Source organism: Parasphingomonas caseinilytica (assembly GCF_036663755.1).
Lineage (GTDB): Bacteria > Pseudomonadota > Alphaproteobacteria > Sphingomonadales > Sphingomonadaceae > Sphingomonas.
In genome coordinates this window covers 57125-113031 of sequence record NZ_JAXOJL010000005.1, presented here as the reverse complement: position 1 = coordinate 113031, position 55907 = coordinate 57125, and the positions used below count along the sequence as shown (strand labels likewise).

General features: G+C 64.8%; 60 protein-coding genes and 1 other RNA gene (2 of these 61 running past the window's edge). 36 read left to right on the top strand and 25 right to left on the bottom strand.

The genetic code is table 11. The features are described 5' to 3' along the window. The 7 genes from U1738_RS12145 to U1738_RS12115 all read left to right on the top strand — a co-directional run. On the top strand, positions 1–853 hold the 3' portion of the coding sequence (locus tag U1738_RS12145; protein WP_332789316.1) for a DMT family transporter. 41 nt of this gene lie to the left of the window's left edge; the window shows 853 of its 894 coding nt (coding positions 42–894); its start codon lies beyond the left edge, outside the window; it ends in the stop codon at positions 851–853. A 10-nt stretch (positions 854–863) separates the two neighbouring features. Beyond that, positions 864–1553 (top strand): N-acetylmuramoyl-L-alanine amidase, encoded by a 690-nt coding sequence (locus U1738_RS12140; protein ID WP_332789315.1) that lies wholly within the window; start codon positions 864–866, stop codon positions 1551–1553. A gap of 11 nt (positions 1554–1564) precedes the next feature. Further along, positions 1565–1931: RNase P RNA component class A (gene rnpB / locus U1738_RS12135), an RNA gene on the top strand. A 52-nt stretch (positions 1932–1983) separates the two neighbouring features. Next, positions 1984–3954, top strand: a complete 1971-nt coding sequence (locus U1738_RS12130) for a hypothetical protein (RefSeq protein WP_332789314.1) — start codon at positions 1984–1986, stop codon at positions 3952–3954. Positions 3955–3997: 43 nt separating this feature from the next. Beyond that, entirely contained in the window at positions 3998–4543 is a 546-nt protein-coding gene (locus U1738_RS12125; protein ID WP_332789313.1) for a J domain-containing protein, read from the top strand. Between the two features lie 24 nt (positions 4544–4567). Next, complete coding sequence (locus tag U1738_RS12120; protein ID WP_332789312.1) at positions 4568–4870, top strand: thioredoxin domain-containing protein; 303 nt, start codon at positions 4568–4570, stop codon at positions 4868–4870. A 77-nt stretch (positions 4871–4947) separates the two neighbouring features. Continuing rightward, entirely contained in the window at positions 4948–5358 is a 411-nt protein-coding gene (locus U1738_RS12115) for a hypothetical protein (protein ID WP_332789311.1), read from the top strand. A gap of 9 nt (positions 5359–5367) precedes the next feature. On the opposite strand, the gene U1738_RS12110 is transcribed toward U1738_RS12115, so the two are convergent. The 10 genes from U1738_RS12110 to U1738_RS12065 form a co-directional block, all read right to left on the bottom strand. After that, complete coding sequence (locus tag U1738_RS12110; RefSeq protein WP_332789310.1) at positions 5368–6024, bottom strand: DUF4197 domain-containing protein; 657 nt, start codon at positions 6022–6024, stop codon at positions 5368–5370. Positions 6025–6077: 53 nt separating this feature from the next. Next, a complete protein-coding gene (locus U1738_RS12105; protein WP_332789309.1) occupies positions 6078–6485 on the bottom strand; it encodes a SufE family protein in 408 nt (135 codons plus the stop codon). Positions 6486–6654: 169 nt separating this feature from the next. Next, positions 6655–6897, bottom strand: coding sequence for a hypothetical protein (locus U1738_RS12100; RefSeq protein WP_332789308.1), 243 nt, complete (start codon positions 6895–6897; stop codon positions 6655–6657). A 22-nt stretch (positions 6898–6919) separates the two neighbouring features. Further along, positions 6920–7195, bottom strand: coding sequence for a hypothetical protein (locus U1738_RS12095; RefSeq protein ID WP_332789307.1), 276 nt, complete (start codon positions 7193–7195; stop codon positions 6920–6922). A gap of 167 nt (positions 7196–7362) precedes the next feature. After that, a complete protein-coding gene (locus tag U1738_RS12090; protein WP_332789306.1) occupies positions 7363–7641 on the bottom strand; it encodes a hypothetical protein in 279 nt (92 codons plus the stop codon). Positions 7642–7657: 16 nt separating this feature from the next. Continuing rightward, on the bottom strand, positions 7658–7960 hold the full coding sequence (locus tag U1738_RS12085) for a hypothetical protein (RefSeq protein WP_332789305.1): 303 nt from the start codon (positions 7958–7960) through the stop codon (positions 7658–7660). 33 nt (positions 7961–7993) lie between these two features. Continuing rightward, complete coding sequence (gene pspC / locus U1738_RS12080) at positions 7994–8374, bottom strand: envelope stress response membrane protein PspC (RefSeq protein WP_332789304.1); 381 nt, start codon at positions 8372–8374, stop codon at positions 7994–7996. A gap of 1 nt (position 8375) precedes the next feature. Beyond that, positions 8376–8642 carry an envelope stress response membrane protein PspB gene (pspB, locus tag U1738_RS12075; RefSeq protein WP_332789303.1) on the bottom strand — a complete coding sequence of 89 codons (267 nt, stop codon included), beginning with the start codon at positions 8640–8642 and terminating at the stop codon, positions 8376–8378. A 1-nt stretch (position 8643) separates the two neighbouring features. Next, positions 8644–9312: a phage shock protein PspA gene (pspA, locus tag U1738_RS12070; RefSeq protein ID WP_055783129.1), complete on the bottom strand. Its 669-nt coding sequence runs from the start codon at positions 9310–9312 to the stop codon at positions 8644–8646. An 84-nt stretch (positions 9313–9396) separates the two neighbouring features. After that, positions 9397–9699, bottom strand: a complete 303-nt coding sequence (locus tag U1738_RS12065) for a hypothetical protein (protein WP_332789302.1) — start codon at positions 9697–9699, stop codon at positions 9397–9399. A 5-nt stretch (positions 9700–9704) separates the two neighbouring features. Between U1738_RS12065 and pspF the strand changes: the two genes are divergently transcribed. Next, entirely contained in the window at positions 9705–10736 is a 1032-nt protein-coding gene (gene pspF, locus U1738_RS12060) for a phage shock protein operon transcriptional activator (RefSeq protein WP_332789301.1), read from the top strand. A 68-nt stretch (positions 10737–10804) separates the two neighbouring features. Further along, on the top strand, positions 10805–11416 hold the full coding sequence (locus U1738_RS12055; protein ID WP_332789300.1) for a superoxide dismutase: 612 nt from the start codon (positions 10805–10807) through the stop codon (positions 11414–11416). 40 nt (positions 11417–11456) lie between these two features. On the opposite strand, the gene U1738_RS12050 is transcribed toward U1738_RS12055, so the two are convergent. The 4 genes from U1738_RS12050 to mtaB form a co-directional block, all read right to left on the bottom strand. Further along, positions 11457–12185: a glycosyltransferase family 2 protein gene (locus U1738_RS12050; protein WP_332789299.1), complete on the bottom strand. Its 729-nt coding sequence runs from the start codon at positions 12183–12185 to the stop codon at positions 11457–11459. Positions 12186–12273: 88 nt separating this feature from the next. Next, a complete protein-coding gene (locus tag U1738_RS12045; protein ID WP_332789298.1) occupies positions 12274–12963 on the bottom strand; it encodes an inner membrane-spanning protein YciB in 690 nt (229 codons plus the stop codon). Then, entirely contained in the window at positions 12963–13889 is a 927-nt protein-coding gene (gene ftsY, locus U1738_RS12040) for a signal recognition particle-docking protein FtsY (protein ID WP_332789297.1), read from the bottom strand. The genes U1738_RS12045 and ftsY overlap by 1 nt, the downstream gene beginning before the upstream one ends. Continuing rightward, positions 13886–15253 carry a tRNA (N(6)-L-threonylcarbamoyladenosine(37)-C(2))-methylthiotransferase MtaB gene (gene mtaB / locus U1738_RS12035; protein ID WP_332789296.1) on the bottom strand — a complete coding sequence of 456 codons (1368 nt, stop codon included), beginning with the start codon at positions 15251–15253 and terminating at the stop codon, positions 13886–13888. Before mtaB ends, ftsY begins: the two co-directional genes overlap by 4 nt. Here mtaB and U1738_RS12030 point away from each other — a divergent pair. Continuing rightward, complete coding sequence (locus U1738_RS12030; RefSeq protein ID WP_332789295.1) at positions 15252–15830, top strand: DUF924 family protein; 579 nt, start codon at positions 15252–15254, stop codon at positions 15828–15830. The genes mtaB and U1738_RS12030 overlap by 2 nt on opposite strands. A 6-nt stretch (positions 15831–15836) precedes the next feature. On the opposite strand, the gene U1738_RS12025 is transcribed toward U1738_RS12030, so the two are convergent. Further along, positions 15837–17471 carry a putative bifunctional diguanylate cyclase/phosphodiesterase gene (locus U1738_RS12025; RefSeq protein WP_332789294.1) on the bottom strand — a complete coding sequence of 545 codons (1635 nt, stop codon included), beginning with the start codon at positions 17469–17471 and terminating at the stop codon, positions 15837–15839. Positions 17472–17709: 238 nt separating this feature from the next. Here U1738_RS12025 and ffh point away from each other — a divergent pair, with 238 nt between their 5' ends. From ffh to U1738_RS11980, 9 genes are all read left to right on the top strand, one after another. Further along, positions 17710–19203, top strand: a complete 1494-nt coding sequence (gene ffh / locus U1738_RS12020) for a signal recognition particle protein (RefSeq protein WP_332789293.1) — start codon at positions 17710–17712, stop codon at positions 19201–19203. Between the two features lie 36 nt (positions 19204–19239). After that, the gene (rpsP, locus tag U1738_RS12015) at positions 19240–19731 is read left to right on the top strand and encodes a 30S ribosomal protein S16 (protein ID WP_332789292.1); all 492 of its coding nucleotides are present in this window, start codon (positions 19240–19242) and stop codon (positions 19729–19731) included. Continuing rightward, positions 19731–20252, top strand: a complete 522-nt coding sequence (rimM, locus tag U1738_RS12010; protein ID WP_332789291.1) for a ribosome maturation factor RimM — start codon at positions 19731–19733, stop codon at positions 20250–20252. Before rpsP ends, rimM begins: the two co-directional genes overlap by 1 nt. 30 nt (positions 20253–20282) lie before the next feature. After that, on the top strand, positions 20283–20573 hold the full coding sequence (locus U1738_RS12005; protein WP_332789290.1) for an AbrB/MazE/SpoVT family DNA-binding domain-containing protein: 291 nt from the start codon (positions 20283–20285) through the stop codon (positions 20571–20573). Continuing rightward, positions 20570–20944 (top strand): type II toxin-antitoxin system VapC family toxin, encoded by a 375-nt coding sequence (locus U1738_RS12000; RefSeq protein ID WP_332789289.1) that lies wholly within the window; start codon positions 20570–20572, stop codon positions 20942–20944. The genes U1738_RS12005 and U1738_RS12000 overlap by 4 nt, the downstream gene beginning before the upstream one ends. Before the next feature lie 44 nt (positions 20945–20988). Continuing rightward, positions 20989–21300, top strand: coding sequence for a hypothetical protein (locus U1738_RS11995; RefSeq protein WP_332789288.1), 312 nt, complete (start codon positions 20989–20991; stop codon positions 21298–21300). Further along, positions 21297–22028, top strand: coding sequence for a tRNA (guanosine(37)-N1)-methyltransferase TrmD (trmD, locus tag U1738_RS11990; protein WP_332789287.1), 732 nt, complete (start codon positions 21297–21299; stop codon positions 22026–22028). The genes U1738_RS11995 and trmD overlap by 4 nt, the downstream gene beginning before the upstream one ends. A gap of 1 nt (position 22029) precedes the next feature. Then, on the top strand, positions 22030–22422 hold the full coding sequence (gene rplS, locus U1738_RS11985) for a 50S ribosomal protein L19 (RefSeq protein ID WP_332789286.1): 393 nt from the start codon (positions 22030–22032) through the stop codon (positions 22420–22422). A 100-nt stretch (positions 22423–22522) separates the two neighbouring features. After that, complete coding sequence (locus tag U1738_RS11980) at positions 22523–23263, top strand: TonB family protein (RefSeq protein WP_332789285.1); 741 nt, start codon at positions 22523–22525, stop codon at positions 23261–23263. Here U1738_RS11980 and U1738_RS11975 read toward each other — a convergent pair whose 3' ends face one another. Beyond that, positions 23264–24718 carry a hypothetical protein gene (locus U1738_RS11975; protein WP_332789284.1) on the bottom strand — a complete coding sequence of 485 codons (1455 nt, stop codon included), beginning with the start codon at positions 24716–24718 and terminating at the stop codon, positions 23264–23266. A 69-nt stretch (positions 24719–24787) separates the two neighbouring features. Here U1738_RS11975 and U1738_RS11970 point away from each other — a divergent pair, with 69 nt between their 5' ends. From U1738_RS11970 to U1738_RS11960, 3 genes are all read left to right on the top strand, one after another. Beyond that, a complete protein-coding gene (locus U1738_RS11970; protein ID WP_332789283.1) occupies positions 24788–25333 on the top strand; it encodes a DNA-3-methyladenine glycosylase I in 546 nt (181 codons plus the stop codon). A gap of 141 nt (positions 25334–25474) precedes the next feature. After that, positions 25475–26926 carry a DUF418 domain-containing protein gene (locus tag U1738_RS11965; protein WP_332789282.1) on the top strand — a complete coding sequence of 484 codons (1452 nt, stop codon included), beginning with the start codon at positions 25475–25477 and terminating at the stop codon, positions 26924–26926. 29 nt (positions 26927–26955) lie between these two features. Continuing rightward, positions 26956–29196 carry a S9 family peptidase gene (locus U1738_RS11960; RefSeq protein ID WP_332789281.1) on the top strand — a complete coding sequence of 747 codons (2241 nt, stop codon included), beginning with the start codon at positions 26956–26958 and terminating at the stop codon, positions 29194–29196. A 141-nt stretch (positions 29197–29337) separates the two neighbouring features. Here the strand turns inward: U1738_RS11960 and U1738_RS11955 are convergent, their stop codons facing one another. Genes U1738_RS11955 through U1738_RS11945 form a run of 3 tightly spaced genes read right to left on the bottom strand, consistent with a single transcriptional unit; the run spans position 29338 to position 30788 of the window. Beyond that, positions 29338–30288 carry an aldo/keto reductase gene (locus tag U1738_RS11955; protein WP_332789280.1) on the bottom strand — a complete coding sequence of 317 codons (951 nt, stop codon included), beginning with the start codon at positions 30286–30288 and terminating at the stop codon, positions 29338–29340. 28 nt (positions 30289–30316) lie between these two features. Next, positions 30317–30505 carry a hypothetical protein gene (locus U1738_RS11950; protein ID WP_332789279.1) on the bottom strand — a complete coding sequence of 63 codons (189 nt, stop codon included), beginning with the start codon at positions 30503–30505 and terminating at the stop codon, positions 30317–30319. A gap of 4 nt (positions 30506–30509) precedes the next feature. Then, entirely contained in the window at positions 30510–30788 is a 279-nt protein-coding gene (locus tag U1738_RS11945) for a hypothetical protein (RefSeq protein WP_332789278.1), read from the bottom strand. A 118-nt stretch (positions 30789–30906) separates the two neighbouring features. Here U1738_RS11945 and U1738_RS11940 point away from each other — a divergent pair, with 118 nt between their 5' ends. The 5 genes from U1738_RS11940 to U1738_RS11920 all read left to right on the top strand — a co-directional run bounded on the left by U1738_RS11940 (position 30907) and on the right by U1738_RS11920 (position 37870). Further along, a complete protein-coding gene (locus U1738_RS11940) occupies positions 30907–31866 on the top strand; it encodes an ArsR/SmtB family transcription factor (protein WP_332789277.1) in 960 nt (319 codons plus the stop codon). Then, the gene (gene metF, locus U1738_RS11935; RefSeq protein WP_443027009.1) at positions 31866–32807 is read left to right on the top strand and encodes a methylenetetrahydrofolate reductase [NAD(P)H]; all 942 of its coding nucleotides are present in this window, start codon (positions 31866–31868) and stop codon (positions 32805–32807) included. Before U1738_RS11940 ends, metF begins: the two co-directional genes overlap by 1 nt. A 111-nt stretch (positions 32808–32918) precedes the next feature. Beyond that, entirely contained in the window at positions 32919–33965 is a 1047-nt protein-coding gene (locus U1738_RS11930; protein WP_332789276.1) for a homocysteine S-methyltransferase family protein, read from the top strand. Positions 33966–34085: 120 nt separating this feature from the next. Continuing rightward, on the top strand, positions 34086–36740 hold the full coding sequence (metH, locus tag U1738_RS11925) for a methionine synthase (protein WP_332789275.1): 2655 nt from the start codon (positions 34086–34088) through the stop codon (positions 36738–36740). Positions 36741–36937: 197 nt separating this feature from the next. Next, entirely contained in the window at positions 36938–37870 is a 933-nt protein-coding gene (locus U1738_RS11920; RefSeq protein WP_332789510.1) for a right-handed parallel beta-helix repeat-containing protein, read from the top strand. A gap of 12 nt (positions 37871–37882) precedes the next feature. On the opposite strand, the gene U1738_RS11915 is transcribed toward U1738_RS11920, so the two are convergent. Together U1738_RS11915 and U1738_RS11910 are read right to left on the bottom strand one after the other, a co-directional pair. Beyond that, positions 37883–38284 (bottom strand): excalibur calcium-binding domain-containing protein, encoded by a 402-nt coding sequence (locus U1738_RS11915; RefSeq protein WP_332789274.1) that lies wholly within the window; start codon positions 38282–38284, stop codon positions 37883–37885. A 209-nt stretch (positions 38285–38493) separates the two neighbouring features. After that, on the bottom strand, positions 38494–40098 hold the full coding sequence (locus U1738_RS11910; protein ID WP_443027019.1) for an alkaline phosphatase family protein: 1605 nt from the start codon (positions 40096–40098) through the stop codon (positions 38494–38496). A gap of 142 nt (positions 40099–40240) precedes the next feature. Between U1738_RS11910 and U1738_RS11905 the strand changes: the two genes are divergently transcribed. From U1738_RS11905 to U1738_RS11890, 4 genes are all read left to right on the top strand, one after another. Then, complete coding sequence (locus U1738_RS11905; protein WP_332789273.1) at positions 40241–42259, top strand: protein-disulfide reductase DsbD family protein; 2019 nt, start codon at positions 40241–40243, stop codon at positions 42257–42259. Positions 42260–42409: 150 nt separating this feature from the next. Further along, positions 42410–43894, top strand: a complete 1485-nt coding sequence (locus tag U1738_RS11900; RefSeq protein WP_332789272.1) for a circularly permuted type 2 ATP-grasp protein — start codon at positions 42410–42412, stop codon at positions 43892–43894. A gap of 40 nt (positions 43895–43934) precedes the next feature. Then, complete coding sequence (locus tag U1738_RS11895; protein ID WP_332789508.1) at positions 43935–44870, top strand: alpha-E domain-containing protein; 936 nt, start codon at positions 43935–43937, stop codon at positions 44868–44870. Further along, positions 44870–45679 carry a transglutaminase family protein gene (locus tag U1738_RS11890; protein ID WP_332789271.1) on the top strand — a complete coding sequence of 270 codons (810 nt, stop codon included), beginning with the start codon at positions 44870–44872 and terminating at the stop codon, positions 45677–45679. Before U1738_RS11895 ends, U1738_RS11890 begins: the two co-directional genes overlap by 1 nt. 134 nt (positions 45680–45813) lie before the next feature. Here the strand turns inward: U1738_RS11890 and U1738_RS11885 are convergent, their stop codons facing one another. Beyond that, positions 45814–46605, bottom strand: a complete 792-nt coding sequence (locus U1738_RS11885; protein WP_332789270.1) for an arginyltransferase — start codon at positions 46603–46605, stop codon at positions 45814–45816. Positions 46606–46836: 231 nt separating this feature from the next. Then, positions 46837–48072, bottom strand: coding sequence for a threonine ammonia-lyase (locus tag U1738_RS11880; RefSeq protein WP_332789269.1), 1236 nt, complete (start codon positions 48070–48072; stop codon positions 46837–46839). 59 nt (positions 48073–48131) lie between these two features. On the opposite strand from U1738_RS11880, the gene U1738_RS11875 reads away from it, so the two are divergent. The 3 genes from U1738_RS11875 to U1738_RS11865 all read left to right on the top strand — a co-directional run bounded on the left by U1738_RS11875 (position 48132) and on the right by U1738_RS11865 (position 52630). After that, entirely contained in the window at positions 48132–48989 is an 858-nt protein-coding gene (locus U1738_RS11875) for an NAD(P)-dependent oxidoreductase (protein WP_332789268.1), read from the top strand. A 128-nt stretch (positions 48990–49117) separates the two neighbouring features. Beyond that, positions 49118–50752 (top strand): amidohydrolase, encoded by a 1635-nt coding sequence (locus U1738_RS11870; protein ID WP_332789267.1) that lies wholly within the window; start codon positions 49118–49120, stop codon positions 50750–50752. A 168-nt stretch (positions 50753–50920) separates the two neighbouring features. Then, a complete protein-coding gene (locus U1738_RS11865) occupies positions 50921–52630 on the top strand; it encodes a tetratricopeptide repeat protein (RefSeq protein WP_332789266.1) in 1710 nt (569 codons plus the stop codon). Between the two features lie 100 nt (positions 52631–52730). Here U1738_RS11865 and ctrA read toward each other — a convergent pair whose 3' ends face one another. Both ctrA and U1738_RS11855 read right to left on the bottom strand, forming a co-directional pair. Beyond that, complete coding sequence (gene ctrA / locus U1738_RS11860; RefSeq protein WP_332789265.1) at positions 52731–53438, bottom strand: response regulator transcription factor CtrA; 708 nt, start codon at positions 53436–53438, stop codon at positions 52731–52733. A gap of 148 nt (positions 53439–53586) precedes the next feature. Further along, positions 53587–54489: a LysR family transcriptional regulator gene (locus U1738_RS11855; protein WP_332789507.1), complete on the bottom strand. Its 903-nt coding sequence runs from the start codon at positions 54487–54489 to the stop codon at positions 53587–53589. Positions 54490–54615: 126 nt separating this feature from the next. Between U1738_RS11855 and U1738_RS11850 the strand changes: the two genes are divergently transcribed. Both U1738_RS11850 and wrbA read left to right on the top strand, forming a co-directional pair. Continuing rightward, positions 54616–55314 (top strand): pirin family protein, encoded by a 699-nt coding sequence (locus tag U1738_RS11850; RefSeq protein ID WP_332789264.1) that lies wholly within the window; start codon positions 54616–54618, stop codon positions 55312–55314. 115 nt (positions 55315–55429) lie between these two features. Continuing rightward, positions 55430–55907, top strand: the 5' portion of a protein-coding gene (wrbA, locus tag U1738_RS11845) for an NAD(P)H:quinone oxidoreductase (protein ID WP_332789263.1). The gene runs 125 nt beyond the window's last position; 478 of the gene's 603 nt are visible here — the first part of the coding sequence; it begins with the start codon at positions 55430–55432; the stop codon falls past the right edge of the window.

The following is a 55907-nucleotide window of genomic DNA, read 5'->3' as shown; positions in this document are numbered from 1 at the left end:
TTTTCTCGTCGTGCTGGTGATGAACGTGATGTGGGGCCTCAACATCATCGCGGTGAAGATGGCGGTGACGGCGATCTCGCCATTGACCGCGGGCTTCCTGCGCCAAGCCATCGTGCTGCTGGTGTGCGGGACATGGCTGAAGATCGTGCCGGGACGGATGCGCGCGCTGACCGCGCTCGGCATCCTGTCGGGCGGGGTGTTCTACGTCGCGATCAACCTGTCGCTGGCGGTGTCGCATAATGTCGGCGCGCTGGCGATCGCGGGGCAATTGGGCGTGCCGTTTTCGATGATCCTGGCGATCATCGTGTTTCGCGAACGCATCCGCCTGCCGCGCATGGCGGGCATCGCCTTGTCCTTTGCCGGCGTGGTGTTGCTGGTGTTCGATCCGGCCGCCGCGAACGAGGTGCCGGGGCTGGCGCTGACCGCCGTGGCGAGTTTCATCTGGGCGATGGGATCGATCATCCAGCGCTATCTGATCGGCGTGCCGGTGCTGACGATCTATGCCTGGATCGGCTTCTGGGGATCGATCGTGCTCGGGCTGCTCGCGTGGCAGGTGGAACCGCGGGCGATGGCGGCGATCCCCGATCTGCCGCTGCACACGCTCGGCTGGGTGGCATTTTCCGCGATCGGATCCAGCGTGATCGGGCAGGGATCGATGTCGTATCTGCTGCAGCGCCACCCGATCAGCATCGTCACGCCGCTGACGCTGGCGGCACCGGTGATCTCGGTCTTCGCGGCCTCCTATTATTTCGGCACGCCGCTCACCGCACTTATGCTAACCGGCGGGGGGATCGCGATGCTCGGCGTCGCGATCGTGACGATCCGCACCGCGCGGGCAGGGGACAATCCATGAAGGTTCGGGCATGAGCATGATCGATACGCCGTCTCCGAATTTCGACGATCGCATGCTGCCGGTCACGATGATCGTGCTGCATTACACCGGCATGCAGGATGCGGAATCGGCGATCCAGCGGCTGACCGACCCGGAGGCGAAGGTTTCGGCGCATTACCTGATCGCCGAGGACGGCACGGTGATGCAGATGGTCGATGAGGCGAAGCGCGCATGGCATGCCGGCCAATCGCACTGGCGCGGCATCACCGATGTGAACAGCGCGAGCATCGGGATCGAGATCGTCAACCCGGGGCATGAATTCGGCTATCGCGCCTTTCCGGATCAACAGATCGACGCGCTGCTGACGTTGGTCGCGGGGATCAAGGAGCGCCACGATATCGGGCGCGGCAATGTGGTCGGCCATTCGGATATTGCGCCTAAGCGCAAGCAGGATCCGGGCGAGCTGTTCCCCTGGGCGCGGCTGGCCAAGCTGCGGCTGGCCTTGCCCCGGCCGACTAAGAATCTGATGGATCCCGGCTGGACCGAGGGCGGCTTCCTGCTCGCGCTCGAACGCTTCGGCTACGACGTGTCGGACAAGCTGGCCGCCACGGTGGCGTTTCAGCGGCGGTTCCGCCCCGAACTGATCGATGGCGAGATCGACATGGAATGCCGCTGCATCCTGTTGGGTTTGCTGCTTCCCAAACCCCAAGGGGACGAGTAGGGCCACCGATGCCAGAGGGTCGGGCGACCGCGGGTGTCCTTGGACACGCGAGGAAAGTCCGGGCTCCACGTAACGACGGTGCCGGGTAACGCCCGGCCGGGGTGACCCGAGGGAAAGTGCCACAGAGAGCAGAATGCGACCGCTTCGGCGACGCAAGAGTGAAAGGGTGCGGTAAGAGCGCACCGCGCGCCTGGTAACAGGGGCGGCACGGCAAACCCCACCGGGAGCAAGACCGAATAGGGGCGGCACATGGGCTTCGTTTCAGCTCGTCGCCCGGGTTGGTTGCTTGAGCCTGCATGCGAGTGCAGGCCTAGAGGAATGGTCGCCCATCCCGTTTCGGCGGGTGGACAGAACCCGGCTTACAGACCCTCTGGCGCTTCTTCCTTCGCTGGACGATAGTCCCGCCCGGGTGACGCACGGGGGCTGGCGAATGTCGAAAACGCGGACGATTCTGATTGGGGCGGCGATCGTGGCGGCGGCTCCAGCGCCGGCGCAGCAACAGGCCAAATCGACGGTGCAGCAGGATTTCGATGCCGCGACCGCATTGCAGGACAAAAGGGATTTCGCAGGCGCGCTGGCGGCGTGGCTGACGCTGGAGCGGCGCGTGTCCAATCCGCGCACCCGCGCGCTGGTGCAGGCGCGCAAGAGCGTCACCTTGCTGGCGCTGGATCGCAAGGACGAGGCCGCCGCCGCGGCGCAGGCGAGCCTTGCCGCCTTGCCGGTATCCGATGCCACATTGCAGGAGGATCGTTACAGCGTGTTGGTCACGTTGGGCCGCATTGCCGAAGCCGCACTCGATTATGCCAGCGCGGCGCAGGCGTTTGGCGAGGCCGAGCGGCTTGCTGGGGATGCGAGCGCCAAGGTGGTGTCCGGGCGCGGGCTGGTCCAGACCCAGACCTTCGTCGATCCGGCCGCGGCGGCGCAGGCGATGACGCGATTGGAGGCTGTGCTCGCCAGTGCGCAGGCTGATGCCGGGGTGAAGGCTATGGTCAAGAAATTGCGCGGTCAGTTGCTGCTCAATCAGGGAGCGTTCGCCGCCTCGCGTCAGGCGACCGGGGATGCGGTGAAGTTACTGGGCGGGCTGACCTCCAAGACGAGCCTCGACGATGTCGAGGTGCGATCGAATTATGCGATCGCCGCGTTGCTCGAAGGGCGCAAGGACGAGGCGCGCCAATATATGGCGATGACCGGGGCGGGGCGGATCGAAAAGGGCAGCTTCGATCCGGGGCCACAGATGAAGGTGCCGGAATGTGGCGGCGAGGCGGGATTGAAGCCGGCCGATGTCGCCGTGGTGGAATTCAACATCGGCGATGACGGCGTCGTACGGGACAGCGCGCCGGTCTATGCCGCGGGTGGCGGGCAGGTCGCGCTGGAATTCGCGCGCGCGGCCCGGAACTGGAGCTGGACGCCGGAGCAGGTGAAGCAGATGCCGCGCTTCTTCCGCTATCGTGTGCGGGCGGAACTGCGCTGTTCGACGTCGTTCGAGCGGCCGTCGATCGGCAGCTATCTCGATGGCGAACTCGGCGCGTGGCTGGAGCAGAAGAAGGTCGCGCCTCCGCCGATGCTGACGGGATCGGATGCGGCGCTGTTGCCGCAGCTTCGCGTGCAGCTGGCGGAGGTGGAGCGCGCGCAGGGCGGGAGTGCGCTGGCGCTCGTGCCCATCCTCCATCAACTCGCGGCCAACAACGTTATCGGGCGCGAGGAGGCGGGCCAACTCGCCCGGCGCGAACTGGCGATCGCGATCGCCAATGGCGTGCCTCCGGCAGCACGACTGGCGATCGAGCCGGCCGCGTTGCTGGCCGATACGACCGAAGGCTGGAAGCCCGGCGTCTATGCGAGGATCATCACGCCGTTACTGACGGCGCAGCCTTATGCCGCCGACCCGGAGGCACGGTCGGCGATCCGGCTGATGATCGCCGACAAGGTGCGCGATGATCGCTCGCGTGCGCGCACATTGCTGGGCGAGGTTGGGGCGGAATCCGCTTTGCCCGCGAACCATCCGCTTCGCGTGGGGGCGCTGGTGCGGCTTGCGTCGCTCGAACAGCAGGCAGGGGATGCGGCGGCGGCCACGGCGGCGTTCGCGAAATCCGGGCTTTCGGCGCAGCAATGCGCGTTGGTCGATTCCACGCCGCGCATGCTGGGCGTCAACGCCAGTGGCGACAAATTCCCGCGGGAAGCGATGGCCTGGGGGTTCGAAGGCTGGACGGCCAGCCAGTACGACATCTCCGCCGAGGGCAAGGTGGTCAACCAACGCATCATAGTGGCGTATCCCCCGTTCGTGTTCGGGGATGCGGTGCTGGGGATGGTCAAGACGGCACGTTACGAAAAGAGCTATCGTCCCGATGGCGGGCTGGGGTGTGGTGGCAGCAGCATGCGGGTGAATTTCCGCATGCCGCACTGACCGCCGCGCTTGCGCTCTCGTCGTGCAGGCTTATGTCGGGCCGATGGCGCGTTCTTCGACACGATCGACCGATTGGGGTTTCCCTCGCTGGCGCGCTTATGGCGAGGCCGGCAGCGAGGCGGTGACCGTGCGGCTGTGCGATCGGCATGGTTGCACCGAAAAGGGCGATTGCCCGGCGCCGAAATCCCCCAACAGCCCGGAGCGCTGGTATTTCTGCCAGGACCATGCCGGCGAGTATAATCGCGGGTGGAATTACTTCGAGGGCCTGACCGCCGAGGAAGCCGCCGAGCGCGAGCGGGCCGAGACGCAGACCGCCGAGGGCTATACCGAATCGCGCCACAACCAATGGGCCGGGCCGGGCGACGGCAGCCGATCGCGCGACGAGATGCGCGCGCTGGAGGTGTTGGGGCTGGACCCGGACGTCGATTTCGCGGCTGTGAAGCTGGCATGGCGCAAGCTCGCCAAGGATAGCCACCCCGATCTGCGACCCGGCGATGCCGAAGCGGCGAAGCGGTTCCAGGCGGTGCAGGCGGCGTATGATGTGCTGCGGGCGGCCGAAGAGATGCGCGAATGGAAGCCGACCGTTTGAGTCCTGCCTCGTGAACGCGGCCGTATGAAGATCGTCCGGTCGGACTGGTCGCGGACGCTGCTGGTGTGCGGCAAATGTTCGAAGAAGCTGGATGGCGGGTTCGGGCCGAAGGGGCGTGAGAGCTTGGCCAAGGCGTTGCGCCGGAATCTCGGACTGAAGAAGGGCCGCAAGGCGGCGATCGGCGTGGTCGAGGTGAAATGCCTCGGCATCTGCCCGAAGCGCGCGGTGACGGTGATCGATGGGGCCGATCCGCATAGCTGGAAGCTGGTCGCCGAAGGGGCGGACCTGGATGTGGTGGCGGAAACTCTGGGACTGATCCAGCGTTAACAGATCGACGGCAGGGCAGAATTCAGCCTATATTCACGCCGGTTCTGCGATTCTGCCCCGATATCGAGGAATTCGCCATGAAGCTCGTTCATCTCATCGTCGGTAGCGCCTTGTTGATGGGCGCTGGAATGTCTGAGGCGCGAACGCGACTGACGCCCGAACAGCGGCTCGAAAAGATCACCGCTGGGCGGGTGGCCGGAAAGCCGGTCAATTGCATCTATCTGCGCGATATCCGGTCGACCGAGATCATCGACCGGACGGCGATCGCCTACACCACCAATAATGGCACGGTGTACGTCAACCGCCCGAGTGGTGCCAGCTTCCTGGATGATGACGATATTCTGGTGACGAACACCTTCGGCAGCCAATTGTGCAGCATCGACATCGTTCAACTGGTCGATCGCACCAGCCGCTTTCCGAGCGGGTCGTTGGGATTGAGCGAATTCGTGCCGTACCCGAGACCGCCAAAGGTCAAGACGGGGTCGTAAGCGGATCTTTCACGGCTTGAACCCACCGAGCAGTTTCTTCGCATTGCCTAGCGGGTTGGCGCGGAGTTTCGATTCCTCACTGCCGATATATTTGTAGATCCCATCCAGCGTTTGATCGGTGACGCTGTCGGTCAGCCCGTCCTTGTCGATCCCGAGGCCGCCCAGCAGCTTCGCGCCACCGCCCATCCGATCGAGCTGGCCGAACGCGCCGGTCTTGCCCAACGCCGTGACGATCATCGGGCGGATCTTGGTGCGCAGTTCATCGCCGGCGCTTTGGCGGAGATATTTCGTGCCGCCGTCGCCGGAGGACAGCACGCCGATGCCGCCCCTCACGTCCATCTTGCCGATCGCGCTGCGGAATATCGGCTTGGCTTCTTTGGCTGCGATGCCGGCGGCGTCGTTGATGCTTTTGGATAAGCCGTTGGTCAGCCCGGTCTGGTCGGCCAGCTTCATCAGCCCGCCCATCTTCTTGAGCGGGCCGGGCAGGGCGATCCGCACCGCTTCATCGGCGAAGAACGCGCCGGGTTGCGAAAGCTTGTCCAGCGCCCGATCCGAAGCGCCGGCCAGGATGTTGGTGACGGGCGCGCCGAGCATCTGCGTGGGCGCCGGCGTGGCGGCGGCTGCGGTGAGCAGCAGCGCGGCGACGGTCGGGTGAAATCTGGTCATGGCGCGGTGCATTCCCCAATACGGTGCGGAAGCCGACGCATAGCAGAGCGTGATCAGACTGCGTAGCGTTTCGCGGTTTCGCGGATCAGCGCGATCATGTTCGGAATGCCCTGCGTCCGGTTGGAGCTGAGCTGGTTCTTGAGATCGAATGGGGCGAGCGCGTCCGGGATGTCGGTGGCGAGGATGGCGGCGGGTGCCTGATCCTGCACGGCCAACAGCACGAGCGCGATGATGCCCTTGGTGATCGCGGCGTTGCTGTCGGCCAGGAAGTGGAGCGTGCCGTCATCGCGGACGGTAGGGTAGACCCAGACCGAGGCGGAGCAGCCGCGAACCAAAGTGGCGTCCGTCTTGAGCGGTTCCGGCATCGGCTCCAGCTCACGGCCGAGATCGATCAGGAGACGATAGCGATCGTCGGCGTCGAGGAAACTGTATTCGTCTTGCAGGTCGGTGAGGCTGGGCATGGGTGGGGCTATAGCGTCGCTGTAGCTGGTGCCAACCTTTCCCCATTCATCCCAGTGTATCCTTCGTCATCCCGGACTTGATCCGGGATCCCGTTGCCTTGCCCCGCACTCAAAAGAAGAAGCGGGATCCCCGCCTTCGCGGGGATGACGCGGGGGCGGCGGGTGTGCCTTAAAGATCCACGCCCGCCGCGATCGCTTCCAGTTTGCGGATGCGTTCCTTGAGGTCGGCGATCTCGATCCGGGCGCTGGCGTTGGGCAGGGCCTGGACCGGGCCGACATCGCTGCTGGCCTGCAATTCCTGGTGCTTGAGGGCGAGCCAGCCGCGCCAGCCGGTGAGCCCTGCGAAAGTGACCATGCCGATGGCGGCGACGCCGGCGGTGGCGAGGGTGATGTAAAGGTTCGGGTCGATCATGATCCCTGCTCCTCTGTTCGGGTTAGCTGCGGTCGCGGAGCCGGTCGATCTCGCGATCGAGGCGGGCGCCGCTGTCGTTGTTGTCGGTGGCGATGCGTTCGAGCACGGCCAGGCGTTCCTTCATCGCCTTCACCTCGTCGCGCAGCAGCCGGTTCTCGGCCTCGATCGCGGCATCGTCATTCTGGCGGAAGCTGGTTTCGTTGCCGAACTTGTCCTTCACCACGCCGTACTTGGCGCGAAGAACGCTGCCGATCGTGACGATGACGACGATGGCGACGACCATTTCAAACGGGTTCATCGACGTATCTCCCTTATTATAGTTTCAAGAAAACGAGGTGTTCAGAGCGCCCGGCGGGCTTCGCGTTCGAGCCGGCGGGCAGGGCGGTCGACCCGCTCGGTCAGCCAGGTGCCGATCGCGGCGATGCCGGCCATCACGGCTAGAAAAACGATCATTGTGTTGGTCCTTCAGTTGAGAGGCGCGCGGTCGTCGCGCAGCCGTTCGATTTCATCCGCGACCCCGATGCCGCGATCGGTGACGATCCGTTCGAGGACCCGGACCCGTTGTTCGAGCCGTTCGGTATGGGCGGCATATTGTGCCGCCTTCTCCGCCGTCTGGGCATTCAGGGCATCGCCCATCCTCTCCTTGTGGCTCAGCCAGCGCTTGAACATGCTGCTGCCGACCCCGAGGATCACCGGCAATCCGATGACGATCATGAAGAAGGTGATGAAGGTGAATGGTGACATGATCTGATCCTTGGTCTTAGCGGTCGCGCAGCGCTTCGATATCGCGCGCGGTGCGCTCGGCGGGGTCGGTGGCGATGCGTTCCAGCACTGCGATCCGTTCCTCAAGCCGGCCGATCTGCCCGATCAACCGTTCGTTCTCGCTGGAGAGCAGGCTGATCTTGCGTTCGGCGCCGGCATCCACGTCCTGGCGGCTGCTCTTGCCGGACCATTCGTCTTCCAGCGGATAGCCGTGCCGGGCACGGATCCAGTTGTTGACGATCCATCCGGCGTAGGAAATCGCGATGATCGCGATAACGAAGCCCGGTCCACCCCAATTCATTCCCCGTCTCCCGTTTGGGCGACAGCCTGGCGATTAGCGCAGGCTGTCGATTTCGTTGGCCAGACGGCTGTTGCGGCTGGTGTAGAAGGTTTCGATGTCGGCCAGCCGGCGATCGATGTCGCGGAAGCTGGAGCGGATTTCCGCGGTCGAGCGCTTCGGGTTGGAGCGGACGCCCTGCCAGAATTTCTGCTCGTCCGGGCTGTCGTACAGGCCGTAGGGCTTGTTGTCGGCCATCCAGTTGATCAGCCAGTAGGCCAGGATCGTCCAGGGGAAGCCCCCGGCCACCGTCAGGATCACCGCGCCGACCCGGACCCAGGTGGCATCCACCCCGGTATAGTCGGCGATCCCGGCGCAGACGCCGAGCCATTTCTTGTTCTGCTTGTCGACGTAGAATTTGGTGCGGCTGGCGGACATTTCAGTTCCTCCTCGTGCTGTAATCGGTGGACTGGGCGGCCGGCAGGCCGGGCTTCCAGTCGGGATTGTCGGCGGCGACGATGCGTTCGACGGTGTTCAGGCGGTCTTCGAGACGGCGCGAGAGCGAGTAGAGCTCGTCGAGCAGGCCTTCGTCCTCCTGCGTGATCTTCGGCGCGGTCTTCCACTTCGTTACGTAGTGGAGGATCAGCCAGGGCAGGGCGATGAAGATTGATGTGATCGGCACCGCGATGGAGATGAAATCGTCCATCTTATCCCTCCCGACCGATACGAGCCTTCATCGCGGCGAGTTCGGCATCGACCTTCTCGGCCGATTTCAGCTCGGCGATTTCCTCGTCCAGCGTCTTGGGCGCTCCGCCCAGACCGGCCGCCTCGGCGCGGCCCTCGGCCAGATCGACGCGGCGGTCGAGGATGTCGAAGCGCGAGAACGCGTCTTCCACCTTCTGGCCGGCATACATCTCGCGGACCTTGAAGCGGTTATGTGCGCTTTCCAGGCGGGTGACGATCTGGTTCTGCCGGGTGCGGGCCTCGCTCAGCTTCTTCTGCAGCTTGGCGATATCCTCTTCGGAGCTACGCAGCGCATCGTCGAGCACGGTGATCTCGGTTTCGAGCTGGACGGCCATGTCGGCGGCCTTCTGCTTTTCGACCAGAGCGGCCTTGGCGAGATCCTCGCGGTCCTTGCTGAGCGCCAGCTCGGCCTTCTCGGTCCAGCTGTCCTGCAGCTTGTCGAGCTTCGAGATGTGGCGGCGCATTTCCTTCTGGTCGGCGATAGTGCGTGCCGCGGAGGCGCGAACCTCGACCAGGGTTTCCTCCATTTCGAGGATGATCATGCGGATCATCTTCGAGGGGTCTTCCGCCTTGTCGAGCAGGTCGGAGAAGTTGGCGGCGACGATGTCGCGGGTGCGGGAGAAAATGCCCATTGGAAAACTCCTGGTTAGAACTGGGGCGGGAGGGGCGCCGGGACGGGCAAGGGGTTGAAGCGCCGTCCCGGCTTCGTGCTGCTGTTACGCTGCAGCGACGATTGCGGGGGCCGAAACGTGCGCCGGGCCGACGGCTGCCATCACGGTGACCGTGCTGAACAGAACGGCGAAGAACATTGCGGCGACGTTGCGGCGGAGATTGCTGGTCTGTGCGTACATGGTGGAAACTCCCTGTTTCGTGTCGATGCTCGTCGTTGCGACGATTGCCTTGGGTATTGCAGGGAGCGTGCCAGTTTTGAAAATGGCGGATTTGCGCCGTTTTCGGGGTGGTGAGAGGGTGTAGAGCGTTTTTGGTCTTGCGAAGGCTTGGGAAAATACGCCAAGCATTGGGAATGGATCGCACCTCCCAGGTCATCGGCCAATCGAACGTGTTCCTCGACGTGCTGGAACGCGCCAGCCGCGCCGCCGCGCTCGATCGCCCGGTGCTGGTGATCGGCGAACGCGGCACGGGCAAGGAACTGGTGGCGGAGCGGCTGCATCGCCTGTCGCCGCGCTGGGACCAGCCGTTGGTGATCATGAACTGCGCAGCGCTGCCCGAGACGCTGATCGAGGCGGAACTGTTCGGTCATGAGGCGGGCGCGTTCACCGGCGCGACCAAGGCGCGGGTCGGGCGGTTCGAGGAGGCGGACGGGGGCACGTTGTTCCTCGACGAACTCGGCACGCTGTCGATGGGTGCGCAGGAGCGATTGCTGCGCGCGGTGGAATATGGCGAGATCACGCGGATCGGTTCCTCGCGCCCGATGCGAGTCGATGTGCGCATCGTGGCGGCGACCAACGAACATCTGCCGGCCAAGGTCGAGTGCCACCAGTTTCGCGCCGATCTGCTCGACCGGCTGAGTTTCGAGGTGGTGACGTTGCCGCCTTTGCGGGCACGTCCGGGCGACGTGATGGTGCTGGCGGATCATTTCGGACGGCGCATGGCGGCGGAGCTGGGGCGCGACACCTGGGCAGGTTTCGGGCGCGACGCGATCGACGCGCTGGTCGATTATCAATGGCCGGGCAATGTGCGGGAATTGCGCAATGTGGTGGAGCGTGCGGTGTATCGCTGGGAACAGGCCGGGCCGATCGAGCATATCGAGTTCGATCCGTTTCATTCGCCGTATCAGCCGGTCGGTACCGCCGCGGTGGCGATGGCACCGGCGGCCGGGCAGGCGACGATCACCCCGTGCCCACCCGAGGCGACGGGAGACTTCAAGACACGTATCGCGCGCTTTGAGTGCGAATTGCTGGAAAAGGCGCTGGCCGAAAATCGCTTCAACCAGCGTGCCACGGCCGAAGCGCTTGGGCTGAGCTACGATCAGCTGCGCCATGCGCTGAAGCGGCACGGGCTAATTTCGGCGGGCGCGTCCGAATCGGTTGCGTAACGAAGTCGGCGGACCCATTTCGACGGGCAGGCGTTGCCCAACCATTCCGAATTCACAGGAGAAGACTCATGGCTTTCGAACTCCCCCCGCTGCCTTATGCATATGATGCGCTGGAACCGACGATCTCCAAGGAGACGATGACGTTCCACCACGACAAGCATCATGCGGCCTATACCGCCAAGCTGAACGAAGGCGTCGCGGCGGACCCGAAGCTTGAGGGCAAGACGATCGAGGAGATCCTGTCGGTGATCTCGACCCAGCCGCCGCTGGTGCGTAATAATGGCGGCGGTTTCTGGAACCACGCCTTCTTCTGGAAGATCATGGGCCCGGAAGGCACGACCAAGCCATCGGGCAAGCTGGCCGAGGCGATCGAGACCTATGGCGGGCTCGACAAGCTGAAGGAAGATTTCAACGGCAAGGGCGCGGGCCAGTTCGGTTCGGGCTGGGCGTGGGTGATCGCCGACGATTCGGGCGCGCTGAAGGTCGTCTCGACGCCGAACCAGGACAATCCGCTGATGGACGATGCCAAGGACAAGGGCACGCCGATCCTGGGTAACGACGTGTGGGAACACGCTTATTACCTGACGTACATGAACGACCGCCCCGGCTATCTGAAGGCGTGGTGGAACGTCGTGAACTGGGACGAAGCCGGCAAGATCTACGACGCCGCTGTTGGCTGAGTTTGGATGGCCCCTTCCTTCGGGAAGGGGTCAGCTATCGTTAGCGAACGTCCTGATAGCCCTTCGTGGCGGGCTTGCCGCGTAAGGCGATCCAGACGTAATTGATGAAATACAGACCGGCCATCTTGAGCAGGCCCTGCTTCTTCAGCCGCCGCCCCGATGTGGGCATGATGAATTTCGGCGAGAAGAGCACCTTTCCATGGGCTTTGGCGCGCTTGGCGATGTCGGCATCCTCGCCGTAGAATTCGATCGTGTCGTCGAATCCGCCCATCTTTTCCAGCACGTCGCGCCGGATCGCGAAATTGCCGCCGACCATCATATAGCCGGTGACGTTGTATAACGGGCGCGCGGTGACGAACCATCCGGTGGAAATCCGGTCGCGGATGCCGCTGAGGTCGTAGAAGCTGTAAGGCCCCGAGAGGCAGGCGAGGTCCGGGTTGGCGGCGAACTCCGCCTGGATCTGATCTACCCAGCCCGGTGGCGGTAGCGTGTCGGCATCGACATAGGCGATGATGTCGCCGGTGGTGGCCAGGAAGCCGCACTGGCGCGCGCGCGTGATGCCCTTGTGCGGTTCGAACCGGTATTGCACCGCCGGGTAACGCTCGATCACCTGCCGCGTGCCGTCCGTGCTGTTGTTGTCGACGACGATGATCTCGGCGACGTCGTTCGCCACGTTTTGCATGACCGCGTCGAGGCAGGCGGGCAGATACGCCTCTTCGTTATAGGCCGGGATGACGAGACTGATCTTCGGCCTTGATGGCTCGGCCATGACGTTTACCTAACTTTGCGATGGAGTATCAATCGGTAAGCAACGCAAACACAAAAGTTTTGATTGGGCCGGGAGGCGATGCCGACAATCAGGCGTTCGGCGGCACCGGCGTATCCTCCGCCACCGTCAGGCCGTGACGCAGCAGCATCGGGATATTGGCGAAGGCGAACAGCAATGTCAGCGGGATCGCGCCCCACAGCTTGAAGCCGACCCAGAAATCCCAGCTGGTCGAGCGCCAGACCAGTTCGTTGAGCAGTGCCATCGTGCAGAAGAACAAAGCCCAGTTGCGCGTCAGCTTGCGCCAGCCGATCGCGTTGAGGCCAGGATAGGCGGTCTCCAGCAGGGCCTGTAACAGCGGCCGGCCGGTCAGCAGGCCGAAGCCCAAGGTGCCGCCGAAGATGAGATACACGAAGGTCGGCTTCATCTGGATGAAGCGCGGATCGTGGAAATAGAGCGTCAGGCCGCCGAACACGACGACCAGCACGCCGGATATCCACAGCATCGGCGAAATCCCGCCAAGCTTCACGCGCGAGACGATCATCGCCGCGATCGTGGCGATGATGAAGGCGATCGTGGCGACGACGACCTTTGCGACGACCAAGGCCGCGACCTTGTCCACGCCGTCGAGGAACGGCGTCGTCCGCGCCACCAATTGCATCGCGAGCGGCGCGGGGAGCAGGAAGTTGGTCGCGAAGAAAACGATCAGCGGGCCGTAATCGAGCGCGAGGCGCAGGCCCGGCGAGGCGGGGGCGTGCTTGGGGGCGGGGGCGGTGGTCATCACAGCGCCCCTTCCACACCGGCGATGATCCGCGCAACCTCGTTCGGGTCGAAGGGGCGCAGGTCGCCCATCTGTTCGCCAACACCGATCGCGTGGATCGGCAGGCCGTATTTCTCCGCCGCCGCGACCAGCACGCCGCCGCGCGCGGTGCCGTCCAGCTTGGTCATGACCAGGCCGGTGACGCCGGCTTCCTTGCCGAACACCTCGATCTGGCTGAGCGCGTTCTGGCCGGTAGTGGCATCGAGGACGAGGACCACGTCGTGCGGGGCGGCGGCGTTGAGCCGGCCGAGGACGCGGCGGATCTTGCTGAGTTCGTCCATCAGTTCGCGCTTGTTCTGCAACCGGCCGGCGGTATCGACGATCAGCACGTCGGTGCCGATCGCGGTCGCCTGCTTCACCGCCTCGTAGACGATGCCCGCCGCGTCGCCGCCTTCCTTGCCCGAAATGATCGGCACGCCGACCCGCTCCGCCCAGGTGGCAAGCTGACCGATCGCGGCGGCGCGGAACGTGTCGCCGGCCGCCAGCATGACGGCATAATCCTGCTCCATCAGCAGGTGCGCGAGCTTGGCGATCGTCGTCGTCTTGCCGGAGCCGTTGACGCCGATGACGAGGATCACCTGCGGGCGCGGGAATGCCTCGATCTCGAGCGGCTTGGCGACCTTGGCGAGGACCTTCTCGATCTCCTCCGCCACGATCAGGCGGATGCCGAGTTCTTCCATGTTGCGCTCGAAACTGCCCTCCGCGAGGCGGGCGCGGATGCGGGCGGCTGTCTCCGGGCCGAGATCGGAGGCTATCAAGGCTTCCTCGATCTCATCGAGCTGCGCGTCGTCAAGCCGTGCGGCGCCGAGGCCGGCGAGGTTGCCGATCAGGCGATCCGAGGTGCGCTTAAAGCCGCCGAGCAGCTTGTTGTGCCAAGCGGTGCTCATACCAGAGCCTCCGCCTTTGCGTCACCCCAGCGCAGGCTGGGGTCTCGTGGGGTGGGCGTGGCGCGCGCCTCCTTGAGATCCCGGCCTTCGCCGGGATGACAATGGTGGGTGGGGAGGGCCGTGGCGATGAGATGGGTGTCGGTCATTCCGGTGATGCTTACTTCCTGGATGCTGCCGACGGGGAGGGTGTCGCAGCGGATTTCGGCGAAATTGGGTGTGTGGCCGCGGTCGCCGGGGCGTTCGACCAGAACGGTCTGCGTGGTGCCGATCATCCCCGAAAGCCACGCCGCGCGACGTTCCGCACCCGCCTTGCGCAAGCTGGCTGCGCGCGCCTTGCGTACCGGCATTGCCACCTGCGGCATGCGCGCGGCGGGCGTGCCTTCGCGTTCCGAATAGGGAAAGATATGGGCATGCACGATGTCGCAATCGTGGATCAGCGCCAGCGTATTGGCGGCCATCGCATCGTCCTCGGTGGGGAAACCGGCGATCAGGTCCGCGCCGATCGCGATTTCCGGCCGGCCCGCTTTGAGGCGTTCGACCAAGGCCACCGATTGCGCGCGGGAGTGGCGGCGCTTCATGCGTTTGAGGATCATGTCGTCGCCCGCCTGAAGCGACAGGTGGACATGCGGCATCACGCGCGCCTCGCCGGTCAGCAGCTCGAACAGCCGGTCATCGATCTCGATCCCGTCGAGCGACGACAGCCGCAGGCGTTCGAGCCGCGGCACATGACGCAGTAGGCGCTCGACCAGCAGACCTAACGTCGGCGCGCCGGGCAGGTCGGGGCCATAGCTCGTCAGATCGACGCCGGTCAGCACGATCTCGCGGTGGCCGGCATCGACCAGTCCGGCGATGCGATCCACCACCGCACCCGCCGGGACCGAGCGGCTGTTGCCGCGTCCGAATGGGATCGCGCAGAAGGTGCAACGATGGTCGCAGCCATTCTGCACCTCGACAAACGCGCGGGCATGGGCGGCGAAGGCGGCGGCGAGATGCGGGGCTGTGTCGCGCACCGCCATGATGTCGCCGACAATGACCGTTTCGCGGGAAGCCCAGGCGGCGGGGGTAAGTTTCTCGGCATTGCCAACGACGCGGTCGACTTCCGGCATCGCGGCGAAGCTCGCCGGATCGATCTGTGCGGCGCACCCCGTCACCACGATCTCCGCGCCGGGTCGGTCGCGGCGCGCCTTGCGGATGCGGTCGCGTGTTTCGCGCACGGCATTGTTGGTGACCGCGCAGCTGTTGACGACGACCATGTCGCGTCCGGAAACGAGCGCACGGATCGTTTCGCTCTCCGCGATGTTGAGGCGGCAGCCGAGACTGATGATGTCGGGATCGGCGCCTGCTGCAGCCGGGGAGATGGACATGGCCGGTGATCTAGTTGCGAACCCACCCGAAGTCCACGACGACGCCCGCGAGGTGATCGACTTCTGGTTCGAAGAGGTGCCGGAGGATAAATGGTTTGCGCGCGACGATGCGCTGGACGCGGCAATCGCAGACCGCTTTTCGCGGGTGCGGGACACGATCGTGGCTACCCGGGCTGAGGGATGGCGCGGCGATGCGGAAACGCTGTTGGCGGCCGTGATCGTCGTCGACCAATTCTCGCGCAACCTGTTTCGCGGGCAGGCCGAGGCGTTTGCCGCGGACGCGCTGGCGCTGGAATTGACGCGGTTGGCGATCGCGAAAGGGTGGGACCGGAATTTGCCGCTCGGGCAGCGTGCGTTTCTCTATATGCCGCTGATGCATGCCGAGGATGGGGATGCTCAGGCGGAAAGCGTCGCGTGCTTCACCGCATTGGGTGACGAGAATAATCTGAAATATGCGCGCGCCCATGTCGATGTCATCGCGCGATTCAGCCGGTTTCCGGGGCGCAACGCGGCGCTCGGCCGGGTGTCCACGGACAAAGAGACGGCGTTCCTCGCCAGCGGGCAGGGGGATTGGTAGCGGCCGTCAGCCGGTCAGGCGCTGCTCCTGCCGCGCGCTTTCAGGGGCCGGTTCGCCGCCACTGCGCAACAGGCGCTTTTCGGCCAACAGGCGGCGGACGTTCGAGACGCTCATCGGGCGGCCGTAGAGATAGCCCTGGCCCTTCGCGCAGCCCAGTGCGCGCAGGCGTTCCTCGACGCTCGCTTCCTCGATCCCTTCGGCGGTGATCGGCAGGTTCAGGCTGTCGCCCAGCCGGGTGATCGCGTTGACGATCGCGGCGCTCTCGGCATTGTCGTTGATCGACATGATGAAGCTCTTGTCGATCTTGATCCGGTCGAACGGCAATGCGCGAAGATGCGCGAGGCTGGAATAGCCGGTGCCGAAATCGTCCAGCGCGAGGCCGATGCCCTGATTCTTCAGGCTGGCGACGATCGACTGCGCCAGTGCGAGATTGTCGAACAGCGAGCTTTCGGTGATCTCGATTTCCAGCCGATTGGCCGGGAAGCCGGTCTCGGTCAGCACCTTGATGATCTTCTGCGCCAGCCATGCGTCCTTGAGCTGCCACGGCGAGATGTTGACCGACAGCGACAGGCCCGGATCCCAGTCGCGCGCGGCCAGGAACGCCTGGCGCATGATCGACAGCGACAGATCGGCGATCATGCCGGTTTCCTCGGCGATGGGGATGAAGCGATCGGGCACGATCAGCCCGCGCACCGGATGTTCCCAGCGCGCCAGCACTTCGAAGCCGCTGAGGCGACCGGTGGTGAGATCGATCTGCTGTTCGAAATAGGGCACGATCTCCTGCCGCGGGATCGCCGCGCGCAGGCCGCTTTCCAGTTCGTTGCGCGCCTGCAGGTCGCGCTCCATCGACTGATCGAACCAGGCGAAGCGGTTGCGGCCGGAATTCTTCGCCGCATACATCGCGATGTCGCCGGCACGCATCAGCGCGTCGATGCTGCCGCAATCGAAGTCCGATCGCGCGACGCCGACCGAGGCGGAGATGTGTACTTGCAGCCCGTCGACGTGCAGCGGCTGGGCGATGCGGCTGATCAGGCGTTCGGCGACACGCTCGACCGTATCGGGATGCTCGGGGTCGAACATGAAGGTGCAGGCGAATTCGTCGCCACCCAGCCGTGCGGTGAGCGCGACCGACGGCATGGCGGCGGCGATCTCGTCCGCGACCAGCTTGAGCAGAGCGTCGCCGGCGGCATGGCCGTGCATGTCGTTGACGGTCTTGAAGTGATCGAGATCGAGCATCATCAGCGCCATCGCCTTGCCGCGCTTCTCGGCGCGGACGAACATCGCGGCGCCTTCCTCTGCGAGGCAGCGGCGGTTTAGGAAGCCAGTCAGAGGATCCTTCGAGGCGAGCGTTTGGGCGCGTTCCTCGGCGGCGGTACGGACGGTAACTTCCTGCGCAAGTTCGTGATGTCGGCGCCAGCCGAACAGGATCAGCGCGACGTTCAGCAGCAGGGCGATGACCAAAGTCTGGTCCGGCCCGTTCTGGCCCGCGAAATAGTTGCGCAGCGTCATCGACAGAACGGCGGAACCGGTGCCGACGAACAGTAGGATCGCCGCGACCGTGATCGCGCCGCTCAGTATGTCACGGCGCGGCGTGGTGCGGGTCGGGGTGCGGCCGGGCGAATCATCTGCGTCGAGCGCCATGCGGTTGCTTGCCTTATGGTCGGTGAAGCGTGCTCTGTGCGGCAGGCCAGGTGTAGATGGGGTTAAAGCGGGTGGAGGTTGCGCCCGCATGCGACTTCCGCTAACAGCCGCCGCGACCGCTTGTCCCAGGACAGATGCGTGAAAGGCAGCCCAAGGGCTACGCCGGCCGACGAGGTTTCGTCCGCCGGCGTCTTTTGCGTTTCACCGAAGACGGGTGGATCGAAACGAAAGGTTCTTGATGTTCGAAAGCCTGAGCGACCGTCTTGGCGGTGTGTTCGATCGGTTGCGCGGCCGTGGTGCGCTGACCGAGGCGGACGTGCGCGCGGCGATGCGCGAGGTTCGGGTCGCGTTGCTCGAGGCCGACGTCGCGCTGCCGGTGGCGCGCGATTTCGTCGAGAAGGTGACGGAACAGGCGATCGGCCAGAACGTGCTGCGCTCGGTCACGCCGGGGCAGCAGGTCGTCAAGATCGTCAACGATGCGCTGGTCGAGATGCTGGGGTCGGATGCGTCCGAACTCGAACTCGGCGTCACGCCGCCGGCCGTGATCATGATGGTCGGCCTGCAAGGGTCGGGCAAGACGACGACGACCGCGAAGATCGCGTTGCGTCTCAGCGGCGGCAAGGCCGGCCGTGAGCGCAAGAAGGTGCTGATGGCGTCGCTCGACGTCAATCGCCCGAATGCGCAGGAACAGCTAGCCGTGCTGGGCACGCAGGCCGATGTGCAGACGCTGCCGATCATCACCGGGCAGCAGCCGGTGGATATCGCGCGGCGCGCGATGCAGGCGGCGAAGTTGCAGGGCTATGACGTCCTGATGCTCGATACCGCCGGTCGACTGCATGTCGATCAGGCGCTGATGGACGAGATGCGCGCTGTTGCCGATGTCGCGCAGCCGACCGAGATCCTGCTCGTCGTCGATGCGCTGACGGGCCAGGACGCGGTCAACGTCGCCAAGAATTTCTCCGATCAGGTGCCGCTGACCGGCGTGGTGCTGACCCGTATGGACGGCGATGCGCGCGGTGGTGCGGCACTGTCGATGCGCGCCGTGACCGGCAAGCCGATCAAGTTCGCCGGCATGGGCGAGAAGCTGGACGCGCTTGAGGCGTTCCATCCGTCGCGCGTGGCGGGCCGCATCCTCGGCATGGGCGACGTGGTCGGCCTGGTCGAGCGCGCCGCCGAGGCTGTCCAGCAGGACGAGGCCGAGGCGATGGCCGCCAAGCTGGCCAAGGGGCAGTTCGACATGAACGACCTGCGCAGTCAGCTTGCGCAGATGCGTCGTATGGGCGGGTTGGGTGCTCTGGCCGGCATGATCCCGGGCATGGCGAAGGCCAAGGCGGCGATGGCCGGCGGCGGGATGGACGAGAAGATCCTGGTGCGCATGGACGCGATGATCACGTCGATGACGCAAAAGGAGCGCACCAAGCCCGATTTGATCAACGCCAAGCGCAAGATCCGTATCGCCAAGGGCAGCGGCACGACCGTGCAGGACGTGAACAAGCTGCTGAAAATGCACCTCGAAATGTCCTCCGCCATGAAGAAGATCCGCAAGATGGGCGGATTGAAGGGCATGGCGGCGATGTTCGGCAAAGGCGGCATGGGCGGCGCGCTCGGCGGCTTGGGCGGTGGCGGGCTGCCCAATCTGGGCGGCGGCGGAGGCGGGGGGCTTCCCGGCCTCGGCGGCGGTCAGGCCAAATTGCCGCCCGGTTTCGAAAATCTGCTCAACAAGAAGAAATAAACCAACCTAACTTCAAGACAAATAAGGAAGATTATAATGGCAGTCAGCATTCGCCTTACCCGTGGCGGTTCCAAGAAGCGTCCGTATTACAAGATCGTCGTTGCCGATGCGCGCGCACCGCGCGACGGCAAGTTCATCGAGAAGATCGGCACCTACAACCCGCTGCTCGCCAAGGACGACGAGAAGCGCGTCGTACTCGATTCGGATCGCGCCAAGCATTGGCTGAGCGTCGGCGCGCAGCCGACCGATCGTGTTGCCCGCTTCCTCGACGTCGCTGGCGTCCGTGAGCGTGCAGCCCGCGTCAACCCGAACAAGGGCAAGCCGGGCGAGAAGGCCACTGAGCGCGCCGAAGAGCGTGCGACCAAGCTGGCCGAGGCCGAAGAAGCCGTCAAGGCCGCAGCGGCAGCGCCTGCTCCCGAACCGGAAGTCGAAGAGCCTGCCGTCAACGAAGCGACGCCGAACAGCGACGCCGGTGACGATGTGGCTGCGACCGAGGGCGAAAGCGCCCAGGCACCGGCCGAGGGCTGATGCAGCCTCAAATCCCTTCCGCAAGCGGAAAGGGTGGGGATTCCCCCGTTACGCTCGCCGTCATCATCGGCGCGCATGGCGTGACGGGGGAAATCCGTCTCAAGCTCTTCACCGAGGACTTGAGCGCCTATAAAAGCTTCAACGGCGGCACGCTGACGTTGAAGAGCACGCGCCACGGCAGCAACGGCACGATCGCGCGCATCGCCGAAGTGACGGACCGCAACGCTGCCGAGGCGATGCGCGGCACGGAACTCACCGTGCTGCGATCCGAACTGCCGCCGCTGGCGGAGGGCGAATATTATCACGCCGATCTGCTGGGGCTGCCCGTGGTTTCGACCGAGGGGGAGGCGCTGGGCATCGTCGTGGCGATCGACGATTTCGGGGCAGGCGATGTGATCGAAGTCGAGCGGCCATCGGAAGACGGCAAGGCCGGCAAGCGCTTCATGGTGCCGATGAATGCCGATGCGGTGCCGGACTGGAACGGCGACCGGCTGGTGGTTGACGGAGCATTCGTGGTTTAGTATATACGTGACGTGTATACGGAGGCCGTAATGGACGACGAATATCTGGGCAAGACGTTCAAATCGGGTAACTCCGTTGCCTTGCGTCTGCCCAAGGGCATGGGCATCGCCGAGGGCACCGAATTACGCATGGTCCGCGAAGCCCCGATGTCGTTCCGGATCGAGCCGGTCGATGCGCCCAAGCGGAAGGTGGATCTGACCGGGATCTGGGGTTCGTGCCCGGGCCTGGAACCGCTTCTCCCAGAGGATCGCGTGTTCGATCACTCGCCGCGCGTTTGGGATGATCCGGACTGGGAGGGGTGGTCGAACGTTCCGAAATGAAGTTCTTGCTCGATTCCAATACGATCATCGATCTGCTGATAGGCACAAAGCCCGCCTTGTTCGCCCGCGTTACGGCGTGCGAGGCGGGCGATCTGGCCGTATCGACCATCAGCTTTGGCGAGGTGGCGCATGGATCGGCGCGCGGAAAAGCGCCGCCGATGGCGGTGCTGGAAACGTTTCTGCGCGAGGTGGCGCTGGTCGATTTCGATCGCGAGGCTGCGCTCCGTTATGCGGCGTTGCCGTTCAGACGTAGCAGTTTCGATCGCCTGATCGGCGCGCATGCCTTGTCGCTCGGCCTCACGCTGATCACGAATAATATTCGCGACTTCGCCGATATTCCGGGCCTCCGGGTCGAGAATTGGACGGTATGACATTGGCTGATACCCTGTCGGTTCAACAATAAAAGGAATAGGCGATGGACCTAGTATTCGGCTTGATCATCATTGCGCTCGCCCCGGTGATCAGTCTGGCGATCCGTCGCATCCGGCCGCTTTGGCCACCGTTCAAGATCGGTTGGGTGTCGGCGCTGATCCTGCCGGCGATGATCGTGGCGTTGTGCATCTTCGTCTTCGTATCCGCCAGCATGGCCGGCCCGGAGCGGTGCGCGGGCAATGCCTGCAAGGCGGCGATGGCGATGGCTCTGGTGATGGCGGTCGCCGCAGCGGTCGAATTTCTGCTCGGCTGGCTCGCGACCCTGTATTTCCAACGGTGGCTGGCGCGGCGATGACCTTCGCGGCGACCGTTCTGACGCTGTATCCGGAGATGTTCCCGGGGCCGCTCGGCACGTCGCTGGCGGGACGGGCGCTGGGCGAGGGCATCTGGAGCCTCGATGCGGTCAACATCCGCGATTTCGCGACCGACAAGCACAGCACGGTGGATGGCACACCGGCCGGCGGCGGGGCCGGAATGGTGCTGCGCGCCGATATCCTGGCGGCTGCGATCGACAGCGCGCCGGCGGGGCGGCCGATCCTCGCCATGACGCCAAGGGGAAATCCGCTAACCCAGGCCCGCGTGCGCGAACTGGCAGCGGGCGATGGCGTAACGATCCTGTGCGGGCGGTTCGAGGGATTCGACGAGCGCATTTTCGAGGGTCGGGCGGTCGAGCAGGTGTCGATCGGCGACTATATCCTGTCGGGCGGGGAGATGGGGGCGCTGGTGCTGCTCGACGCTTGCATTCGGCTGCTTCCCGGCGTAATGGGCGCGGCTTGTAGCGGCGTGGACGAGAGCTTCGAAGGGGGCCTGCTCGAATACCCGCAATATACCCGACCATATGAATGGGAAGGGCGCACGATCCCCGAAGTGTTGCGATCGGGGGATCATGCGAGGATTTCGGCATGGCGAAAGTCGATGGCCGAGACCGACACACGGCTAAGGCGGCCGGACCTTTGGGAGCGTCATGAGGGCGCTCGGGTCCAGTCGCCCTCTGGCGCGCGACGACGAATGAAGGACGAATGAGATGAATCTCATCCAGACGATCGAAGCCGAGAACATCGCCAAGTTTCTCGAGACCAAGAAGATCCCGGACTTCCGGCCCGGCGATACGCTGAAGGTCGGTGTGAAGGTGGTCGAAGGTGAACGCACCCGTGTCCAGAATTACGAAGGCGTGTGCATCGCGCGTTCGAACAAGGGCATGGGGAGCAACTTCACCGTGCGCAAGATTTCGTTCGGCGAAGGCGTGGAGCGCGTGTTCCCGCTGTATTCGCCGAACATCGAAAGCATCGAAGTCGTCCGCAAGGGCGCCGTGCGTCGTGCCAAGCTGTATTACCTGCGTGGCCGCACCGGCAAGTCGGCCCGTATCGCCGAGCGCCGCGACACGCGCCCGGCCAAGGGTGCCGCCGCCGCCGAGTGATTTCGGAGCGGTTTTGCTAGAGAAAGAAATGGGCGTCGGGACTGTGGTTCCGGCGCCCTTTTCGCGTTCAACGATTTTGCTCGTGGCGCGTTAGGGCTGCATGAGCTTTGCCCAATCCGGAAAGGAAGATCGTGTCAGGGGGGCGATCCTGGCGATCGTCGTGCAGGCGGCGCTGGGTTATGCGCTGATTTCGGGCTTGGCGGTGCATTTCCCGCAGGTTGCGCGTGAGGGCTTGGCGGCGTTCAACCTGCTCCCGCCGCCTCCGCCTCCGCCGCCAGAAAAATTGGTGCCACATAAGGTAGTCAGCCGGAAAGCGGAGGGCGCGGCGTCTCCGCCGAACCTGCGGTCCAAGGCGACGGGGGTGGTCGCGCCGCCGCCGGTCATTCCGCCGCCGTTGCCGCCCCCCATTCCGGTCGCGGAGAAACCGGGCGTGGGCAATCAGGCGACCTCCGGCAATGCGGATGTGGTCGGCCCCGGCACGGGTAGCGGCGGGCAGGGTGATGGCACGGGTAACGGGCGTTCCGGCGATGGCGATGGCGACGGCGGGCTCGAGATCCCGCCGCGCCAGACCGGCGGCGGGATCGGGCGTGGCGACTGGCCGTTCGACATCGCCGAAGCGGGAATCGGCGGGAAGGTGTCGGTGCGCTATCTCGTGACGGTCGGCGGGCGGGCGGCCAATTGCGTGGTGACCCAATCGAGCGGCAGTCGCGAACTGGATGTGTTGACGTGCCGGCTGATCGAGCAGCGTTTCCGGTTTAAACCTTCACGCGATGCGAACGGCCGGAAGGTCGAATCCCAGATCGTGCAGGATCATTACTGGATCAACCAGCCAGGGGATTGATCAGGTCAGCCGCCAGATCACGCACAGGATGGTGACGAGGATCGCCGGTGCGGCGGCGAGGGCGAGGCGATTGCGCGATACCGGAGCGCCGCCGAACAGGTCGGAGCCGGTGATGACGACCGCGATGGCCGTCGCGAGCAATGTCCACAGATGATAGCGCAGTTCGGCGGCGACGCTGAACACGCCATAGCCCGTGCCGTAGAGCAGGGCCGACAGCGCGACCGGCCCGATTATGCGGCGCGAGGGCAGGTTCGGCGCGATCGTCAGCACGCCGAAGGCCAGCGCGATCCAGACGATCGGCCAGCCCAGCGGTGTATGCGCGCTGGCGCGGGTCGCCGCGTCGATCGCTGACAGGATCGGGTTCGGCGTGACGTGATAGCCCCAGTCGTTGGGCGGTCCCTCGACCTGCACCGCGCGCTCGATCTCGTCATGGACGAGGAAGCGGGTGTTGATATTGAAATGCGCCAGGCGATGTTCGGCATAGGCGATCGGATGCGCGAGGATCGCTTGGGCCTGCCAGACATAGGGACGCACGTGGCTTGCCTTCAGCGCCGCGCCGACATTCTCGAAACCGATCGGGCAGGGGGCGTCGACCCACCAGGCATAGGGATCCCATTTCACCGGCGAATAGCAATGATGGTTGACCGCGACGGGATCGGTGATGCCGGGCAAAGCGGGGAAGGCATTCACCCCGCTATGTTCGGTGATGCCGCCGAGATCGAAGATGACGAGCGAGAGTTCGACGCTGCTCGATTTGGCACCGATCAGGCGGTTGGCTACCGGGAGAGCGAGCAGCAGGATGACGGCCGCGCCGATCGTTGTGGCGGCGAGGCGGAGCTTCGTGCGCCGCAAGGCCTCCGGCATCACCGCGACGAACAGCGGCACGCCAGCGGTGAAGGCGTTGAAGCGCAATGTCGCAGCGGCGATCAGCAGCAGCACGGCAAGCCCCGCGAGGATCGCGGCACGGGGGCCGCGCGCGTCGATCCGCCAGGCGAGCAGGCCGGTGACCGAAAGCAATGCGCCGGCCATCAGGCAGTCCTTCAGCACCGCGCCCATCAGCGCCATACCGAGCGGCGTCATCCCGCAGGCGACCAGCGCAACCGCCAGCCCACGGCGCTCGCGCCGCAAGGCCCATGCCGCGAGCAGGGCCAGCCCGGCCCAGAACAACGCCAGTTGCAACGCCAGCATGGGTGCCGGCCCGGCATGAAGCGGGACGAACTGCCGCCACAACCATTCCATCGCCGGCGGATGCCAGTCGTCGAAGGCCCCGCTCAATGCCTGATCATATTGGCGAACCGCATCCCAGGTCATCAGGCCGGGGCGATAGGCGAACGCCGTCGCGCCAGCCGCGCCGAGCATCGCGCAGGCGAGCAGAATTGCGGGCCATGCCTCGCGCTTCAGCCAGCCGGTTACGGGCTTCTCCTGTCTCGGGGCGATCGTCGTTTCCTGCTCCATCGCGCTCGCCAATGCCCTATAGGATCGCGGTTCGCCATAGCCGCACATCGGCGGAGAGAGGGAAATGTTATGACCCGAACGCGCTGCCCCTGGGCGGAATCGACGCCGGTGATGCAGGCGTATCACGACGAGGAATGGGGCGTGCCGGAGCGCGATAGCCGGGCATTGTGGGAGAAGTTGCAGCTCGACGGGTTTCAGGCGGGGCTGTCGTGGAGCATCATCCTCAACAAGCGTGATGCGTTTCGCGAGGTGTTCGCTGGCTTCGACCCGGAGAAGGTCGCGCGGTTCGACGAGGCGGATGTCGCGCGGCTGGTGGTCGATCCGCGCATCATCAGGTCCCGCGCAAAGATCGCGGCGGTGATCGGCAATGCACGCGCCTATCTGGCGATGCGGGATGCGGGCGAGGATTTCTCCGCCTTCGTCTGGGGCATGGCGGGCGATGCGCCGATCCGGGGCGATGGGGTGCATGTGCCGGCCAAGACGCCGTTGTCGGAAGATATGTCGAAGGCGTTGAAGAAGCGCGGGTTCAAGTTCGTCGGGCCGGTGATCGTCTATGCGTGGATGCAGGCGTGCGGAATTGTGGACGATCACGTCGCTGGATGCTGGCGGCGGTAAGTTCAGAGCGACGGCTGAAGCAGTAAGGGCGGACGATGATCTTGCCGCCTACTTATTTTTCGTGAGCGATCATCACCGCCATTGCGGTATCGTATCGATTTTGATTATCCCTCCGTTTCGAGAATTGCGGGGGGATACGCGATGAGCGACGTGACGATGACGACGGCGACCGAGCCGGATGGCGCACCGCGCGTCGCGGGGCTGGATATTCTGCGCGGTATCGCGATCCTCGGCATCCTGTTCATGAACATCAACGATATGGGCGGATCGCTCTGGGCGTCGTTCGACGATCCGCGCCATCTCGGCTGGAGCCAGGCGGATCAGGTCGCGTGGTTCCTGCGCGACGTGGTCGCCAACGGCACCGCGCGCTGCATGCTGGAAATGCTGTTCGGCGTGGGCATGGTGATCCTCACCGATCGCGCGGCGGGGGCGTTGCAGGCATCGACGGAGAAACCGGACGGGTGGTTCCGCACGTCGTTGCAGGTCCTGTTCGGCGACTGGGCGGTGATGCGCAGCTATTATGCGCGCAACATCGTGCTGTTTCTGTTCGGGCTGGTCCATATTTTCATCCTGCTCTGGCCCGGCGACATCCTGCACACCTATGGCATCGCCGCTCTGGTCGCGTTCCTGTTCCGGCGGCTGGGGCCGAAGATGCTGCTGGGCATCGGGCTGATCATGGCGGTCGTGCAATTGTGCGGTGGTGGATACAGCATCTATCAGGCGCAGACCCGCATCGCCATGACGACGCAGTTGCAGGCCAAGCGCGACAGCGGGCAGAAGCTGACGCCCAAGGAAACCAAGGACTTCGCCAAAGCGGAAGAGAAGAAGAAGGATCGCGCGAAGAGCAAGGCGGAGACCGCGAAGCGTGTCGGGCTGGAAGACAAGGCGCGTACCGATGGGACCGGCACGTTCATGACCTGGGCCGCATCTGCCTGGGGGGTAATCCTGTTCATCTGGGGTGTCGGCGACAGTGTCGGTCCCGGCGCGGTGCTGGAACCGCTATTCGTCTGGGAAGCGGCGAGCACGATGCTGATCGGCGCGGCGCTGTTCAAATGGGGCGTAATCCAGGGGTTGAGATCGCGCGGTTTCTATCTGTGGACGATGCTGATCGCCTATGCCGCAGGTTTCGGCGGACGCGCATGGAGCGCGTACGTGTTCATGAAGTGGGACGACTATCCCCATCTGATCTATGCGACGAGCGAGGTTACGCGGCTGTCCACCACGCTCGGTCATATCTCCGCGATATACCTGCTTCTGGGCACCGCGTTCGGCGCGAAGTTGCTCAAGCCGTTCGAGGCCGCCGGGCGCACCGCACTGACGATCTACATCTGCCAGACGATCATCTGCCTGTGGATCCTCTATCCGCCGTTCGCGCTCGGGCTGTACGGGCATCAGGGCTGGATGGCGCTGATGCTGACCGCGCTGGCGGTGAACGCTCTGCTGTTGCTGGCGGCGAACTGGTACGTGCGTAATTATGCCATCGCGCCGGTCGAATGGGCGTGGCGATCGATCATCGCGCGGCGCGTATTGCCGATCGGCAAGCGGCGTAAAACACGCGACAATCCCTTGCCCGGCGCTATACCCGCGAGCTGAATAAGACAGCACGGGATTGGAGATGAGGGATGGCGAAACCATGGATCGTGGCGGGGGTGATGCTCGCCGTCATGGGGTCGCCGGCCTTGGCTGCTGAGACCACACCGTCGAAACAGATGCAGGTGCAGGGCCAGAAACTGACGCTGAAGCGCGTGTTCGGATCGCCCGATCTTTCGGGGCCGCAGCCGCAATCGCTGAAACTGTCGCCGGACGGCACCTTGCTCACGTCCCTGAAGCCCCGCGCCGATGAGAAGCAGCGCTTCGATCTGTGGGCGCTCGATACGCGCACCGGCAAGGAGCGCATGCTGGTCGATTCAAAGAAGGTCGGCAGCGGCGCGGAGCTGTCCGAAGCCGAGAAGATGCAGCGCGAGCGCGATCGCAGCATCAGCGGCAAGACCGGCATCGTGTCCTACGAATGGTCGCCGGACGGCAAGACGATCCTGGTGCCGATCGACGGCGACCTGTATCTCGCGACGCTGGACGGCAAAGTGACGCGGCTGACCGAGAATGTCGGCGGCGCGCTGAACCCGAAGATCAGCCCGGCGGGCGGTTACGTCTCCTACGTTCGCGATCAAAACCTCGTGGTCCAGCCGCTGGGCGGCGCGCCGCGCGCGCTGACCGAGGATGGCAAGGACACGGTGCATTGGGGCGAGGCCGAATTTGTCGCACAGGAGGAGATGGACCGCCGCACCGGATATTGGTGGGCACCGGGCGATGCCCGCGTGGCGGTCGAGCGGTTCGACGAGGCACCGGTGGGTGTGATCACCCGGGCGGCGATCGGCGCGAACGGGACGAAGACCTACAACCAGCGCTATCCCGCCGCCGGCACGCCGAACGTGGCGGTCGAACTCTATGTGATGAAGCCCGACGGCACGGGCCGGGTGAAGGTCGATCTCGGCAAGGATTCCGATATCTATCTCGCGCGCGTCGATTGGGCACCGGATGGCAGCGCGCTGTATGTGCAGCGCCAGAACCGGGCGCAGACGTTGCTCGATATGCTGAAGGTCGATCCGGCGACGGGCAAGTCCAGCGTGCTGTTCAGCGAGAAGGCGCGGGCGAATTCGTGGGTCAATCTCAGCAACGCGTATCAATTCCTGAACGACGGCAGCCTGATCTGGACGTCGGAGCGCGACGGCTTCGCGCATCTGTATCGCTTCAAGGCGGGCAAGTGGACGCAACTGACCAAGGGTGCCTGGGTGGTGATGGATCTGGCCGGGATCGATCAGGCGAAGGGCCGCATCTACTTCACCGCGAACAAGGACGAGGTGCTGGAGAAGCATCTCTACGCGATCGATCTGGCCCGCCCAGCCGCGCCGGTGCGGCTGACCGAGCCGGGCTGGTGGAACGGCGCGACGATGGACAAAGCGGCGTCGCGGATCATCGTATCGCGTTCCAATCCGGACCAGCCGACGCAGGTGTATCTGGCGGATACGAGCGGCAAGCGGCTGTCGTGGATCAACCAGAATGCTCTGGTCGCCGGACATCCGTATTTCCCGTTCCTGGCGCAGCATCAGGCGACCAAGTTCGGCACGCTGAAGGCAGCGGACGGCAGCACGCTCTATTGGGAAATGATCACGCCGCCGCTGGAGGCGGGCAAGAAATACCCGGTGTTCTTCGAACATTATGGCGGTCCGCATTCGCAGACCGTGTCGCGCAACTGGGCCGGGCCGCTGCACCAATATCTGGTCGATCAGGGCTATATCGTCTTCATGATCGACAATCGCGGATCGGCCAATCGCGGCGTCGCTTTCGAAAGCCAGCTATACCGGGCGGCGGGCACGGTTGAGGTCGCCGACCAGTTGCTTGGCGCGAAATGGCTGAAGGAGCAGCCCTATGTCGATCCCGCGAAGATCGTCACCTATGGCTGGTCCTATGGCGGCTATATGACGCTGAAGATGCTGGAGGCAGCACCGGGCGTGTTCGCGGCCGGCGTGGCGGGTGCGCCGGTGACGAAATGGGAATTGTACGACACGCATTATACCGAGCGCTACATGGGCGACCCGAAGAAGGATGCGAAGGCCTATGCCGCATCGAGCGCGCTGACCGATGCGCCGAAGATCGCCGATCCGATGCTGCTGATCCACGGCATGTCGGACGACAATGTGTTCTTCGAGAATTCGACCGCGCTGGCGGCACGGATGCAGGCGGCGTCCACGCCGTTCGAGATGATGTTCTACCCGGGCTTCACGCACCGCGTGGGCGGGCCGGTGGTCGGCGAGCATCTCTGGACGACGATCCTGGATTTCTACGGGCGGCATCTGGGGAAGTAGGGCGGTTCGGAGCCGCCAATATTCCCCGACGACTGCCGTCATCCTGACGAAGGTCAGGATCCATTGCGCCTGTCAGGCGATCGCCAATGAGGCACGATGGATCCTGACCTTCGTCAGGATGACGGGGGTGGTTGGTGAGGGTCAAGCCCCCGCCGCGCTCAGCCGATCGAGCTGGTCCGGGCTCAACTCCAGCATGATCGCGCCGAGCAGATCCTCGACCTGCTTCACGCTCGTCGCACTCGCGATCGGGGCGGTGACCCCGGGCTGGGCGGCGAGCCACGCCAAGGCGATCTGCGCCAGGCTCGCGCCAGTCTCCGCAGCCACCGCGTCCATCGCCGCCAGCACGCTCGCGCCTTTGCCTTCGATCAGGGCGCTCATCCGGCCGCCGCGCACGCTCTGGCCGAGATCGTCCTTGCTGCGGTATTTGCCGGTGAGAAAACCCGATGCGAGACCGGAATAGGGCACGACCCCGACATTGTTGGTGACGCAGTAATTCTGCAATTCGCCTTCGAACTTGTGCCGGCTGATGAGATTATATTCGGGTTGCAGCACCTGATAATGCGGCAGGCCGTGCGCAACCGCGGCATCGTGCGCCGATTTCAGGCGACCGGCATGGAAGTTCGATGCGCCGAGCGCGCGGACCTTGCCGGCGTCGATCAGCTTGGCGAAGGCGGCAAGCGCATCTTCCTGCGCCACGGCATCGTCGTCCTGATGCGCGAAATAGAGGTCGATCGTGTCGACGCCGAGCCGTTTCAGCGAGGCATCGCAGGCTGCCGCGATGCGCGCGGGGGCGAGTTTCTCCCCACCTTCGCCGGGCAGCATGCCGACCTTCGTGGCGATCAGCACGTCGCCCCGCTTGCCGCTGGACTTCAGCCAGTCGCCGATCATGCTTTCGGACTCGCCGCCGGGATGGCCGGGCACCCAGACCGAATAGACGTCGGCGGTGTCGATCATCGTGCCGCCCCCGGCAACGAAGGCATCGAGGACGGCGAAGCTGGCGGTCTTGTCGGCGGTCCAGCCGAAGACGTTCCCCCCAAGCACCAACGGCGCGATGTGCAGATCTGTGGCGCCGAGGCGCCGGGAGGTGGTCATTGTCTGGATACCTTGAAAGAGGCCGGCCTTATTGTGGCTGGGCCTCGTTTTCGCCTTCGATCGCGACGGCATTGGCATCGACGCTATTGGCATCGAGCATCGCCGCCGCGTCGTTCAGCGATTGCGCCTCGCTCGCGCTGACCGAGCCGGGCGCATCGCTCTGCGATCCGCAAGCGGCGAGCAGCAGCACGGGGAGCAGGGGGGCGAGGCGGATCATGCGATCAATCCTCGATCGCGTTGCCGGCGTCCTTCAACGCGGCACCGGTCTTGTCGGCGGCCTTGTCCGCTGCGTTGCCGATCGCGGCTCCCGCATTGTCGATCTTCGCTTCGGCTGAACCGAATGCGCGGTCGGCCGCGGCGTCCGTGTCGTTGATCGCGGCGCTCATCGTCGCATTGGCGTCGGCGGACATCTGGCCAGCGGCTTCGGCGGTTTCGTTCTGCGCGGCGGGTGAGCAGGCGGCGAGCATGGCGACAGCGGCGAGGGCGACGAACGTCTTCACGGGTAATTCTCCTGGAAGTTGGCAAAGGTTGCGCACGTAACGCTAACGCCGGGCATTGGGGTCCGCAACTTATCGCGCGTTGACCTCATATAAAGATATCTTTATATGTCTCGGCAAGATGACGCTGGCCCTAGATATCTTCCGCGCGCTTGCCGATGCGACGCGGCTGCGCATCCTGGCGCTGCTGCGCTCGATGGAGCTGTCGGTCGGCGAATTGGCACAGGTGCTGGGCCAGAGCCAGCCGCGGGTTTCGCGCCATGTGAAGATCCTGTGCGACGCCGGGCTGGCCGAGCGGCGCAAGGAAGGCAGCTGGGTGTTCGTCGGCGTCGGCAGCGCGGTGAAGGTGGCGCCGGTCGTCGCCGCGCTTGATGCGTGGAACGAGATCGAGGCGGATCACTGGGCGGTGGCCGATGCGGCGCGGCTGGCGGCGGTGCGCGCCGATCGCGCATCGTCTGCGGCGACCTGGTTCGAGGCGAACGCCGGGCAATGGGATGCGATCCGATCGCTGCATGTCGCCGAAGAGCAGGTCGAGGCGGCGATTTCGGACATATTGGGGGAGGCCCCTATCGGCCGGCTGATCGATATCGGCACCGGCACCGGGCGGATGCTCGAATTGTTCGCGGGGCGCGCCAAGCACGCGCTCGGGATCGATCGGTCCTCGGAAATGCTACGGCTCGCGCGGGCCAAGCTGTCCGAACAGGGGCTGGCCAATGCCGAGTTGCGCCAGGCCGATCTCTATGCGCTGCCGCTGGGTGACGACGAGGCGGACGCGGCGATCATCCACCACGTGCTGCACTTCGCGCAACAGCCGGGCGCCGCGATCGCCGAGGCGGCGCGGGTGCTGAGCCCCGGCGGGCGGCTGTTGATCGCGGATTTCGCCAGCCATGATCGCGAGGATCTGCGCACGCGCGATGCGCATACCCGGCTGGGTTTCTCGGACGAACAGATCGCCGCTTGGTTCGCCAGCGCCGGGCTCGCTTCGGCGCGGACCGAGACGCTGGAGGGCGGCGAACTGACAGTGAAATTGTGGCTCGGGCGCAAGCTCGGGTCGCCGCTACATGAGGTGAAGGCAGCATAATGGTTTCGGTCAAGGATATGCAGGAAGCGCGCCGCGCGCTGGCGACACCGATGTTCGCCGACGTCGGCGGCAGCGATGCGCGGGTGAGCTTCGAATTCTTCCCGCCCAAGACCGAGAAGATGGAAGAGACGTTGTGGGAATCGGTGCAGACGCTGTCGCCGCTCGGTCCGCGCTTCGTCTCCGTAACCTATGGCGCGGGCGGCACGACGCGCGAGCGGACGCACGCGACGGTGGCGCGGATCGCGCGCGACACGAACATCCCGGCGGCGGCGCATCTCACCTGTGTCGAGGCGACGCGCGAGGAGATCGACGCGGTCGCGAACGATTATTGGGAGGCAGGCGTGCGGCACATCGTGGCATTGCGCGGCGATCCCCCGGTGGCGGGCGCGAAGTTCCAGTCTCCGGTTGGCGGGTACGAGAATGCTGCGGCTTTGGTCGCGGGTTTGCGCAAGCTGCACCCGTTCGAGATTTCGGTCGCGGCCTATCCCGAATGCCATCCGGATTCGCCCGATCCGGTCGCCGATCTCGACAATCTCAAGCGCAAGCTGGACGCCGGGGCGAGCCGCGCGATCACGCAATTCTTCCATGAGGCGGAGACGTTCTTCCGCTACCGCGATGCCGTCGCCAAGGCCGGGATCGATGCCGAGATCGTGCCGGGCATCATGCCGATCATGAATTTCGGCGCGGTGCAGCGCATGTCGGCAATGTGCGGCACGGTGGTCCCATCGTGGATGGGTACGTTGTTCGAGGGTCTCGACGATCATCCCGCGGCAAGGCAGCTCGTATCGGCGACGATCGCGGCGGAATTGTGCCGGGGGCTCTATGCTGGCGGCGTGCGGGACTTCCATTTCTACACGCTCAACCGCGCGGAATTGAGTTTCGCGATCTGCCATTTGCTTGGGATCCGGGCGAAGGGCGTGGTGCGGGCCGAGGCGGCGTAATGTCTACGTCGCCCCGGCGCAGGCCGGGGCCGGCACGTTATTTTGCGGGGCCTGTGCCGCGCACCAAACCCGGCGGCCCCGGCCTGCGCCGGGGCGACGAAGGATGTGATGATGAATATCCGTGAAAAATTCCTCGCCGAGGCGGCCAAGCGCGTGCTGATCACCGATGGCGCGTTCGGGACGGAGATTCAGAACTGGAAGCTCTCCGAGGCGGATTATGCCGGCGATCTGGGCCTCGCCAAGGACCAGAAGGGCAATAACGACATCCTGGCGCTGACCAAGCCCGAGGTGCCGGAGACGATCACGCGCGAGTATCTCGATGCGGGATCGGACATCGTTTCGACCAACACGTTCAGCGCGAACCTGATTTCGCAGGCGGATTACGCCGCCGAGCATCTGGTGCGCGAGATCAATCTGGCCTCGGCGCAGATCGCGCGCCGGCTGGCGGATCAATATGCCGCGAAGGACGGGCGTCCGCGCTTCGTGGCCGGCGCGATCGGGCCGACCAACAAGACGCTGTCGCTATCGCCCGACGTCAACGACCCGGGTTTTCGCGAGATCGACTTCGATTATCTGAAGACGGTGTACCGCGAGCAGATCGATGCGCTGATCGAGGGTGGCGTCGATTTCATCCTGATCGAGACGGTGTTCGACACGCTGAACGCCAAGGCCGGCATCATGGCCGCGCTGGAGGCATCGCACGATCTGGGCCGCGACGTGCCGATCATGATGTCGATGACGCTGACCGATCTGTCCGGGCGCAACCTGTCGGGCCATACGGTCGAGGCGTTCTGGCACGCGGTGCGGCATGCCAAGCCGGTGACGATCGGGCTGAACTGTTCGTTCGGGGCCGAACAGCTGCGGCCGCATGTTCGTACGCTCTCCGACATCGCGGATACTTTGATTATGGTCTATCCCAATGCCGGACTGCCCAACGAACTCGGCGAATATGACGAGATGCCGGATACGACCGCCGGGCTGGTGCTGGAATGGGCGCAGGCCGGGCAGGTTAACATATTGGGCGGGTGCTGCGGATCGACGCCGGCGCATATCAAGGCGATGGCGGATGCGGTGGCCGGCCTGCCGCCACGTCAGGTGGCGCAGCCGGCGGTGCGGACGAAGCTGGCCGGGCTGGAGCCGATGACGATGGCGGCGTAAAAATTCCCCTCCCGCTTGCGGGAGGGGTTAGGGGAGGGCAGTGCCTCCCAAGCATCGCCTGATGTCGGTCAGGCCCTCCCCCGGCCCCTCCCGCAAACGGGAGGGGGGAAGAAAAGATAGATGACCACCAATTCCTCCGCCAATTTCGTGAACATCGGCGAGCGCACCAACGTCACCGGCTCCGCGCGCTTCAAGAAGCTGATCATGGCGGGCGACTATCCCGCTGCCGTCGAGGTCGCGTTGCAGCAGGTGGAGAGCGGCGCGCAGGTGCTCGACGTCAATATGGACGAGGGGCTGCTCGACGCCGAATACGCGATGACCACGTTCCTGAAGTTGATCGCCGCGGAACCGGATATCGCGCGCATTCCGTTCATGGTCGATAGCTCCAAATGGAGCGTGATCGAGGCGGGACTGAAATGCGTTTCGGGCAAGCCGATCGTCAATTCGATCAGCATGAAGGAAGGCGAGGCACAGTTCCTGGAACATGCCCGCAAGTGCATGAATTACGGGGCCGCCGTGGTCGTGATGGCGTTCGACGAGGTCGGACAGGCAGATACCAAGGCGCGAAAGGTCGAAATCTGCGAGCGGGCCTATAACGTATTGATGGGCATCGGCTTTCCGCCCGAGGACATCATTTTCGATCCCAACGTGTTCGCGGTGGCGACGGGGATCGAGGAGCACAACAATTACGGCGTGGACTTCATCGAGGCGTGTGCCGAGATCAAGCAGCGCTGCCCGCACGTGCATATCTCGGGCGGACTATCGAACCTGAGCTTCAGCTTCCGCGGCAACGAGCCGGTGCGGCGCGCGATGCATTCGGTGTTCCTGTATCATGCCATTCCGCAGGGCATGGACATGGCGATCGTCAATGCCGGGCAACTCGACGTATACGACACGATCGACGCCGAACTTCGCACGGCGTGCGAGGACGTGATCCTGAACCGCGATCCGGATGCCACCGAACGGCTGATCGCGCTGGCCGAACGCTACAAGGGCACCGACGCGGTGGCCGAGAAGGCGGCGGCGGAATGGCGGTCGCTGCCTGTCGCCAAGCGGCTGGAATATGCTCTGGTCAAGGGCATCGACGCGCATGTCGTGGACGATACCGAGGAGTGCCGACAGCTGTTCGACCGGCCGATCGAGGTGATCGAGGGGCCGTTGATGGACGGCATGAACGTGGTCGGCGACCTGTTCGGATCGGGCAAGATGTTTCTGCCACAGGTCGTGAAGAGCGCGCGCGTGATGAAGAAGGCGGTGGCGCATCTGCTGCCCTTCATCGAGGCGGCGAAGGAGCCGGGCGCGCGGGGCAAGGGCAAGATCATCATGGCGACCGTGAAGGGCGACGTGCACGATATCGGCAAGAACATCGTCGGCGTCGTTCTGCAATGCAACGGCTTCGATGTCGTGGACATGGGCGTGATGGTGGCGTGGCCGGATATCCTGAAGGCGGCGAACGAGAACGATGCCGACATGATCGGCCTGTCGGGCCTGATCACGCCGTCGCTGGACGAGATGGTGACGGTGGCGGAGGAGATGAAGCGCGCCGGTATGACAATGCCGCTGCTGATCGGCGGGGCGACGACCAGCAAGGTGCATACCGCGCTGCGCATCTCGCCGGCTTATGACGGGCCGGTGGTGCATGTGCTGGATGCGAGCCGCGCAGTTGGTGTGGCATCGACTTTGGTATCGGACACGATCCGCGACGATTTCGTGAAGAAGACGTCGGACGAGTATGAGGCGGTGCGCGTGGCGCGAGCGAACAAGGGGCAGAACGACCTGCTGCCGCTGGCCAAGGCGCGGGCCAATCCGTTCGTCGCAGACATGGCGCTGAAGCCCGCTGCGCCGCTGAAGCCGGGAGTGCATGTGTTCCGCGACTGGGATCTGGACGACCTGCGCGAACTCATCGACTGGACGCCGTTCTTCCGCGCCTGGGAATTGGCGGGCAATTATCCGGCGATCCTGACCGACAAGGTGGTGGGCGAGAGCGCCACCTCCCTGTTCGCCGATGCGCAGGCGATGCTCGACAAGATCGTTTCGGAGAAGTGGCTGACGGCGCGGGGCGTGGCCGGGCTGTGGTCGTGCGCGCGGCATGACGACGACGTGATCGTGGATCTGAAGGGCGACTTCAACGCCGAGGAATTGCGCGGGCTGGACATGCTCAACCTAGTCGAGGGCACCGACGTGATCCGCCTGCCGTTTCTGCGCCAGCAGATCGCCAAGCGCGAGGGGCGGGCGAATATGTGCCTGGCCGATTTCGTCGATCCCAAGGGCGACTGGATCGGCGGGTTCGCGGTGTCGATCCACGGGATCGAGCCGCATCTGGCGCGCTTCAAGGCGGGGATCGACGATTATTCGGACATCCTGCTGAAGGCTCTGGCCGATCGTCTGGCCGAGGCCTTTGCGGAGCGGCTGCACCAGCATGTGCGGCAGGATCTGTGGGGCTATGCGCCGGACGAGCAACTGACCAACGAGGCGCTGATCCGCGAACAATATCGCGGCATTCGCCCGGCACCGGGCTATCCGGCGTGCCCGGAGCATAGTCTGAAGATCCAGCTGTTCGAGATGCTGGATGCACACCACGCGACCGGCGTGACGCTGACCGAGAGCTTCGCGATGCTGCCGACGGCGGCGGTGAGCGGCTTCTATTTCGGGCACCCGCAAGCCGAGTATTTCGGCGTGGCGCGGATCGGGCCGGATCAGGTCGAGGATTATGCCAAGCGTCGCGGGGTGGATTTGCCGACGGCGCAGCGGTGGTTGCGGCCGAATTTGGATTAACCCTCAATTTGGGTTCACGGGGGGTGCGTCGGCGGGCATATCGCGAGGGATTACGTTTATCCGTCATCCCCGCGGAGGCGGGGATCCCGCTTCTTCCGAGTGAGGGGCAAGGCAGCGGGATCCCGGATCAAGTCCGGGATGACGGGGGGTGTGGTGGCGGATGAGATCCCCACCCCGAACCGAGGGAGTATGTCATGATGCGCCGATTGCTCCCCTTGTTCGCCATCGCCCTGAGCGCGTCCGCCTTTGCCCAAACGCACCACGCACCGTTCGTCATTGCAGAAACCGGCAAGGGCTTCGCCACGCTCGACGAGGCGGTCCAATCGGTGCGGATGGGGACGGCGACGATTCTGATCGCGCCGGGCACGTACCACGAATGCACGGTGCAGGCTGGCGGGCGGATCACGTTCAAGGCGGTGACGCCCGGCACGGCGATCTTCGAGGGCACGGTGTGCGAGGACAAGGCGGCGTTCGTGCTGCGTGGAAATGGATCGGTGGTCGACGGGCTGGTGTTTCGCGGCTTCAGCGTGAGCGACGGGAACGGGGCGGGCATCCGCGCCGAGATGGGCGACCTGACCGTGCGCAACGCGATGTTTCTCGACAGCCAGGAGGGAATCCTCGGCGGCGAACCTACGGGGCAGCGGATCACTATAGATCGTTCGACCTTTTCCGGCCTCGGCCAGTGCGATCAGGCGGTGAATTGCAGCCATGCAATTTATCTCGGCAACAAGGGATCGGTGACGATCACCAATTCGCGCTTCGAGCGCGGCACCGGCGGGCATTACATCAAGCTGCGCGTGCCGAACGTGATGATCAGCGGCAACAGCTTCGACGATACGCGCGGGAGCAAGACGAACTACATGATCGATCTGCCCGAGGGCGCGACAGGGGTGATTTCCGGCAACACCTTCGTGCAGGGCAAGGGCAAGGAAAATGCCGGGGCGCTGATCGTCGTCGGGGCCGAGGCGAAGACTTATTCGTCGGCGGGCCTGAACATCGCCGGCAACGATGCGCGAATGGCACTGGGTGCGCCGGGCAATCCGGCGTTCGTGGCGGATTACAGCCGCGCGCGGTTGGCGATCGGGGCGAACCGGCTGGGGCTGGGGATCAGGGCGTTCGAGACGCGCTGAATTTCGCAGTATTTACGTTAGCGGCGGGAGGCGTTCCGCGATCGGCGGTGGCGGGTTGGACGTGCCCAGTGTTGATTCCTGCACCGGGGGCTGTGTCGGGGCATCGCCCTGCGGCATATCCGAAGCCGACGAAGGAGCATTGGCGACAGCAAGCGGTGCGGCGCTGCCGACGCTTTCGCAGGCGATGCCGTTCATGTTGGCGTCCAGCGCGGGCCGGTAACCCGGCTGACCGGCGCGCAAAGGTGCGGCATGGGCGGCGCGCACCGCGTCGCAATCGGCATACATTACGGCCGCCGGGGCGGCATCCGCCTTCGCCGCCGAACGCGGTAGCGAAGCGGGCGCGGTCAAGGCGAAGATCGCGGCGAACATGAAGATGCAGGCGGCGAATGTGGTGATGATGAAACGCTGGTTCACAGCGTTCTCAGATAACGGCGATGCGTTGCCGTCAGGTTACCGAGCGGGCGCGTTTACGATTGTGCTGAGGAAAACGCGCTTCCCCGGCGGAGGCCGGGGCCCAGTCGCGGAGGGCGATGTTACGGCGCGCAGCATTCGATTACTTCTGCGCCTCGACTGGGCCCCGGCCTTCGCCGGGGAAGCGGTTAGAGATGAATGCGATCAACAGATCATTTGCAGGCTGCCCCTCCAGCTTTCAAATCCAGGCACCTGCCGTCCACCCCCGGCACTTTCAGCCCAATCGTGTGGGCCAGGGTCGGCGCGATATCCACCGTTTCCACGCCGGCGGCATGTTCGAACCCCGTCATGCCCTTGCGCCAGAACAGGATCGGCACGCGGCGGTCGTAATCGTACGGGCTGCCGTGCGTCGCGACATAGCCGCCGCCGGGGTTCGGGATCGGCGTGACGCGCGGTTTGAGGAAGACGATCAGGTCGCCTGAGCGCGGTGCATAGAAGGAGGCGCGGGCCTTCTGGATCAGGCTCCACTTTTCGGGCGCGCCGCCGGGCATCGGGGTGGCGGCGATCTCGGCGGCGGTCAGCACGGCGGCGACCTGCGGCAGCGCCTTGTAGCGGGCGATGGCCTCGGCCTGCACCGCCTTGCGCTGCGCGGGCGTGATCGCGGTGGAGATCCAGATGTCGCCATTGGGGATGTCGCCGAACAGCAAAGGCGTGGTGATGCCGAGCTTCTCGCCGATCGCCTTGCCGATCACGGCGGGGGCGAGGCCGACATCGGCGCGCTGCGCCTCGGGGATGTTCGACAGGATTTCGCGTTCGGGCAGATCGTTGCCGCCATGATCGGCGGTCAGCGCAACTTCGTAATCGACGCCGGTCGCATCAAGCACGTCGAGGAAGCCGCCGAGATTGCGATCGAGTTCGGCCATCTGGATGCACATCTCGCCACCCTCGGTGCCGTAGGTGTGGCCGATATAATCGGTGGCGGAGGCACCGACGGTGATGATGTCGGTCTGCGGGCCCTGGCCAAGCTTCATGTCCTGCACCAGCCCGGCGGCGAGCGCGAAGATGCCGGTGTCGAAGGCGGGCGACGCACGGAATGCTTTGGCATCCCCGGCGGCGCGATCGAAATGGCCGTTGCCGACCGACTTGCCGCCGCCGAGTGCGATCGCCTTGTCGCGCGGGACGCAATTGGCGGGAACGGGCAGAGCGGCCTGCGGTTTGGCGATGACGGCGGCGATCGCAGTGTTGGCGCGCGTCACCACGGCGGGCGTGATGCGGCCGGCATAGCTGACGAACGCCTTGCCGTTCCACCACCAGAGTTCGTCGACCTTGTGGCCGCCCATCATCACCGCCGCACGATCCTTGCCCGCAACCGAGACGACACGGGTGCGCGGATCGGCCGCCTTCATGCGTTCGCCGAGCGTTGGCACCAGCAGGTGCTTGTCGGAGACGGTGTAGTTGGACGAATCGGTGCCGGGGACGCTCTCGTCCTCGGCGCAATAGACCGTCTTGTCCTTGCGCGGCGCGGCCTGATCAACCCAATTGTTGGCGATGATGCCGGTATGGGCGGGGCGGTATCCGCTGGTGATGGTGGAATGGCCCGGGCAGGTTTCGGTCGCTGCGTGGCTTTGATAGCCCGAGGGGAACACGCCGCCCTGCATCAGCTTGGCGAAACCGTCGTCGTAGGAGCCGCGATATTCGCCAAACAAATCGGCGGAGAATTGATCGACCGAGACGACGACAATCAGCTTCGGCGGGCCCTTTGGAGCTGGTGCCGAAGCGCTTTGGGCATATGCCGTCCCCGCCAGCGTCAGGGCGATGATGGCGGTCAGGCCGGCGGGCACTTTCACTTTGGCGGACACTGGGATTCCTTCGAGTGCAAAGCGGATACGGCCCCGCTATGGGCAAGACGATCGATGCCGACAAGATCGTTGACGGCAACCGTTACTGACTGGGATTTCGATGCGCGCCTTTTGGGTCATGATTGTGACGGTTCTGGCCGTTTTTGCCGCGCCTGCCTTTGCCGAGGGGCCGGGGGCGCTGGGCGCGGGGCCGCATCTGGCGATCCGGCTGGTGGCGGAGACGGCAGTGCCCAAAGCCGGGAGCGAAGTGACGCTGGCGCTCGACACGCGGCCGCAAAGGGATTGGCACGGTTACTGGTCGAATCCTGGCGATGCGGGGTTCCCGGCGAAGCTCGACTGGACCCTGCCGCAGGGCGTGACGGCGGGTGCGCCGGTCTATCCGGTGCCCGGCACGCTGCTGATCGCGGGGCTGATGAACTATGTCTACGAGACGCCCTATGCGCCGTTGGTGACGCTGAAGGTGCCGGCGGGTCTGGCGGCGGGCACGAAGCTGCCGGTGCGGCTGAAGATGGACTATCTGGTCTGCACCAGCACAGTATGCGTGCCGGAGCAGGCGGAATTGTCGACCGACTTTGTGATCGGCGACGGGGCGGTGGCACCGGAGACGCGCGCGCAGTTCGATGCGTGGCGTCGTGCGATCCCGAAGCCGTTGGATGCGAAGGCGACGTGGCAGGTGGAGAATGGCGTGGCGAAGATCGCGGTGCCATACCCGGCCGGCGCGCCGCTGGCTGACGCCTATTTCTTTCCGCTGACCACGGGCGTGCTCGATTACGCCGCGCCGCAGACGGTGGCGCGCGAAGGCGACCGACTGGTGATCTCGACCAAAGCGGCGAAGGGCGGCGTGCCGATCGAAGGCGTACTGCGGATCGGCAAGGATAGCGCGCTGGCGGTTTCCGCTGTGCCGGGGACGGTGATGGCGGGCGATGCTCCTTCCGAAGGCTGGTTGCTGACGGCACTGATCGCGTTTGGCGGCGCGGTGCTCGGCGGGCTGATCCTCAACGTGATGCCGTGCGTGTTCCCGATCCTGAGCCTCAAGGCGCTGAGCCTTGCGCGCGGTCATCTCGATGAGGGCGCGGCAAGGCGTGAGGCGCTGGCCTATGCGGCGGGCGTGATAGCGGTGTGTCTGGCGCTGGGCGGGCTGATCCTCGGCTTGCGGGCCGGGGGCAGTGCGGTCGGCTGGGCGTTCCAGTTGCAGGATCCGCGCGTCGTGGTGCTGTTGCTGCTGCTGACGGTGGCGATCGCACTCAATCTGGCCGGATTGTTCGAGATCCCGACGCCGCGCTTCGTCAATCAGGCGGGCGGTGTCGGCGGGGCGTTTGCGACCGGCGCGCTGGCGGCGTTCATCGCCACGCCGTGCACGGGGCCGTTCATGGGCGCGGCGCTGGGCGCGGCATTGGTCCTGCCCTGGGCGGCGGCTCTGGCGGTGTTCGCGGGGCTGGGGCTGGGGCTGGCTTTGCCGTTTCTGGCGCTGGGCTTCGTGCCGAGAATGCGCCGATTGCTGCCCAAGCCGGGCGCGTGGATGGAGACGTTCCGTCATGTTCTGAGCGTGCCGATGTGGCTGACGGCGCTGGCACTCGCCTGGGTGCTGGGGCGGCAGGCCGGGGTGGACGGGCTGACGCTTGGGCTTGGTGCCGCGGTGGCGGTGGCGTTGGTGCTGTGGGTGTCGGGGCGGCGGCAGGCGCGGGGGCTGGCGTTCGGAATCGTCGGCGCAGCCGTGCTGGTCGCGGTCGCGGTGGCATCGGTGCTGCTGGTGCATCCGGCGCCGGCTCAGGCCAAGCAAACGGCGAGCGCGGAGGCGTTCAGCGAGAAGAAACTGGCCGATCTGCGGGCGCAGGGGCGACCGGTGTTCGCGTATTTCACCGCCGATTGGTGCCTGACGTGCAAGGTCAACGAAGCGGCGGCGATCGATACCGATGCCACGCGGGCGGCGTTCGCGAAGAACAAGGTGGCGGTGCTGGTCGGCGACTGGACGGATGGCGATGCGACGCTCGGGCGGTTCATCGAGCAGCATAATCGCGCGGGTGTCCCGCTGTACCTGTACTACGCGCCGGGGGCGAAGGAGCCGCAGGTGTTGCCGCAGATTTTGACGCCGGGGATATTGGCCGATCTGAAATCCTGAACTCGTCGCACTGCGCTGCCGTCATCCTGAAACAAGTTCAGGATGACGGGGATATGGAAGCCGTTCCCGATCCTCGGATATTGCCCCTTGTGCAGTGCAGCGATCCGTCGCAGCATGGAACCGACAGGGGCGAAGGGCATTACGGGGTAGATGGGGAAAACACGCGCGTTCGATGAAATCATGGGGGCACCCGGCAGCTCGACGCCGCGTCCTGAGCTTGCCAGCCTCGGCCAGTGGATCGAGGATACTCCCGCCGCTGAACTCGGCCGCCGTCAGCAGAGCGCCGAAGCGACCTTCCGCCAGCTTGGCATTACCTTTGCGGTGTACGGCGAGAGCGATGCCAGCGAACGCATCATCCCGTTCGACATCGTACCGCGCATCTTCCTGGCTGACGAATGGTCGCGCCTTTCGGAAGGGCTGATCCAACGCGTCGAGGCGATCAATGCGTTCCTCGATGACATCTATGGCGCGCGCCGCATCCTCGACGCCGGTGTGCTGCCGCCGGACCTGATCTTCGGCAATCCGCAATTCCGTCCCGAGATTGCCGGCATGCGGCCGCCACACGGCATCTGGGCGCATATCTGCGGCATCGATCTGGTGCGCACCGGGCCGGACGATTTCTTCGTGCTGGAGGATAATGCCCGCACGCCCTCCGGCGTCAGCTATATGTTGGAAAACCGCGAGGCGATGCTACGGCTGTGCCCCGAACTTTTCCGCGAATTCCGCGTGGCGGCGGTCGATTCCTATCCCGATCGGCTGCTTGAGACGATGAAGTCGGTCGCGCCGCACGGCGTGAGCGCGCCGGTGTGCGTCGTGCTCACGCCGGGGCATTATAATTCGGCCTATTACGAACACAGCTTCCTGGCGGATTCGATGGGCATCGAACTGGTCGAGGCGGCGGATCTGGTGGTGGACGACGACATTGTGTGGATGCGCACGATCGCCGGGCGCGTGAAGGTGGATGTGATCTATCGCCGGATCGACGACGATTATCTCGATCCGTTGGTGTTCAAGCCGGATTCGATGCTCGGCGTACCGGGGCTGATCGCGGCTTATGCTGCGGGCAATGTCGCGTTGCTCAATGCGCCGGGCAACGGCATCGCCGACGACAAGGCGATCTACAGCTACATGCCCGAGATCGTGAAATTCTATTCCGGCGGCGAGGCCAAGCTGCCCAACGTGGAGACGTGGCGTTGCCGCGAGCCGCAGGCGTTGAAGTACGTGCTCGACAATCTGGCGGACGTGGTGGTGAAGCTAGTCGATGGATCGGGCGGCTATGGCATGCTGGTCGGACCGACGGCGTCCAAGAAGGAAATCGAGGATTTCCGCGCCGCTCTGATCGCCGAGCCGCATCGTTATATCGCGCAGCCGACCTTGGCGCTGTCCACCGTGCCTACCTTGGCCGAAAGCGGGCTGGCCCCACGCCATGTCGATTTCAGGCCGTTCGTGCTGACCGGATCGAAGGGCATTCAGGTCGTTCCCGGCGGGCTGACGCGCGTCGCCTTGAAGGAGGGCTCGCTGGTGGTGAATTCCTCGCAGGGCGGGGGGACGAAGGACAGCTTCGTGTTGATGGACAATGGCCAGCAGAGCCAGCAGCAGACGATGGGCGGTATGACGCAGGGGCAGGTACAATGACGGGGGCTATCATGCTCCTCCGCGGGCGAGCTTCATGCTGATGCTGTCGCGCACCGCATCGTCGCTATATTGGCTGGGCCGTTATATCGAGCGGGCGGATTTCATCGCCCGGCTGGTCGAGGCGACCGTACGGCTCGACGTTCTGTCGCCGCGTCCGGCGGGTGAGGCGGCGTGGCAGAGCGCGCTGCGCGTCACAGAGACGGACGATGCGTTCGAGGCGTCCGGCAACGATGTGACGCAACACCGCGTGGCGCAGTTCCTGACGTTGGACAGCAGCCATCCCGGATCGATCGTCCGCTGTCTCGACATGGCGCGCAACAATGCGCGTGCCGTGCGCACTGCGCTAACCCGCGAGGCGTGGACCGCGATCAACCGCGCGTGGTTGATCTTCGACAAGCGCGCCTCGGCCGGCGGGGCGATGGCGACGCTGAATCTGGTCGAGATGGTGCAGACCGAAGCGCGGGGCTTCGAGGGTGCGATCCACAAGATGCTGCGCAACCAGACGACGCAGTTCATCCGCCTGGGGCAAGCGGTCGAGCGCGCCGACAATACCGCGCGGCTACTCGATGTGAAATACCATCTGCTGCTGCCCGAGGGCGAGCAGATCGGTGGCGTGGTCGATCGCGATCAGTGGACCACTATCCTGCAGACAGTGTCCGCCGTCACCGCCTATCGCTGGCTCTATTCGGAAGGGTTGCGGCCCGCGAACGTGATCGACCTGTTGATCGCGCGGCAGGAATTGCCGCGCAGTCTGGCCGCCTCGGTCGAGGAGACAGTGGAGATTTTGAGCTTGTTGGCGAAGCGCACCGGTCTGCACGGAGAAGCGGACCGGATGGCGCGGATGCGGCACACGCGCCTGGCCAAGACACGCACGGGGGAGGTGATCGTGAACGGACTGCACCAATATCTACAGGCGTTCCTGAGCGAGAACGATCTGCTGCACGCGGCCATCGGCCGGCAGTACAAGTTCACCTGATGCGGCTATCGATCGACCACCGCACCACATACCGCTTCACGGTGCCGCAGGGGCGCCTCACCCAGATGCTCCGGCTGACGCCCGAGGACACCGACGATCAGACCGTGGCGTCATGGCATCTCCACGTCGATTGCGACGCGCGGCTGCGGCCTGGGCGCGACGGGTTCGGCAACAAGGTGACGATGCTCTACGCCGAAGGGCCGATCGATACGATCGAGATCGCCGTGTCGGGCGAGGTGCTGACCAACAGCGCGGACGGCGTGGTGCATGGCACGCACGAAGTGTTGCCGCCCGCGCTGTATCTTCGCGCGACGCCCTTGACGCTGGCCGATGACGCGATCGTGGCGTTCGCGCAGGACGTGGCTGGCCAGGGCGATGCGATGGAGCGGTTGCAGCGGGTGAATGCGGCGCTGTCCGCCAAATTCGCCGGGGATCGCGCCAAGCCGGTCGCCGGGCTGACGGCCGCCACGGCGTTTCAAAGCGACAAGGCGACGCCGCGTGACATGGCGCAGATATTCCTGGGGGCCGCGCGGTCGCTAGGCGTGCCGGCGCGCTATATCTCGGGCTACAGCACGCATGATTTTGGCGGCGAGCATCGCCCCGCGCCGCATGGCTGGGCGGAGGCGTTCGTCGAGCGGCTGGGCTGGGTGGCGTTCGATCCGTTCGAGGGGCGGCTGGCAGACGAAGCCTATGTGCGCGTGGCGGTCGCGCTGGACGCGGCGGGTGCCGCGCCGGTGGCTGGATCACGGCTTGGCGAGGGGGAGGAGGAGATGGATGTAGACGTCACGGTGGCCCCGGCGGAGCAGTAGGACTGCTGCCTTAAGCCCCTCCACTTCAGGGGAGGGGTTGGGGTGGGGCCGTGCCGCAGAAACTTGCGCTGGTCTCTTCGAGACGGGACTGCCCCACCCCAACCCCTCCCCTGAAGGGGAGGGGCTTTGAGGGCTTAAGCCAGTTCCCCCTCGAGCGCGGCTTGCGTCTTGGCCGAAACCGCCACCGGCGGCTCCTCCGCCAGCAAGGTCCAGCCTTTCGGTCCGAGCACTTCGAGCGGGCGGTAGCGCGTCTTGTATTCCATCCGCGCCGACCCCTTCACCCAATAACCGAGATAGACATAGGGTAGCCCCGCCGCGCGGGCGCGCAGGATGTGGTCCATGATCACGAAATTGCCCAGGCCCGGACGATTGTCGACCTCGGAATCGAAGAAGCTGTAGATCATCGACAGGCCGTCCGCCTGCTGGTCGGTCAGGCAGGCGCCGATTAGGCGGCCCTGGCGGCCATCCCTGGCCGGTTCGCGATATTCGACGATGAAGCTGTTGACCGGCGAATGCTCGACCATGTCGGCATAATCGCCCTCGTCCATGCCGGCCATGCCGCCGCCGGGATGGCGCTGCGCCAGATAGCGACGGAGCAACTGGAACTGTTCGTCGGTCGCCCAGGGGCGGCAGGCGGTGACCTCGACATCGGCGTGGCGTTTGATCAATTTGCGCTGCGTGGCGTTGGCGACGAAATCGCTGGCGACGACGCGAACCGAGACGCAGGCGGTGCAGCCCGCGCAGCTCGGACGATAGGCGACCGACTGGCTGCGGCGAAACCCGATCCGGCCCAGCGCATCGTTCAGCTCGCCGGCATGCGGGCCGTTCAATTCGGTGAACACCTTCCGCTCCTGACGGCCCGGAAGATAAGGGCAGGGCGACGGGCTGGTCACGAAGAAACGCGGAAAACGAAAGGGCGCAGTCACCGCCGGGAATTCCCTATGTTCGACCGGCAATTGCGCGGTGTGCGGACATTATTGCGCACGTGGGCAATGATGAAAAGCGCCTTTACCACGATTGAAGGTTAATGCCGGAAATGCGCATGGATGCTGGATTAATGACGGGATCAGCTGTCCTCATCCGGCACATCTTATGGTAATCGAAAGCCTCGCGACAGAGGTGCGGAACTCACCTCGTCGCGTTGCCGATTCCGCTCGTCACGCCAGTTCGACGGGGCTCGCTTCGTAGCCGGCGTCGTTCAGCGCCTGCATCAACCGGTTGAGATGCGCGCGATCGCGGGTCTCGCATTCGATATCGGTGATCAGACCCTTGGCCGGCAGCGTGGTGAAGACGCGCTGGTGATAGATTTCGATGATGTTGACGCGCTGCTGATCGAAGATGCGCGCCACGTTGAACAACGCGCCCGGCTGATCCTGCAAACGGATGCGAAGGCGGGCAAGGCGGCCCGAACGCGCCAGATCGCGGAGCAGCACGTTGGCGAGCAGCCGCGTATCGATATTACCGCCGCACAATACAACGCCGACCGTCTTGCCCTTGAAGCGCTCCGGATGCTGGAGCAAAGCGGCGAGGCCGGCGGCACCCGCGCCCTCGACCACGGTCTTCTCGATCTGGAGCAGCAGGCTGACCGCTTCCTCGAGGCTGCGTTCGCTGACCAATACGATATCGTCGACCAGTTCGCGCACCATCAGCGAAGTGATGCCGCCCGGTTCCTTGACCGCGATGCCCTCGGCCAGCGTATCGCCGGCGCAGGGGTACGACGTACCATTGATCCGGTTGTACATCGACGGAAACAGCTCCGCCTCGACACCGATCACCTCGATCGCCTTGTCCGCCGCGCGCGCGATCGTAGCCATGCCCGAGATCAGGCCACCGCCGCCGATCGGCGTGATCAGCATGTCGATCGCGGGCACGTCGGCGAGCATCTCGATCGCGACGGTCCCTTGCCCGGCGATGACGCGGACGTCGTCGAAGGGATGAACGAAGGTCAGGCCGCGTTCGGTCTCGAGTTCGCGGGCATGGGCATAGGCCGCGTCGAACGTATCGCCGTGCAGCACGACGGTGGCCTTGTGCCCCTCGGTCTGTGTCACTTTCACGGTCGGCGTGTTGGTCGGCATCACGATCGTCGCGGGGATGCCGAGGCGGTGGGCGTGATAGGCGAGCCCCTGCGCATGGTTGCCGGCCGAGGCGGCGATGACGCCCGGCGTGCCGGCGGGCAGTTGCAACAACGTGTTGAGCGCGCCGCGCTCCTTATACGCCGCGGTGAACTGCAGGTTCTCGAACTTCAGATACACGGTCGCACCGGTCAGTTCGCTCAGCGTGCGGCTGATGAAGGTCGGCGTGCGCACGATCTGGTCGGCGATGCGCGCATGGGCGGCGCGGATATCGTCGATGGTGACGGGAGGGACGAAAGCGGGGAGGGGATCGGTGGCCATATCAATCCGTCGCCTAGACCATCTGGCGCGCGCGGGAAACACCGCTTATCGCGTGCCTCATGGCAAACATAGCATTCATTGGAACCGGCGTGATGGGCGCGCCCATGGCCGGGCACCTCGCCCGCGCGGGGCACGACGTCACGGTCTATAATCGCACGCGTGCCAAGGCGGAGGCCACGGGACTCAGGGTGGCGGACACGCCGGCCGAGGCGGCGCGGGGCAAGGATCTGATCATTACCTGTGTCGGCAACGACTCCGACTTGGCGGCTCTTTTGTTGGACGACCCCGAACTTGTTTTGAGCGTCTCGGGCGGTGGTTTGATCATCGATCACACGACTGTATCCGCCGCAATATCGCGGAGAATTTTCGAAGTTGCTGCTGAGTTTCAGGTCGATTTCATTGATGCTCCAGTGTCGGGTGGGCAAGCTGGTGCAGAAAACGGCAAATTGTCCATCATGTGTGGTGCGCGATCGTCCGATGCCTTTGCTCGCGCCGAGACGATCGTTGCGGCCTACGCTGCGCGTATTGTGCACGTCGGCGGGCCGGGCGCTGGACAACAAACCAAGATGGTCAACCAGATCGCCATCGCCGGGGTGCTACAGGGATTGAGCGAAGCCTTGCGCTTCGCGCAGGCGAGCGAGCTTGATCTGGCCAAGGTGTTCGAGGCGATCTCGGGCGGTGCGGCGCAGAGCTGGCAGATGGTCAATCGATGGGAATCGATGGGCCAGGACCGGTTCGATTTCGGCTTCGCGGTGGATTGGATGCGCAAGGATCTGGGCCTCGCGCTGGACGAGGCGAAGGCGAACGGCGCGGTGCTACCGGTCGCGGCACTGGTCGATCAATTCTATGCCGAGGTGCAGAAGATGGGCGGCGCGCGGCAGGATACCAGCGCGCTGGTGAGGAGATTGCCGAAGTGAGCAATATAGTTAAAAGCCCCTCTCCTTCAGGGGAGGGGTTGGGGTGGGGCCGTGCCGCAATGGCAAGCGTTGGTCTCGGTGAGACTTCCCCCACCCCAACCCCTCCCCTGAAGGGGAGGGGCTTACTGTTGGCAGTGTTGCTGGGCCTCGTCCTCCTCCCAACCCCCGCCATTGCCGACGCACTCGTCGACAACGTCACCGGCATAACGCTCGACAAGGACGGCAAGCCGATCCAGTTCACCGGCCTGCTGATGACGCCTGACGGCAAGGTGACGAAGCTGCTCCAGCGTGGCGACAAGCGCCCCGACAAGCTCGATTGGCGCGCCGACATGAAGGGCAGGGTGCTGCTGCCCGGCTTCGTTGACGCACATGGCCATGTTATGGAACTCGGCTTCCGCGCGCTGGCGCTCGATCTGTCGGATACGAAGACGCTGGACGAGGCGAAGGCGAAGATCGCCGCTTATGCCGCCGCCAATCCCGATCGCCGCTGGATCTTGGGCGGCGGGTGGAACCAGGAGACCTGGGGCCTCGGCCGTTTTCCGACCGCTGCCGATCTCGCCGGCGTGGCAGGGGATCAGCCGATCTGGCTGAGCCGCGTCGACGGGCATGCCGGCTGGGCCAATGCCGCCGCGATGAAAGCCGCGGGTGTTTCGGCGAAGAGCGTCTCGCCGCCGGGCGGGCGGATCGAGAAGACCGGCCTGCTGCCGAACGGCGTATTCGTGGATGCGGCGCAGGGCCTGATCGAAAAGGCCGTGCCGCAGCCGTTGCCGGGCGATCGCAATGCCGCCTTCCTGAAGGCGCAGAACATCCTGCTCGGCTTCGGCATCACTGCGACGGCGGATATGGGCACGAGCCTGGACGACTGGCTCGCCTATCGCCGGATGGGCGATCTCGGCGCGATGCGGGTGCGCGTGATGTCCTACGCCAGCGGCGTGGACACGGCAGTGCAGATCGCCGGGCGCGGGCCGACACCGTGGCTGTATGGCGACAAATTGCGGCTCGGCGGCGTGAAGTTGTACGCGGACGGCGCGCTCGGATCGCGCGGGGCGTGGCTGAAGGCGCCGTATAGCGATGCGCCAAAGCAGAGCGGCCTCGGCTTCATGGCCGAGGACGTGATCCGCAATTTGATGAGCCGCGCCTCGCTGGAGGGGTTCCAGGTCGCGGTGCATGCGATCGGCGACAAGGCCAATGCACAGGTGCTCGATGCGATCGATGCGATGGTCGATACCTACAAGGGCGATCGGCGCTGGCGGATCGAACATGCGCAGATCGTCGATCCCGTCGATCTGCCGCGCTTCGGCAAGAACGGCATCATCGCCTCGATGCAGCCGGTTCACCAGACGAGCGACCGCGTGATGGCCGAGGCACGGCTCGGGGCGGCGCGGCTGACCGGGGCTTATGCATGGAATTCGATGCTGAAAAACGGCGCGCATCTGGCGTTCGGATCGGACTATCCGGTGGAAAGCCCCGATCCGTTCGCCGGCTGGGCGGCGGCTTTCACGCGGATGGACGCAGCGGGCCAGCCGTTCGGCGGCTGGCGACCGGAGGAAGCGATCACGCGCGAACAGGCGTGGTGGGCATTCACGCAAGGCGCCGCCTATGCCGGATTCGCCGAAGACAAGTTCGGGCGGCTTGCCCCGGGCCAGCGCGCCGATTTCATAATCGTGGACCGCGATCCGCTGCTGGCGTCACCGACGGAGTTGCGCGGTACGAAGGTGCTTGAGACTTGGGTCGGCGGCGAGAAAGTGTGGGAGCGCAAGTGAGGATCGAAGCCACTTGCTGATTTCGATTGGCCGAGAGTTCGTTTCGGAGACCGCTCTTGGCGGGATAATGCAAGCTGGCCAAGTGCCATTAGGAAACGGAGCAGTTTCATGCGGTTCGGCAGGTGTCTTGGTATCGTGCTTTGTCTGGGAACGCAGGCGCAGGCACAAGTGCCCAGCGCCGTGCCCGCCGTCTCGCGGCATTCGCCCGCCAAGGGGCAGGCCGAAAGCTCCGAGATCATCGTCGAAGGTGTGGTCGATAAGCCCAGCGCCTGGAAGCGCGCAGAATCCGCGCATCTGATCGTCACCAGCAAGGGCAGCGTGGCGGAATTGAAGCGCGTGACCAACAATCTCGAACGGCTCTATTCTCTCATGTCGCGGCTCTTTCACCGCACGGCGACATCAGACGATACCGTGAAGATGCAAATCACGCTTATCGATACCGTCAATTTCTTCCAGACGATGGGCCTCAAGAACCTCCGATCGGAAGAGGGGCCATACGCGGCGACGTTTGTCGGGCAGCGTTATTACGATCCGCGTGAGGATGGCGAAGTGCTGGCGGTTGCGCGCACGGATCAGATCATAAAGCTGTCCACTGCGCTGGCGGAAGATCGCGATTACGCGGATTCCATGGAAGCCGGCGGAGACGGCGAAAGCGCCGGTGGCGCCGACAGCATGATCACGACGGCCAACCGCCCGCCGGTCGCGCGTCCTTGGGAGGCGGTGCTGTATTCCGCCTTTGCGCAGCATTTCCTGCTCACCTATCTGCCCGCAGCCTATCCGCGCTGGTATCTCGACGGCGTCGGCGCGCTGTTTTCCACTGCGGAGTTTCGGCGCGACGGCAAGATCGATTATGCGCGCGCGCCCGAACGATATCGCCAGATCTTCCGGTCTTATGGCGACCTGAACGTCGGCGACGTGCTGACGGGGCGGTATCTCGACGCGGCACCGGCCAATCTGCGCTGGACGCCGTATCATGCCTGGCTGCTCACCCACTTCTTCCTTTTTTCCAGATTGAAGCCGGAACGCAGCAAGCAATTTCAGCAATATATGGCGGCGGTCCAGCGGGGCGACCCGATGGCCGAAGCGAGCAAGGTCTTTGGCGACCCGAAGCGGTTGCAGAGCGAATTATTGGCCTATGCCGAGAAATCGACCGAGTTCGCGCACACGGACGCGCCGCAGGCGGTAGACGGCGATCCTCTGATCACCGCGTTGACGCAGACCAATGCGGCGATGATCGAAGAACGGATCGTGCTTGGCACGCGCCTCGCTGCTCCACTGCAGAATGTGAATGACGGTATATCGTCGAGCCAGCGCCGCGCATCATGGATCGCTCAGGTTCGGGCCAAGGTGGCGCAATTGCCGTATAATGCCGACGCGATCCTGGTCGAGGCCGAGGTCGAATGTCGCGGCGGGGAATATGCGGCCTGTCTCGCATCCGCGGAGCGGGTGCTGGCCAAGTCCCCCGACGACGTACGTGCGCTGGCTTGGAAAGGCACGGCGCTGACATATCAGGCGCTGGGCCTTCCCGCTGGCGATCGTGCAGCGGCGCTGGCCGCCGCGCGCAAACCGATCGAGCGTGCGATCAAGATCGACGATGACTCGCCCGTCGTGCTGATCGCTTATTTCAGAAGCTTCGTGGCGGCCGGTGAAAAGGTGCCGGACAGCGCGATGATGGGCCTCGTCAAGGTTACGCGTGAGATTCCCGCTGCGCCGGTACCGCGTCTCTATCTGGCCGAGGAACTGGTTCGACAAGGACATGCCGATCTGGCGCGCCGTGTTCTCTATCCCGTGCTTTTCGGGGCGTATGATTCACCTGAAAAACAGGCGGCGAAAGAATTGCTTGCGTCCGTCGACACCGCGCAGCCTTCGGGGCAGTGACGCCGGATCGGTAAAAAAGCACCCCAACCAAAAACGAAAGGCCGCGGCACCCCCCGATGCCGCGGCCTTACTCCCTGTTCGGGGAGCGGAAATTCTTGGATCAGGCGACCGCGACGACGGCGGCACCCACCTCGTCCGGTTCGCGCAGCACATAGCCGCGGCCCCAGACGGTTTCGATGTAATTCTCGCCCTCGCAGGCCATGCTGAGCTTCTTGCGCAGCTTGCAGATGAAGACGTCGATGATCTTCAGTTCCGGCTCGTCCATGCCGCCATACAGATGGTTGAGGAACATTTCCTTGGTCAGGGTGGTGCCCTTGCGCAGCGAAAGCAGCTCGAGCATCGCATATTCCTTGCCGGTCAGATGGACGCGGCTGCCATCGACTTCGACCGTCTTGGCGTCGAGGTTGACGGCCAGCTTGCCGGTGCGGATGACCGACTGGCTGTGGCCTTTCGAACGGCGCACGACGGCGTGGATGCGGGCGGTGAGTTCTTCGCGGTGGAACGGCTTGGTCACGTAATCGTCGGCGCCGAAGCCGAACGAGCGGACCTTGCTGTCCATCTCATTGATGCCGCTGAGGATCAGCACCGGGGTCTGGACGCGGGCGACGCGGACCTTTTTCAGCACGTCGTAACCATGCATGTCGGGCAGGTTGAGATCCAGCAGGATGATATCGTAATCGTAGAGCTTGGCGAGATCGAGGCCTTCCTCGCCCAGATCGGTGGTGTAGACATTGAAGCCTTCGGTCGTGAGCATGAGTTCGATCGCCTTGGCGGTCGTGGGCTCGTCTTCGATCAACAGTACGCGCATCTGGCCGTCCCCTGTCCACTCGCAGACGCCGATGCCCCCTTTGGCTCGACCCGGCTGCGCATAAACCATTAACCTGATCACTGATGAAGGTAAAAGGTTAATTTCCGATTAATCGGCCTGACTCCACGAGTCGCGCGCGGTGCATTGCTTAAGATTCGGTGCAGACTCCTTTCAGCCGCTCGGCCAGGAAGGCGATCAGCGCCTCTACGCGGGCTGGGCGCAGGTTGCTCGGCGGGGTCAGCAGGTGCAGCGCGACGGGGGGCAGCGTCCAGTCGGTCAGGATCGCCTCCAGCGCGCCGCTCTTGAGATCGGTGCCGACGATGAAATCGGGGAGAAGCCCGATGCCGAGACCGGCGCGGAGGGCGGGTAGCAGAGCGTCGCCATTGTTCGCGCGCAACGGCCCGGTTGGCCGCACCGCCGCTTCGCCACCGTTAGGGCCGCGAAACCGCCACGGCCCGGTGACGTTGGTGTAGGCGAAGCACGGCCGCTCGCCGAGTTGCGCCGGGTGCGTCGGGCGGCCGTGCAATTGCAGATAGGCCGGGCTGGCGACGATATGCGCGGCGATCGGGCCGAGGCGGCGGGCACGCAGCGATGAATCCGGCAGGTCCGCGATGCGCAGCGCGATGTCGAAGCCCTCAGCGACGATATCGACCTTGCCGTCGGTCAGGTTCAGATCGATCTCGATCCCCGGATGCGCGGTCAGAAATTCGGCGATCAGCGGTGCGATCAGCAGCAGGCCCAGTGTCATCGGCGCGGTCATGCGCACCAGGCCGGTCGGGGCAGTGGCGGCGTCGCGCGCCGCCTCCTCCGCCGCCTGCGCCTCAGCCAGAATCCGCGCGGCATGTTCGGCCAGGCCCTTGCCGCTCTCGGTCAGCGTCAGCCGGCGCGAGGTGCGGTGGAACAGCGACTGGTTGAGATGCGCCTCCAGCCGGGTGATCGCCTTGGACACCGTCGCCTTGGACACGCCGATCGCCTCCGCCGCGCCGCTGAACGAACGATGCTCGACGACTTGCGCAAAGATCGCCCAAGCTTCGAAATCCGGCAGGCGCATATGTTTCTCCTGAGATGCGGCTCTTTCATACCAATCGAAACGATCGGTTTCCAGCGTTTCCATTTACCGCATGATCCGAATGCCTATCTTGGCGGCAACACATTCAGTCCTTTTGGGAGACACACGATGATCGAGAAAAGATCGTTCGAAAGCCTGGGCCATGCCGATCACGGTTGGTTGAATGCGCGCCACCATTTTTCGTTCGCGGATTATTACGATCCGGCCCGGATGGGCTGGGGCGCGATCCGCGTGTGGAACGATGACGAGATCGGCCCGAACAGCGGCTTTCCGGCGCACCCGCACCGCGACATGGAGATCGTCACTTATGTGCGCAGCGGCGCGATCACGCATCAGGACTCGCTCGGCAACAAGGGCCGCACCGGCGCGGGCGACGTGCAGGTGATGAGCGCGGGCACCGGCGTGCGCCATGCCGAATACAATCTCGAATCCGAGACGACGACCCTGTTCCAGATCTGGATCGAGCCGACCCGCAAAGGCGGCGCTCCGAGCTGGGGTGCGAAGCCCTTTCCTAAGGATGCGCGCGATGGCCGCTTCGCCGTGCTGGCGAGCGGGTTCGCCGAGGATGCGGACGCATTGCCGATCCGCGCCGATGCCCGCGTGCTCGGCGCGACGGTGAAGGCGGGCGAGAGCCTGAGCCACAGTGTCGGCGCAGGCCGGCATGCCTATCTGGTCGCGGCGACCGGGCGGATCGAGATCGACGGCGTCGCTTTCGCCGCGCGCGATGGTGCCGCGCTGTCGGGTGGGAACACCTATGCGATCCGTGCGCTGGACGATGCGGAGATCGTGCTCGTCGATAGCGAGTGAATACCGTCGCCCCGGCGCAGGCCGGGGCCGCTACGCATCAGGCGTGGCGACTGCCCCACTTCCAGCGGTCCCGGCCTGCGCCGGGACGACGAACAGATTTTCAAGGAGACTCCAAATGACCAAGGTCCTCGTTCTCTATTACTCCTCCTACGGCCATATCGAACAGATGGCGGACGCCGTTGCCGAGGGCGCGCGCGCCGGCGGAGCCGAAGTGGACATCCGCCGCGTGCCCGAAACCGCACCGGCTGAAATCGCCAAGGCCGCCGGCTTCAAGGCCGACACCGCGCACGAGACGATCGAGGGGCCGGATGCGCTGGCGAACTATGACGCGATCATCGTCGGCGCGCCGACGCGTTTCGGGCGGATGCCGAGCCAGATGGCGGCGTTCTGGGACACGACCGGCGGCCTGTGGTTCAAGGGCGCATTGGTCGGCAAGGTGGGCGGCGCGTTCACCTCGACCGCGAGCCAGCATGGTGGTCAGGAGACGACCTTGTTCTCGATCCTGACCAACCTGTTGCATCACGGCATGACGATAGTCGGGCTGGACTATGGCTTCCAGGGCCAGGGCGGAGTGGACGAAGTGAAGGGCGGAT

Coding starts and splice junctions, on each gene's coding strand:
- U1738_RS11880 (WP_332789269.1), bottom strand. CDS start 48,072: ATGGCCACCGATCCCCTCCCCGCTTTCGTCCCTCCCGTCACCATCGAC.
- ctrA (WP_332789265.1), bottom strand. CDS start 53,438: ATGCGCGTACTGTTGATCGAAGACGAGCCCACGACCGCCAAGGCGATC.
- U1738_RS12055 (WP_332789300.1), top strand. CDS start 10,805: ATGGCTTTCGAACTCCCCCCGCTGCCTTATGCATATGATGCGCTGGAA.
- pspA (WP_055783129.1), bottom strand. CDS start 9,312: ATGGGCATTTTCTCCCGCACCCGCGACATCGTCGCCGCCAACTTCTCC.
- U1738_RS12110 (WP_332789310.1), bottom strand. CDS start 6,024: ATGACCAGATTTCACCCGACCGTCGCCGCGCTGCTGCTCACCGCAGCC.
- U1738_RS11875 (WP_332789268.1), top strand. CDS start 48,132: ATGGCAAACATAGCATTCATTGGAACCGGCGTGATGGGCGCGCCCATG.
- U1738_RS11940 (WP_332789277.1), top strand. CDS start 30,907: ATGACGCTGGCCCTAGATATCTTCCGCGCGCTTGCCGATGCGACGCGG.
- U1738_RS12005 (WP_332789290.1), top strand. CDS start 20,283: ATGGACGACGAATATCTGGGCAAGACGTTCAAATCGGGTAACTCCGTT.
- U1738_RS11920 (WP_332789510.1), top strand. CDS start 36,938: ATGCGCCGATTGCTCCCCTTGTTCGCCATCGCCCTGAGCGCGTCCGCC.
- U1738_RS12090 (WP_332789306.1), bottom strand. CDS start 7,641: ATGTCACCATTCACCTTCATCACCTTCTTCATGATCGTCATCGGATTG.
- ffh (WP_332789293.1), top strand. CDS start 17,710: ATGTTCGAAAGCCTGAGCGACCGTCTTGGCGGTGTGTTCGATCGGTTG.
- ftsY (WP_332789297.1), bottom strand. CDS start 13,889: ATGAGCACCGCTTGGCACAACAAGCTGCTCGGCGGCTTTAAGCGCACC.
- U1738_RS12050 (WP_332789299.1), bottom strand. CDS start 12,185: ATGGCCGAGCCATCAAGGCCGAAGATCAGTCTCGTCATCCCGGCCTAT.
- U1738_RS11965 (WP_332789282.1), top strand. CDS start 25,475: ATGAGCGACGTGACGATGACGACGGCGACCGAGCCGGATGGCGCACCG.
- trmD (WP_332789287.1), top strand. CDS start 21,297: ATGACCTTCGCGGCGACCGTTCTGACGCTGTATCCGGAGATGTTCCCG.
- pspB (WP_332789303.1), bottom strand. CDS start 8,642: ATGGACGATTTCATCTCCATCGCGGTGCCGATCACATCAATCTTCATC.
- U1738_RS11850 (WP_332789264.1), top strand. CDS start 54,616: ATGATCGAGAAAAGATCGTTCGAAAGCCTGGGCCATGCCGATCACGGT.
- U1738_RS11960 (WP_332789281.1), top strand. CDS start 26,956: ATGGCGAAACCATGGATCGTGGCGGGGGTGATGCTCGCCGTCATGGGG.
- metF (WP_443027009.1), top strand. CDS start 31,866: ATGGTTTCGGTCAAGGATATGCAGGAAGCGCGCCGCGCGCTGGCGACA.
- U1738_RS12120 (WP_332789312.1), top strand. CDS start 4,568: ATGAAGATCGTCCGGTCGGACTGGTCGCGGACGCTGCTGGTGTGCGGC.
- U1738_RS12115 (WP_332789311.1), top strand. CDS start 4,948: ATGAAGCTCGTTCATCTCATCGTCGGTAGCGCCTTGTTGATGGGCGCT.
- U1738_RS11950 (WP_332789279.1), bottom strand. CDS start 30,505: ATGATCCGCCTCGCCCCCCTGCTCCCCGTGCTGCTGCTCGCCGCTTGC.
- U1738_RS12025 (WP_332789294.1), bottom strand. CDS start 17,471: ATGGCGCTCGACGCAGATGATTCGCCCGGCCGCACCCCGACCCGCACC.
- pspC (WP_332789304.1), bottom strand. CDS start 8,374: ATGTCCGCCAGCCGCACCAAATTCTACGTCGACAAGCAGAACAAGAAA.
- rplS (WP_332789286.1), top strand. CDS start 22,030: ATGAATCTCATCCAGACGATCGAAGCCGAGAACATCGCCAAGTTTCTC.
- U1738_RS11995 (WP_332789288.1), top strand. CDS start 20,989: ATGGACCTAGTATTCGGCTTGATCATCATTGCGCTCGCCCCGGTGATC.
- U1738_RS11905 (WP_332789273.1), top strand. CDS start 40,241: ATGCGCGCCTTTTGGGTCATGATTGTGACGGTTCTGGCCGTTTTTGCC.
- U1738_RS12140 (WP_332789315.1), top strand. CDS start 864: ATGAGCATGATCGATACGCCGTCTCCGAATTTCGACGATCGCATGCTG.
- U1738_RS12085 (WP_332789305.1), bottom strand. CDS start 7,960: ATGAATTGGGGTGGACCGGGCTTCGTTATCGCGATCATCGCGATTTCC.
- U1738_RS12100 (WP_332789308.1), bottom strand. CDS start 6,897: ATGATCGACCCGAACCTTTACATCACCCTCGCCACCGCCGGCGTCGCC.
- rimM (WP_332789291.1), top strand. CDS start 19,731: ATGCAGCCTCAAATCCCTTCCGCAAGCGGAAAGGGTGGGGATTCCCCC.
- U1738_RS12130 (WP_332789314.1), top strand. CDS start 1,984: ATGTCGAAAACGCGGACGATTCTGATTGGGGCGGCGATCGTGGCGGCG.
- rpsP (WP_332789292.1), top strand. CDS start 19,240: ATGGCAGTCAGCATTCGCCTTACCCGTGGCGGTTCCAAGAAGCGTCCG.
- U1738_RS11895 (WP_332789508.1), top strand. CDS start 43,935: ATGCTGTCGCGCACCGCATCGTCGCTATATTGGCTGGGCCGTTATATC.
- U1738_RS12030 (WP_332789295.1), top strand. CDS start 15,252: ATGGCCGGTGATCTAGTTGCGAACCCACCCGAAGTCCACGACGACGCC.
- metH (WP_332789275.1), top strand. CDS start 34,086: ATGACCACCAATTCCTCCGCCAATTTCGTGAACATCGGCGAGCGCACC.
- U1738_RS11890 (WP_332789271.1), top strand. CDS start 44,870: ATGCGGCTATCGATCGACCACCGCACCACATACCGCTTCACGGTGCCG.
- U1738_RS12125 (WP_332789313.1), top strand. CDS start 3,998: ATGGCGCGTTCTTCGACACGATCGACCGATTGGGGTTTCCCTCGCTGG.
- U1738_RS12095 (WP_332789307.1), bottom strand. CDS start 7,195: ATGAACCCGTTTGAAATGGTCGTCGCCATCGTCGTCATCGTCACGATC.
- U1738_RS11930 (WP_332789276.1), top strand. CDS start 32,919: ATGAATATCCGTGAAAAATTCCTCGCCGAGGCGGCCAAGCGCGTGCTG.
- pspF (WP_332789301.1), top strand. CDS start 9,705: ATGGATCGCACCTCCCAGGTCATCGGCCAATCGAACGTGTTCCTCGAC.
- U1738_RS11970 (WP_332789283.1), top strand. CDS start 24,788: ATGACCCGAACGCGCTGCCCCTGGGCGGAATCGACGCCGGTGATGCAG.
- U1738_RS12065 (WP_332789302.1), bottom strand. CDS start 9,699: ATGCTTGGCGTATTTTCCCAAGCCTTCGCAAGACCAAAAACGCTCTAC.
- U1738_RS12000 (WP_332789289.1), top strand. CDS start 20,570: ATGAAGTTCTTGCTCGATTCCAATACGATCATCGATCTGCTGATAGGC.
- U1738_RS11955 (WP_332789280.1), bottom strand. CDS start 30,288: ATGACCACCTCCCGGCGCCTCGGCGCCACAGATCTGCACATCGCGCCG.
- U1738_RS11980 (WP_332789285.1), top strand. CDS start 22,523: ATGAGCTTTGCCCAATCCGGAAAGGAAGATCGTGTCAGGGGGGCGATC.
- U1738_RS11900 (WP_332789272.1), top strand. CDS start 42,410: ATGGGGAAAACACGCGCGTTCGATGAAATCATGGGGGCACCCGGCAGC.
- U1738_RS12105 (WP_332789309.1), bottom strand. CDS start 6,485: ATGCCCAGCCTCACCGACCTGCAAGACGAATACAGTTTCCTCGACGCC.
- U1738_RS12045 (WP_332789298.1), bottom strand. CDS start 12,963: ATGACCACCGCCCCCGCCCCCAAGCACGCCCCCGCCTCGCCGGGCCTG.
- U1738_RS11855 (WP_332789507.1), bottom strand. CDS start 54,489: ATGCGCCTGCCGGATTTCGAAGCTTGGGCGATCTTTGCGCAAGTCGTC.
- U1738_RS11975 (WP_332789284.1), bottom strand. CDS start 24,718: ATGGAGCAGGAAACGACGATCGCCCCGAGACAGGAGAAGCCCGTAACC.
- mtaB (WP_332789296.1), bottom strand. CDS start 15,253: ATGTCCATCTCCCCGGCTGCAGCAGGCGCCGATCCCGACATCATCAGT.